The sequence below is a fragment of the Mycobacterium sp. Aquia_216 genome (genome assembly GCF_026723865.1).
Classification (GTDB): Bacteria; Actinomycetota; Actinomycetes; order Mycobacteriales; family Mycobacteriaceae; genus Mycobacterium.
The window spans coordinates 3,446,424-3,502,467 of sequence record NZ_CP113529.1 but is presented as its reverse complement, the minus strand read 5'-3'; the positions used below and the strand labels follow the sequence as shown (position 1 = coordinate 3,502,467).

The window sequence follows — 56,044 nt, the reverse complement described above, 5'->3', positions numbered from 1 at the left end:
CGCGGGCCAGACCACGGGTCAGGGATGCGACCGCGCCCTTGGTCATCGCGTACACGGCCAACCCGGCCACCGGGACGCGGTCGGCGTTGATGCTGCCGATGTTGATGATTCGCGACCCTCGGCCGAGGTGACCGATCGCGCTGCGGATCGCCGAGTACACGCCGCCAATGTTGATCGCCACGACGCGGTCGAACTGCTCCTGTGGATATTCGTCGATCGGCGCCATGTGCGCGGTGCCGGCGTTGTTGACCAGGATGTCCAATCCGCCGAGGTCGGCGACGGCCTGCTCGACCGCTGCGTCCACCTGTGCCGGATCGGCGCTGTCGGCCTGGATGGCCCCTGCCTTGGCCCCGTCGGCGGTCACCTCGGCGACGAGCTTGTCGGCCTCGACGGCCGATGACGCGTAGGTGAACGCCACCGCGGCGCCGTCGGCGGCGAGACGGCGCACGATTCCCGCGCCGATTCCGCGCGAGCCTCCCGTTACCAGTGCTCGGCGTCCGGCTAGGGGTGCTGTGCTCATGTCGCGTACCTCTCAAAGTCGTTTCGAACCGATTGGTTACAAAGTATGATCAGGTCAAGTCCATTGTCGAGCGGGAGATTCCTCCTGTGACCGAGATCACGGAAGGCCGAACATGGCGGTAGGGCGACCCCGGGAGTTCGATCCCGACATGGTCGAAGACATCGCGATGAAGCTGTTCTGGGACCGTGGCTTCGACGGTGTGTCGATCAGTGATCTGACCGACGCAACCGGGGTGAACCGCCGCGGTATCTATGCCGAGTTCGGCTCGAAAGAAGGAGTCTTCGAGCGGGCAAAGCACCGGTACATCAATGGCCCGGGCAGCTACATGGCAGTGGCGCTCACTCGTACGACCGCGCGCGAGGTTGCCGAAGCCATGGTGCACGGGGCGGCCGACGCGACCTCCGGCGACCCAGATGGCTGCCTGCTGGTCGGAAATGCGGCCGGACTGGCCGAGTTTCGTGATGCGGCGGCGCGGGAGCTGGCACGCCGGTTCGACCAAGCGGTGGCCGCAGGCGAACTGTCCGACGTAGACACCCTGTTGCTGGCTCGCTGGATTAGCGCTGTCTGCCAAGGGATTGCGATCCAGGCCCGCAGCGGTGCCGACCGTGAGGAACTGCACGCGATCGCCGATCTGGCCTTGGTGGGCTGGCCGAAGTCGTAAGGTGCACGCCGTGACCAGCACGTGGGACACGTGGGTCACCCACCGACGACCCTGACCCGCCAAGGGCAAACGGAGGATCCCCGCCTAGATCACAGCAAACGATCTCGCCACTTCACAGTGACTTCTTCACCTCAGCGGATCTGACCCGCAGCCGGAGCCTCTCCCCCGGTGGCCTGCTCGAAGCAGTTGTCCTGCAATGTGTTACGGCGGCAGACATGCTTACCCCTGCGACCACCGCCACTCGGCGCACCCAACCGGTCGGTATCCGTGTGTCGCACGTCGTGAAGCGTCTGGGGGCTCACAACGCGGCGGTGAGCCTCCATAGCGCCTCGCGGTCGACGGACGCGGAGCGGTCCAGCGGGCTGATCACCACGTCCGTGGCACCCGCATCCCGGTAGCGGCGCAATTGACGCACGACGGATTCCTCGGATCCGACTGCGGCGAGGTCCGCAATATTTGCCACATCCTCTCGAGCTATCACCTTGCGATACGACGGGATGGTCTCGTAGAAACTCAACTGCTGCGCGGCGACGGTGCGAGCGCTTTCGACATCCTCGGACAACAACACCGGCACCGCGGCGATGATGCGCGGCGCCTGGCGGCCCACTTCGGCTGCCGCTTTGGTGATCGTCGGCACGATGAATTCACCGATCGTCCGGGGTCCGGCCAGATAAGGGAGTGTGCCGTCAGCCAGTTCTCCGGTGACTCGTAACGCCTTGGGGCCCATCGCTGCTACGTACACAGGGATCGGGGTGCCGCCCGCGACCTGTACCGGCCAGGTGGGGCTGGCGCTGAGTTCGCTGCCGCGGAAGTCGACGGCGGCGGTATTGAACACCGACGCCAGGATCGTCAGATGCTCGCGTAAGCGGGTAATTGTGTTGGGCCAGTCGGTGCCGAAGGCTTGGCGTTCGATCTGGCGCGCACCCAGTCCGAGGCCGAGGCTGAAGTGGCCGCGCGCGGCGGCCTGCGCTGTCTGCGCCAACGAGGCGATGATCAGCGGGTGGCGGGGGTTGATCGGCACCACCGACGTCCCGACTCCGAGTCCGGGCACGGCCGCTCCGACGAGCGCTGCCAGCGCTATCGCGTCGTAGTTCTGCTGCTGGGGCAGCCATACCTGTGCGACACCAAGCTCGTGAGCTTGTGCGGCTTGGGCGGTCACGTCATCGACGAGATTAGGCACGTTAGGACGGGCCATCAGAATAATTCCGGTCGGCATGCCCAGTACCAGCACGCCAGACCTGTTGGTCTATTCCTCACGAATCTCCGTGATCGAAAACCACACCGCGTCAAGGTGATTCGCGAGCCAAAGTTGTGTTCGAATCCGGCTGTGCCAACTTGACTTTGAAGCTGCTCTTGATATTGGTTCCAATCAACCGCGCCGCCTGATCACGCGGGCCGTTGAACTGCTCGCCGAGGACGCTGCCGATTTGGCAAAAGCGCCACGGCGGGTCCCCGCGAGGTTTTGCGCGTGACGAACCGATTGGTTGCCGATATTGGCGGCCCATGACAATTTGTCTCCAAGCAGGCCGTACGACCGGGTTGCGGTGTGATGCATGCGTATCCGGTGGAGGCGGTCATGGCGGATTCAGACATCGTGGCCGACGTCGAGTTGGCCAAAGGTCTGCGACGCCGGCACATGAACCTGATTGCCCTGGGCGGGGTGATCGGCGCGGGATTGTTCGTCGGTAGCGGCGTGGTGATCGCCGATGCCGGGCCGGCCGCAGTGGTGTCGTTCTTGATCGGTGGTCTCATCACGATGCTGATCATGCGGATGCTCGCTGAGATGGCGGTCGCCCAACCGGTAGTCGGGTCGTTCTACGTCTACGCCCGCCAGGCGTTAGGTCGCCGCGGAGGATTCGTGACCGGTTGGATGTACTGGTACTTCTTCGTCGTCGTGGTGGCGGTCGAAGCCGTGGCCGGCGGGCGCATCCTGCGACTGTGGTTACCCGCGATTCCGTTGTGGTTGCTCAGTCTTGTTTTGATGCTGGCGCTGACGGCCACCAATCTCATGTCGGCCCGCATGTTCGGCGAATTCGAGTATTGGTTCTCGTCGATCAAGGTCATCGCCATCGTCGTCTTTCTCGGTCTGGGCGCACTGTGGATCACCGGCCTGTGGCCACACTCGACACCGGGGCTAGCCCATCTCTTCGACCACGGCGGGTTCGCACCGATGGGGTGGTACGCAGTGCTCGCCGCGGTGCTGCCCTGCGTTGCCTTTTACACGGGCGCGGAGATCGTCACCATTGCCGCCGCAGAGTCCGATGAACCGGAGCGCGCGGTCTCGCGCGCAATGAAATCGATCGTTGCTCGGATCATGGCGTTCTACGTCGGGTCGATCCTGGTCGTGGTCATCATCCAGCCGTGGAATACCAAGAGTGTCGGCGTCAGCCCCTACGCGTCAGTACTGTCGGTCTTGGGCATTCCCGCGGTGGCGACGATCATGAACGTCATTGTCCTCACTGCGGTCTTGTCCTGTCTTAACTCGGCGCTCTACACCACCTCACGCATGGTGTTTGCACTGACCACCCACGGTGACGGACCCCGCTTCTTCACGAAACTGTCCCGCGGCGGGGTACCGCGACGAGCCATCATGCTGGGCACCACCGTCGGCTACCTATCAGTCGCCGCGACCTACGTCTGGGGCGACGTGGTGTTCAACTTTCTGGTCAACTCCTATGGCGCTGTCGCGCTGTTCGTCTATCTGATCATCGCGATCTCACAAGTAGTGCTGCGGGGCCGCGCCGAACGCGAGGACCCCGGCGCGTTGCGACTCAAGATGTGGTTATTTCCATGGTTGAGCTACGCCACCATCGTGCTGATGGCGGTGGTCATTCTCTCGATGGCATTCCTTTCCAACACACGATCGCAATTCGTCATGAGTGGACTTACGCTTCTCACCGTTCTCGCCGCATACGAACTCCGCCGCTGGCGCAGCCGCCGCACCACTACCGCCCCCGAGGTCGCCGGCGCCATTGGTACGAGCACCTGGCAATCGCGGTGAATCTGAGGTTCAGCGGGCGATGGTAGCTAGTTAAGGAGAGCTGTAGCAATGTATTTCAGCTTCTACGCCCCGAGATCAACTCGGCCAGAATGTGTTCCGGCCCGGGCTCGAGACCGATGACGGCGGCCGCCCCGGTTTGTGACGTGCCAGCCGCAAAACGCTGTCGAAGCTGCAGAGCGAATTGGCATACGGTGCCTGGATCGCGATGGCTGGACAAGTCCAATGGGTTGGTTGAACGACGACGATTGGACGCCGATGGCCGCCTTGCCCGACACCCCTGAATCGAATCCAGAAGCGCCGACACTTGGATTCTCCGGTGAAGAAGCCGGCTACAACAAGGGGCTTAAGCCCCGCCAGCTCCAGATGATCGCGATTGGCGGCGCGATCGGAACCGGCCTGTTCCTCGGTGCTGGAGGCCGCCTCGCGAAGGCGGGGCCAGGGCTGTTCCTGGTGTACGCGATATGCGGCGTCTTCGTCTTTCTGATGCTTAGAGCACTGGGCGAGCTAGTGCTGCATCGGCCGTCATCGGGTTCGTTCGTATCGTATGCTCGGGAATTCTTCAGCGAGAAGGCCGCCTACGCGGTCGGCTGGCTGTACTTCATGCACTGGTCAATGACATCGATCGTGGATACCACCGCGGTCGCCACCTACTTCCGTTATTGGACCGCGTTCCAGGCGGTCCCCCAGTGGCTCCTCGCTCTGATCGCCTTGATGGTGGTGTTGGCGATGAACCTGATCTCCGTCGCGTGGTTCGGCGAGCTCGAATTCTGGGCGGCGCTAATCAAGGTTTCCGCGCTGGTCGCCTTTGTCGCCGTAGGAACAGTCTTCCTGGGCGGTCGATTTCAGATTGACGGCCGAGAAACTGGCGTGAGTTTATGGACTAGCCATGGCGGGCTGTTCCCGACCGGCTTGGTGCCGCTGCTGGTGGTGACGTCCGGTGTGGTGTTCGCGTACGCGTCCGTCGAACTGGTCGGCACGGCGGCCGGTGAAACCGCCGAGCCGGAGAAGATCATGCCGCGCGCCGTCAATTCGGTGATCGCGCGCATCGCGATCTTCTACGTCGGTTCACTTGTCCTGCTGTCGCTGTTGTTGCCCTACACCGCCTACAAAGCCGGCGAGAGCCCATTTGTGACGTTCTTTACCAAAATCGGCTTTTCCGGTGCCGGCAACGTGATGAATGTCGTAGTAATCACAGCAGCACTCTCGAGTCTGAACGCGGGACTGTACTCGACGGGCCGTATTCAGCACTCAATGGCGGTCAGCGGCAGCAGTCCGAAGTTCGCAGCACGAATGACGAAAAGCGGAGTGCCATATGGCGGGATCCTTATGACCGCCGTCATATGCCTTTGCGGAGTCGCACTCAACGCCTTCAACCCAGGCGAAGCGTTCGAAATCGTCCTCAACGTATCTGCACTAGGAATCCTCGCGAGCTGGGGCACCATCGTGCTGTGCCAACTTCGCCTGTACAAACTGGCTAAAGGTGGCGTAATGCAACGGCCACGGTTTCGCGTGCCGTTTGCTCCCTACAGCGGGTACCTCACTTTGCTTTTCTTAGGCGCCGTGCTGGCTTTGATGGCCTCAGATTGGCCGCTCGGCACCTGGACCGTCGGAGCGCTCATCGTCATCGTCCCCGGGTTGATCACCGGTTGGTACCTGGTGCGCAGGCGAGTGCTGGCCGTGGCGCACGAGCGGCCGGGATACACCGGCCCTTTTCCGGTCATTGCCAACCTGCCGGTGAAATCATCGGATCAACTTCCACCCCCGAAGGGGTGACACGGGCACAGGTGGGCGTTTCGATCGACAAGATGGTCGTGGCCCATTACAGGAAGCCTCGGAAACCGTATCGGGATAATCCAGAACTGCTCAAGCTTCTTCGACACTGCCAAGCCGGCGACCCGGCGCCTCATCCGTGAAGGTGGCGCACTCGAGGATGTGAGTGTGTCCTAACGAATGCCGTCTGGCCGGCGCTCACCTGTCGGGATGTTTTGAGGGCTCGCCAAAACCGCGCGCCGCGTCGCGGCTAGCGGACTTTATGGAGGTCCAGAGTCAAGGCGCGGCCCCCGACCCCCAGTGCGCACGTCCTGCCGAGAATTCAAATCATCATGACGCGACCGGGACGCCCGATAATCCGTCGGGTGCTTACTTCCCCTGAGATTTTTGGTCCCAATCGATAAACTCCAACGCACCGACCGGACTTTTATCCGCCCCGCCCGTCGTGCCGCAGTCGATGAGGGGTGTCGGCCGACTACGGGGCTTATCAGTCAACGCAATTAAGGAGATGTTAACAATGGATTTCGTCTTTTTGCCGCCGGAGATCAACTCGACCCGAATGTACAGCGGCCCGGGCTCGGGCTCGCTGCTGGCAGCCGCCAGTGGCTGGGATTCGCTAGCCGCTGTATTGGAGTCTGCGGCCGAGGGCTACGAGTCGGTGCTATCGCCCCTTACCAGCTGGCAATGGCGCGGTGCGGCATCCGAGGCGATGGCGGCCACCGCTGCGCAGTACGCGGGCTGGCTGCACACGATCGCCCAACAAACAAAGCAGACGGCCAGGCAAGCTAGCGCGGCCGCGGCGGCCTATGAGCACGCCTATGCGATGACGGTGCCGCCAACGTCGATCACGGCTAATCGCATCCGACTGAAATCGCTGATAGCAACAAACGTCGTGGGCCAGAACACCGCGGCGATCGCGGCCACCGAGGCGCAGTACGCCGAATATTGGGCCCAGGACACTGCCGCGATGTCCGGCTATGCCTCCTCGGCGGAGGCCGCGACACAGTTCAGTCCGTTCTCTTCCCCGAACCAGACCACCAACAGCGACGCGCAGACCGTTCAAAACACCGCAGTTGCCCACGCTGCCAACAGCGCGGGCTCAAGACGGGTTTCCCAGGCGGTTTCGCCGCCGGCCTCGACCCTGCCGTCGAACCCTATCGTCCCTGACGACTTCACCGCCCTCGACGGCATCTTGGCCGCCTATTCTTCGGTAAACGCCACTTACAACATGGAGGCGTTCACTTCCGGAATCATTGGGGCCGAAAGCAATTTGGGCATGCTGCCGAAGGCGGGGGCTGCGGCGGCCGCTCCGGCCTTGGTCCCGTCGGGACTCGGCGTGATACCCGGACTAGCCAGCGCTACGTCGAGCCTTGGCGGTGGTGGTGCGGGCCTAGGCAACGTCACCGGGGCTTTTGCGCGCGCCGGTTCGATCGGGTCGATGTCCGTGCCGGCGAGCTGGTCTGCCCCAACGACCAGCCGTATCACGGCATTCGAGCCTGCCGGCATGACCACTATTCCCGGAACTGACGAGGCAATCACGTCCGGTTATCCGGGCTACCCAGGAATACCGGCGGGGACAACCTCCCGCATTTTGGGAGCGCCTCCCCGCTATGGGGCCCGGCTCACGGTGATGCCACGGCCGCCAGCGGCCGGGTGACAAAGACCCTCATACACAATGTATTTCGTGCTTCTGCCGCCAGAGATCAACTCTGGCCGAATGTATAGCGGCCCGGGCTCGGGCCCGCTTTTGGCCGCCGCGGGCAGCTGGGAGTCCCTGGCTGCCGAGTTGGAAATCGCAGCTACGACAACCACATCGGTGCTTTCGGACCTGACCAGCCTGCACTGGCGCGGGCCCGCCGCGGAGTCGATGGTGGCGGCGGCCGCACCCTATGTAAGGTGGCTAGCCACGGTCGCCGAGCAGACCAAGCAAACAGCCATGCAGGCCAGGGCGGCCGCCGCAGCCTATGAGCAGGCACATGCGATGACCGTGCCCCCCATCGCGGTGGCGGCCAACCGAACCCGGCTAGCCACATTGATTGCGACAAACTTCTTCGGCCAGAACACCCCGGCGATCGCCGCGACCGAAGCGCAATACGCCGAGTATTGGGCCCAGGACGCCGCGGCGATGTACGGCTACGCCATCAACGGCGCGATGGCGACGCGGTTGCCCCAGTTGTCCTCCCCGCACCAAACCACCAAACCCGACGGACGAGCCGCTCAAAACGCTGCCGTCACTAAAGCAGTCAGCGACGCCGTCACCACAAACGCACCGCCGCAACCGATTTCGGCGACGCCAAGCACGGCGGTAACCCTGCCGTCGAACCCGTTGGTCCCTGACGACTTCAGTGTCCTTGACGCGTTGTTGACTTTTCCTCCGACGATCGGTGAGATGGCGGACGTCGAGTCGATTCCCCAGGACATCATCGGCGTCGCGAACAACTTGGGCCTCTTGTCAGGGCTAGGTATGGCGGCCGCACCGACGGAGGTCATCCCAGCGCTGAGCGCCGCGTCCCAACTAATCAGTGCCACGTCCAGCGTCGGCGCCAGCCTAGGCTCGGGCAACCTGACCGTAACCCTTAGCCGTGCCGTTTCGATCGGATCGATGTCGGTGCCCGCGAGCTGGACGACATCGCCAACCAGCCTCACTTCGGTAGTGCCGGACGCCGGCGTGTGTGCCCTGACGGGGACCGGCGAACCTGGCGCGTCCGGGTCCAGCGTGCCGGGAATACCCGGGATGCGGCCGCCCTCGCGAGCCACGCTCGTCGTCCCGCGCTACGGCGTTCGAATCACAGTGATGACGCGCCCACTATCGGGTGGATGACGACGACCGCCGCTCTCGACGGGACGAGAGGGAGATCAAGACGAGGCCAAAACGACGAGAAGCTCTCTGGCATCAGCGTCGAGCGAACCTTCTCCGCAGCCTCCTCGCTGCTCAGCCACGTGGAATCATGCGGCACTAGCCAGTCGGTGACCCGTGTCGCCGCAGAGATTTCGGCTGAACCACTTCAAGGAGCGGGCCCGGCCATTGCTCTGGAGCGCCACGCCCCAAGATTTCCGTGTTCCCGGCGTGCTACCTCGCAGCGACGCTGGCGATACATCGCGAACTAGCCCGGCGGCGGTATCGCCGGCGGACGACATACGTTGGCGCCCGGATCCCACCACCAGCCGTTGTCGCATCCCAGCGGTTGCGGCCCGACACCGAGCGGCCGGCATACATTGGCCGTCGGGTCCCACCATTGGCCCGCCTCGCATGCCAGCGGTTGTGGGCCGACACCGAGTGGCCGACAGACCTTACCCGTGGGGTCCCACCACTCGCCGTTTCCGCAGTCGGCCGAACTCACCGCCGGCGTCGTGATTGTCACGGCTGCCATCGAGGCCAACGCCATCACGACGACGGCGACAAGACGGCGCACGTATGTCCTCAACACGGCCCTCCCCTGTGGTCCATGCCTTGTGGCGCACTTCTCATCGAACCGCGCCCGCGGCATGGCGGTCAAGCCTGGCAAACCATTTGCGGTTGCCAGTGGCCACCGATCATCGGCACGTCTGATTCGTCGATTTAATCGATCGACCGCAGACCGTGGCGGCCTGCTCATCGTTTGGTAGAACCGTTGCCGCCCTTGCCCATAGGGGCGATATCGCCGATACCCCGTCCCTCCCCTGGCGGTCAGGTGCACAGCGACGGGGCATCGCACACATTGCCCGGGCAATACGTCGAGTGCGCCGCGTTGACCATGGTTCCGACATCCGGCAACGTCACGCTCCTCTTGTCCAAGTGCTGGTGAACTTCGTCGGCAATCTGCTGCGGCGTCCAACCCCACGTGAGGTCGTAACAGATGAGGTGCGCCTCCCCGATGAGCGCCTCTTCCGTCTGGGGCGGCCAGGTGAGGCCGACGGCGCGCAGTTGTGCCAGGTATGCCTCGTCTTGGGGTGTCGTGGCAGTCGCTGTCGCGGCGCTACTCAACAGCGCAGCGCCAGCCATCATGGGGATGGTCAGTCTGGCGAGCCGGCGAAGTGAACGCATTCGATTCCCTTCCATTCTTTTTGGTGTTAGCAAGGCCGCCAGTGGGGCTACAGCAGCACAAATCAGAAGAATAGCGAACACTCGCGACGGCGGCTGGCAATTCCGGGTCTGCTGACGAGTATGTGGAGTGCGAACCGCTTCGGGACTGACAACGTCGATAGCCAGCTGACGAACCGCTCGTCTAGCTGTAATTCCTTGTGGTGAGGCCTATCTCACACTCGAGATCGAGAAAGTGAGCGCAGTAATGCGGGCGCAGCCGTCGTTGTGGAAGCAGAGATGTTCACACTTCTACCGCGATCGGAATCCTCAGGTGAATGCTGTGCATGCTTTCCGCGACGACGCACTGGGCGACCTCGACGCGGTCGGTCTCGTTGCCGCATTGCGAGTCCGTCGAGTGTCGGTACCCGAGGTCGTTGAGGCCGCCATCGCGCGCACCGAAGCGGTCAATCCTGTCCTCAACGGGCTGGCATTTCAGGCGTTCGACCGAGCGCGGGCAAGGGCCAAGGCGCAAACGGGCGACGAATTCTTCGGCGGGGTGCCCACCTTTATCAAAGACTGCGAAGCGGTGGCGGGAATGTCGTCAATGGCGGGTAGCGACGCATGGAAACCCCAACTCGCCACGGCGGATGGTGAATTCGCCCGCGCATACCTGGCAACGGGAATGGTGCCACTCGGCTTGACGCGCATGTCGGAGTTCGGATTCAACGCCGCGACCGAGCATCCGAGGCTGGGCGCGGTGTGCAGTCCCTGGAATCCCGATCGCACCGCGGGCGGCTCGTCCTCGGGTTCCGCGGCCTTCGTCGCGGCGGGCGTGGTGCCGATCGCGCACGGCAATGATGCCGGCGGATCGATCCGAATTCCTGCGTCGTGCAACGGGTTGGTCGGTCTCAAACCGTCGCGCGGGCGGCTGCCGATGGACAAGCAGATGCGCCGGTTGCCGATCCCCCTCATCGAGAACGGGGTGCTGACCCGATCGGTGCGCGACACCGCGGCGTTTTACCGTGAGGCCGAGCGGCTCCACCAGAATCGGAAGCTGCCGCCCATCGGTGACGTCATCGGGCCGGGGCGCGCCCGCCTGCGGATCGCGGTGTGCACGCAACCGGGGGTGGGCACCTGCAGCAGGAGGATTTCCGAGTTGGCGCTCAAGACCGCAGCTCTCCTCGAAGAGCTCGGGCATCGGGTCGAGCACGTCGATGAGCCACTAGTGCCGCCGTCGTTCGCCGAAGACTACTTGTTGTTCTGTTCGTATTGCTCGTATTTCGTGATGGGACAGGTGCGAGTGAGCCGCTATGTGGGTGGCCCCACCGTCGACCGCGGCAGGCTGGACAACCTCACGCGTGGTCTGGCTCGCCGGGGTAGCCGCAATCTGCACCGGATGCCGACGGTCATCAATCGGTTGAAACGTATGCGACGCCGAAGCGCTAGCTTCTTCTGTGAATACGACGCGGTGCTGACGCCGACGCTGAGTCAGGAGACCCCACGAATCGGGCACTTTGATCCCACCGCGGACTGTCAGCAGGTCATCGATCGACTCACTGACTGGGTGGCATTCCTGCCGCAATACAACATCACCGGTGAACCCGCGATCTCGCTGCCCCTCACTGAGTCCGTGGACGGCATGCCGGTCGGGATGATGTTGGCCGCCGACATGGGGCAGGAAGCTCGGCTGCTGGAATTGGCTTACGAACTCGAAGAGGCGCAACCATGGCGACAAATCCAGTCCGCGTAGCCCCGCAAAGCCCGGACGGGCTGCGCACGGAACTGGCGGCGGTCGACTACCTGATGCTTCGGGGTGACGCCAACCCGCGGTTCCGGTCGGGGTTCATATCGGTGGAAATCCTTGATGCTACGCCGGATTGGGAACGGTTCCGGACGCGCGCCGACGATGTCTCCCGCCGGGTGTTGCGGCTGCGGCAAAAGGTGGTCGCGCCGACCTTGCCCACGGCGGCCCCGCGCTGGGTGATCGATCCCGACTTCAACCTCGACTTCCACGTGCGACGAGTGCGCGCCCCGGAACCCGGCACCTTGCGCGAAGTGTTCGACCTGGCCGAGGTGATGCTGCAGTCACCGCTCGACCTCGCTCGGCCATTGTGGACCGCCACCCTTGTCGAGGGTCTGGTCGACGGGAGGGCCGCGGCTCTGTTGCACATGAGCCATGCTGTCACCGACGGTGTCGGCAGCATGAGGATGTTCAAGTCCATCTACGACTGGGAACCCGATCCCCCCGCGGAACCGCTTCCCCCGCAACCGGTCCCGCAGGAACTATCGGCCAACGAATTGACGCGACAAAGCGTCCGCCGGCTGCCGGGAGCGCTCGTCTCCGGAGTCCGCGGGGTGCTGTCAGCGGTCACCCGGGCGGCCCGCGACCCTGCGGCGACCGCGACGGGCGTCCTCGGCTACGCTCGCTCGAGCGCGCGAATCCTCCAGCCGGCCGCCGAGCCTTCTCCGCTGCTGCGCCGCCGGGGCGTTGCCACCCGCAGCGAAGCACTCGACCTGAAGCTCTCCGAGCTAGACGCGGCGGCCAAAGCGTGCGGCGGATCGATCAATGATGTCTACCTGGCCGGACTGTGCGGGGCGCTGGGGCGCTATCACAGCGCGCTCGGCACGCCGATCGACACCCTGCCGATGGTGGTGCCGGTCAACCTGCGCACCGACGACGATCCCGCTGGCGGCAACAAGTTCGCCACCGTCGCCTTGGCGGCTCCGGTCGGTACGGCCGACCCGGTGGAGCGCATACAACAAATTCGCGCCCAGATGACGCGGCGCCGCGAAGAGCCGGCCAAGAACGTGGTCGGCGCCGTTGCACCGGTACTGAGCATGCTGCCCGCTCCGATTTTGGTGCAGATGATGCTCCGATCGGCTGCTGGCTCCGACGTGCTGGCCACCAACCTGGCCCTCTATCCGCAGGAAACCTACCTTTGCGGCGCAAAGATATTGCGGCAGTATGGCCTTGGCCCGTTGAACGGCACGGCGCTCGAAGTGGCGCTGGTGTCGCGGGGCGGGCTCTGCACCATCACCGCACGTTATGACCGGACCGCCGTGCAGCGAGAAGGATTGTTCGCCCAATGCATGATCGAGGGCTTCGATGAAATCCTCGCGTTAGCCGGCGAACCCGCATTTCGTGCCATCCCTGCATCGTTTGGGGGGCGGAAGCCGAGCACCTCGTCTCGGTTGGTCGTGAACCGAGAGTGCCACCAGGGAATTGCAGTGCGGCAGTCATAGCGAACTGTGGGCTCCGTGTCGGGCAAACCGACGCCCTCTGGGCCCGTGGCGTTTCAGAAAGCAACGTGGCTGTAGCGTGACGGCCGTGAAATCTTCCCGGGTGTACTCCTCCGTCGTGCTCGCGGCCTGTGTCGCGGCAACCGTTCTGATGCTGGCGGGATCGGGTACGGCAACCGCGGCCGGCTCGTGCCCGACGGCAGCACCGCCGGCTGGTGGGACACCGGACTGGACGCTGGCCGGGACCACCGGCAGCATCGCTGTCATCGGTCCTACGGACACGACAGCTCCGCGCGTGACCGTGACGGGCCCCTTCAGCGTCAACCAGACCCAGGTGCATACGCTGCACGCCGGAGATGGACCGGTGGTCTCGAGCACTGCCAAGGTTTCCGTCTGCTACATGGGCGTCAACGGACGTGACGGATCCGTGTTCGACAGCAGCTACGACCGCGGCGCCCCGGTTGACTTCCCGCTTACCGGAGTCGTGACCGGCTTCCAGAAGGCCATCGCCGGACAAAAGGTCGGTTCGACGGTCGCCGTCGCGATGGTCCCCGCGGATGGCTACCCCGAAGGTCAGCCCAGTGCTGGAATCCGGCCAGGCGACTCGCTCATCTTCGCGATCAAGATCCTCAGCGCCTCGGGCTAGCAGACCTGACCCGCACCAGGGTGGCCATTCGCTCACCGCGGGAAGAGATAGGCAATCAGGCTGAGAAAGAGTGCTGCGATCCCTGAGATCCCAGCCACTGCGGTCCAGGTGTCCCTGCGGGGGCGGCGGGCGAGGACGACCAATTTAGAAAATCCGTGGGTGGCGCGGGTGGATCGTACAAACAAGTACGAGCACAATGCGATTAGCAGAAATCCTATCCGAAGTGCCCAGGGCGCCATCGAATGTCGTCCACCGTGAAAAAAGAAGCCGGCAACAAAAAACGTACATGCCCCGCCGAGCAGTGCAATCGGCAGAGAACGGAGCCAGTTCGCCGCAAGATAGGTCAGCGAGCTGCGGTCCGGCAAGGTGGCCCAGTACTGAACTATTGACGATTGTCGCTGAAGCGATATCGTTCCGACGGCCTCGAGTATGTGGCGGTAGTACCGGCTTAGCCAAATGGTCAAGGTTGAACCGTCGTTGTAGTGAAATTTTGCAAACACCGATTTGACGTCTTCGGCGTCTTCAATCGGCTCGATGTCATTGAGGTCGGTTGTTGAGGCCTGACTACTGTCGGACCAAACCATCGTCATGAGTATGCAATTTGCCTCTTGCGCACCCATCTCTAGCATGTGTTTAAGCTCGGAGGGAAGGACCGACCCCCGCGTTAATTCGACTTCCAACGGCTTAGCTTGTTTGTTCAATCCCCTGCCTTCTCCCGATGATCAACATCTGCCCGACTGCTTGGCGGTTCAGGTATGTGCCGCAGTAGCCACGCGCGAAGTGCCATGATGACGGCAAACGGTTCAGTGACCGATGCTCATTTTGGTTGCCACGGTGGATTTTCCACCAGGACGCGTCACCTATTAGGTACAAGTCTGTGGCTCCTGGGGCCGATACCGCTGCGGGAAACGTCAGATGTCACTACGCCGTAATGCCTTGTCACTCAGTCGTATACACGCGTACAGCGCATAAGGTCATGACTGCGCAGACACGGCTCATCCAACTCATCGGCGGGGGCGAGCTCGCCTGGGCGGAGATGGGTGACCCTGACGGCGAGGCAGCGATCCCGGGCGCCGTGCTACACCTCGTGCGAGGGCCGCCTGATGTTCACCGACTACTTCGAGAAGATCCCGCGCGAGTTGCGGAGCTCGACACGTTGCGACCGCGCTACCGCAGGCTGACGAGATCCTCGACCGAGTCCCTAGGCAGCTCACCGTCGGCCACCGCCGTGACCATCATGTTCTGCAATGCGATGGCGCCCTTGTGGTTGTCCAGGAACGCGGTGTCGGCGGCATCGCGTCCGGTGGCGATCCGCACCATCGACTGGCGTGGCGCGAGGCACGTCGCATCGACGGCCCGCCAGGCACCGTCGACGAATGCCTCGGCGACCGCGTGAAAATCCATTGGCTGGCAGCCCGGCGCGTACACCGCCACCAAGCGGGCCGGACATAGAGCGCGCGCAGCAGCGCGATAACCAGGTGCGCGTAGTCGCGACACACTCCTTCGCCGGCGAGCAAGGTGTCGGCAGCTCCATCGATCGGATCGCTGGATCCCGGGACGTATCTCAGCCGGGTGCCGACCCAGGACGAGACCTTTTCGAGCAAGGTGACTGAGCTGGCGTACTGCTCGAATTCAGTGGTGGCAAAGCCGAAGAACTTGTCGGACTCCGCGTATCGGCTTGGCCGCAGATAGGTGATCAGGTCGATATCACTGACCGGCGGGACATCGGCTTGGCCGATGACCGTCGCCGAGTACGACGCGGTGACCGTTCCCCTGCCGGCCTGCACGACATGAATTCTCGTCTGATGCTCGCCGACTATTTCGCTCGGCTCAATTACCTTGCCGTTCAGCGTGATTGCCAACGACTCGTCGAGCGTAACGCCAGATTGACGGCTGACTGCGATCTGGAAGTCCAGCGTCGTCGGCTCGGTCACTTCGACTTCAATCTCTGCGCCGACTTTACGGACAAGGCCAGCGGGGCTGGTATTGGTGTCCGCGGCGCGGCGTCTGGATGCGGGCATACGGTGCAGCCCTCTCTACTCAGGCAGTTGAAATCCCGCTCGCTGCTTGGCAGGGCCATTTGTACTCGCTTTCCGCAAATGCTAGTCGGTGTGTCGCCTCGTGGCAGTGCGAACCGTCAGCACCGGCGGGCGGTCACACGGACGACCCCTTCAGGACCGGCTCCGAAGTCAACTGCCGGCTTGGTGATGCCAGCAGCGGTAAACAGTTCATCATCGGCACGCGATGCCGGTTCGCCGGAGCGCTGCCGGACGCTCTAGTGCCCAACGCCGTCGGCACGTCGTTCGTGCGCCCGCGGCCTGAAACTCGCCAATCGCGACGTTATAGCGAAGGGCCACAATGGCTTTCAGTTGCCGCAAGGAACGCGTGGGCGTACCGTGCCCCCAATGACGAATACCTCTCGCTTCAAGGCGTGTACCGCTCTATCGGCCGCTCTGTTGATCATCGGTGGGAGTCTGGCCATCGAGACGGCGCCCTCTGGTCGCGCCGACGGGTGCGGCGACGGCTCCCCTGCCCGCGTGTCAGCGAGTGGGTGTGCCGATCCCGCGCCGGCTTCGCAAGCAGACAACCCTCCGTGGCTCGCGGCGGTGGAACAGCGTGACCCACAATTCGCCGGCGCCTACCAGGGGATGCGCGAGCGAATCCTCAAAGACGGAGCCATTCCAGCCAAGTACAAGCTGCTGATGGGAATGATCACCGACACGATCGCCGCGCATCCCGATGGTGTCAGGTCGCTCGCCGATAACGCGCGTGCCGCGGGCGCATCGGAGGCCGAAATCACCGAGGCGGTCGAGGTCGCATACCTGTACGGCGGTACCGCCGCGCTCGTCATGGGCGTCAACGCCTTCCCAGGCAGCTGATCGTCACCCGTCTGTAGGCCTTGTCGTCGTTCGAAGCATGTTGCGCCAGCACGACGGGCGTGTCCGCGATGCCGTTGAATCTCGACGCCGAGATCATCGTGTATGCGGCATCATCGGGATTGGGAACGAAAGGCGTGCTCCGCGCCTTTATTCTGAGCACGTGCAATGGCGCGTGGACCCTCAGCCGTCCGTTGCGCATTTGCATGCGATCGGCTTGACGGCATTGCTATTGCTGATCGCGCTCTACGGCGCGTTCGGTGCGCACGTTCGGGGTGCCGCAGCCGAGGCTGAGTTGTTCTGGTTCCTCGGCGGTGCGGCTTTCGTGGCGGCGATCGCCGCGTTTGTCGGTTGGCTGCGCGGTTGGCATTTACGGCGGGACCTGCTCGTCGGGTGGGCCGTAGCGGCGCTCGTCGTCACCGCCCTCGCGGGGGCCATTGATCCGGCCGCTACTCGAGATCTGCCCGGCACGGTCACGGTTTCGTTCGCCTACATCGGGCTGACTTGCCCGCGCTGGCGCTCGCTCGCCATCGTCCCGCTCGGGGTTGTAGCGTTCGTCGTGGGCGGCGCCAAGCCCCTCCCCGGCGCGCTACTGACGGTGGTGTTGGCCGCGACCATGTGGGTCATGATTGCCGAAGTCCCGGCCTGGCTCGTTGCCCGGTTGGAGGCGCAGAGCGCGCTGCTCCGCAAGATCGCGCAAACCGACGCGCTCACCCAACTGTTCGATCGGAGCACGCTCGGACCGCAGCTGTCGACGCACGCCAGTGGGTCGGCCGTGGTGCTCATCGATCTCGATAATTTCAAGCTCTACAACGACGGTCACGGTCACGAGGCCGGCGACGACGTCTTGGTCGCCTTCGCCGAGGCGATCCGAACGACGGTCCGCGAGGAAGACGTCTCCTTTCGTATCGGTGGTGACGAGTTCCTGCTCATGCTCGTCGGTGCCGACCGCACCGAGGCCGAACAGGTCCTCGACCGGCTCCGGCGTCGCTGGGCCGACGTCGGCGAGCCAGTGAGTTTCAGCGCCGGGATCGCGTGTGGGGAGCAGGATCTCATGCGTCTCGCGGATGAGCACATGTACGCCAACAAGCGCTCTCGCGACTTGCCCGCCAACTAGGCGAGCGCGTCGAACATGTGGGACGCCTCGATGCCGATCTGCTTTGCGACGTGGCTGGTGTCCCAATATTCACGCCAGTTGCTGATCGCGCCGTCGCGTACTTCGAACACCGCGATGACATTGAACGTGACCGGCAGGCCACCCAGTGCTTCAGCTCCGCGCGTGCGGCGTGTACGCATAAATAAACTGATTGATTTAACACATCTCCAAATCTGGTGCGTACATTCGTTGTTGTCAGCAGATATATCCGAGACATAGGCGCGTTGGCGTTCCATATGGTGCCAAATATGTATCGTCAGATCCTCGACCCCGTCGCTCACTCTTTGGGTCTGAGTTCAGTCGCGGCGGCCTTACCGCTGGCGATGCTCTTTGTGCTGCTTGGCGTATTGCGTATGCGGGCGTGGATGGCTTCGCTGCTATCGCTGGGCGTGGCGATCGCGATCGCAGTTGCCTTGTACCGGATGCCAATTGGGCAGGCGTTGCTGGCGGGTAGTGAGGGCGCCGTCTTCGGGTTCTTCCCGATCCTCTGGATCGTGATCAACGCGATCTGGGTCTACCAGATGACAGTGCAGACGGGACACTTCGATGTGCTGCGGCGCAGTTTTGCGAGCGTCAGCGACGATCACCGCATCCAGGCGATCATCATCGCGTTTTCCTTCGGCGCGCTGCTCGAAGCCTTGGCCGGATTCGGCGCGCCCGTGGCGGTCACTTCGGTGATGCTGTTGGCCCTGGGCTTCAAGCCGCTCAAAGCCGCCGTCCTCGCGCTGGTCGCCAACACCGCACCGGTCGCCTTCGGGGCGATGGCAACACCCATCATCACGCTGGGCAAGGTATCCGGGCTGTCTAGCGACGCGCTCGGCGCGATGGTCGGGCGTCAAACCCCCATCATGGCCGTCTTCGTCCCATTCACCCTGGTGGCCATCGCCGACGGCCGGCGCGGGGTTCGGGAGACCTGGCCTGCGGCCCTGACGGCCGGCGTGGTTTTCGGACTCGGCCAGTACGCCACCTCGAACTACGTGTCGGTGCCGCTGGCCGATGTGGTGGCCTCGCTGCTCTCCGCCGGCGCCGTCGTGTTACTGCTGCGCGTCAAGCGTCCGCAGCCGGCACCCCGTGCCGCGGTGGTCGCGGGCGGCGCCGCCGACACGTCGTCACCGGAATTCGCTGCAAGCCTTGGGCGCCCGGAGTCACGCGCCGAGGCGCTCCGCGCATACGCGCCTTACGCGATCATCATCGCCATCTTCGTGCTTTGCCAGATCCCGGCAGTGAAGCAGCTTCTCGAAACCGCGACCTACACCGTGCATTGGCCGGGGCTGCACTTGTACACCGCCAAGGGCAGCCCATCGGCGCTTCCGATCTTCACCTTCAATCTGCTGACTACGCCGGGTACTCAGATGCTCGTGGCGGGCATCGTCTCGATGTTGGTGCTGCGTCTGTCGGGTGCAGGAGCGATCAAGGCTTACGGGGCGACGCTGCACCAGCTCCGATGGGCCATCGTCACCGTAATGGCAGTGTTGGCACTGGCTTTCGTGATGAACGCCTCCGGTCAGACCATCACCTTAGGCACCTGGATGGCCGGGGCGGGGGGCGCCTTCGCGCTGCTCTCCCCCATTCTGGGCTGGCTCGGTGTGGCGGTAACCGGTTCCGACACCTCGTCAAACTCCCTATTTGGCGCCCTTCAGGTGACCGCGGCGGCCAAGGCGGGGCTCTCCCCGCTGTTGATGGCCGCGGGCAACAGCTCCGGCGGTGTGCTTGGCAAGATGATCTCGCCGCAGAACCTCGCGATCGCGGCCGCGGCGGTCGACCTGCACGGAAAAGAAGGCGATATTTTTCGCCGAGTGATGTTGTGGAGCGTGGTGTTCCTGGTCTTCATCTGTGTCCTGTCAGGACTCCAAGCCTCGGTGCTGTCGTGGATGGTGTTCTGACTCGTGCCCGCGTGACTAGGCCCGGTTTTCGCGCCATCCCCGCTCGAACGGCAGCCGCCACGCATTGGGCGCGATCAATTGGTGAATGGCGTTGGGGCCCCAGGTGCCGGCCGGATAGATCTTGGCCGGCGGCGGATCGTCGAGCAGCGCCTGCGAACGCTCCCATAGCGATTCGATGCCCTCGGCGGTGGTGAACAGCGTGTGATCGCCGCGCATCGCATCGAGAATGAGCCGCTCGTAGGCCTCGAGTGTCTGGTCTGCGGTGTCGATCTCCTGTGAAGAGAACTGCATCGACAATTTGTCGAGCTTCATCCCGGGGCCGGGCCGCTTGCCATAGAAGGACAGCGAGACCTTCGAGTTGTCAGCGAGATCGAACGTGAGGTGATCAGGGCCCTGGGTCCCTACGCCCGACCCGGGCGGGAACATGCTGCGCGGAGCCTCTTTGAAGGCGATCGAGATGATGCGGATGCCCTGGGCCATCTTCTTGCCGGTGCGCAGGTAGATCGGGACGCCCGCCCAACGCCAGTTGTCGATCCCGACCTTGAGCGCGATGAACGTCTCGGTGTCGGAATCTCTTGCCACTCCGACCTCCCCGCGGTACCCGTCGTACTGGCCGCGCACCACATCGGCGCATTTCACCGGGAGCATCGAGCGGAACACCTTGTTCTTCTCTTCGCTGATGGCATACGGCTCGAGGGCGGTCGGCGGCTCCATCACGACGAACGCCATCACCTGGAACAGGTGGGTCACCACCATATCCTTGTAGGCGCCGGTGCTTTCGTAGAAGTTCGCCCGCTGATCCAGACCCAGGGTTTCGGGAATGTCGATCTGGATGTGGTCGATGAAGTTGCGGTTCCAGATCGGCTCGAACAGACCGTTGGCGAAGCGGAACGCCAGAATGTTCTGGGCGGCTTCCTTGCCCAAGAAGTGGTCGATGCGGAAGATCTGGGCTTCGTCGAACGTTTCGTGCAAGAAGTCGTTGAGGGCCACAGCGCTGGCCAAGTTCGTGCCGAACGGCTTTTCCATCACCACTCGGGAGCGCTCGACAAGGTTCGCGTCGCGCAGCGTGGTGATGACGTCGCGCGCCGCTTTGGGCGGGACCGACAGGTAGTGCAGTCGGCGCACTTTCGGCCCGAGGTTGGCTTCGGCCTCGGCGACCGCGTTGGCAAGGGCTTGCGGTCCGGCGCCCTGCGGGACATAGGTGACAATTTTCGAGAAGTCGGCCCACTGTTCGGGCGTGAGCTTGTGGGTGCCGTACGAATCGATCGCGTTCTTGGCGATATCCCGGAACTCGTCGTTGCTGAGTTCTTCCAGCGACGTTGCGACGACCTGGATATCGGGTGCGAGCTCGGACTGATCCAGGTAGGCCAAGCCGGAAATCAGCTTGCGTTTCGCCAGGTCCCCCGTTGCCCCGAAAAGGACGATGACGTGGGGGTCAAGTGGGGCGTAGTCGTGGCGGCGCGGACGTGAGTCTGGCGCCGGGTAAGAGATCGTCTGCGGTTCCTTCTCGGCCACGTCCGTGATACTTCCACACTGTCGCGCCGTGTGCGCATCGCTCGCGTCGTTATTGGTTGCGCCAGGCGAGCATCGTCTCCAGCTCGGAGAAGTCGTACCCGTTGGTGTCGGGGTGGATTTCGGTGGTGAACAGGGTCACGCCCTCGTCGATGAAGGCGTCGGCCGTCTTGGCGTCGGTCCACGCCATCGCGCGTTCGATGTCGGCCTCGTCGCGTCCGGCGGCAGTGGCCATGCGTTTGAGGAGTTCATTCTTGCGCCGGAATTCCTCGATGGGTTCGAAGCTGTGCCAAATGTGGGCGTGCCGTGCGGCGGCGGGAATGGTGCGCCGCTCCCCGCCTCCCCCGATCAGAATCGGGATTCGGCGCAACGGGCTGGGGGTCAGATGGTTGAGGCGATATTCGATGCGCTCCAGGCCTTCGTCGAATTGGTCCATCCTCGACCTCACCGTGCCGTATTCGTATCCGTAGGCGATGAAGTCGTGCGGATACCAGCCGGCTCCGAGCCCGAGGATCAATCGCCCCCCGCTGATGTGGTCGACCGTGCGTGCCATGTCCGCAACCAGGTCGGGGTTGCGGTACGGCATACCACTCACGAGCAGTCCGATCTCGGCTCGACTGGTGATCTCGCCCCACGACGCCAGCGCCGTCCAGGCTTCGAAGTTGTTGACCTCCGGCTGCTCATCCTGGAGCTGCGGCGTGCCGTTGACGATGTCGACGAAGGGCTTGTGAAAGTGGTCGTAGCCGAAGATCGCGTCAACGCCGAGCTCTTCGGCGTGCAGCACCGCCTGCCGCCACGTCCGGTAGTCCGGCGTCCCACCCGCCCACAGTTGGACGCCGATTCGCACCGGCCGCGACGGGTCTGCGGACACCGCGGCGATCTTGCTCCCGCTCGTCGAGTCGGTCACGCTTCCTTCTCTTTCAGAATCGGAGGACGGATCTTTACGGCGTCGCCGGGTTACCTAGCTCAAACTGCGCGAACTTGCAGTTCCTTCCCGTCGGCAAGTACCTCATTCTGATCGATGCCGGTTCGGCCGGATAAAGCTAGCCGCCGGTACAGGGGTCTCGGTCGGTATGTCAGCATTTGAGAATGAGTGCACTCAGGCTGGTTCGTATTGTTGGCGTCGCGGCAGCGATGATGTGGGCGCTGGTTGGCGCGCCGATCTCGCCCGTCGCGTCCGCTGACCCCTGCTCCGACGTCGAGGTGGTATTCGCGCGCGGTACCCACCAGGAGCCCGGCCTCGGCAACATCGGTCAAGCGTTCGTCGACTCGCTTACGTCGCAGGTCGGCGGGAAGTCCGTCGGGGTGTACGCGGTCAACTACCCGGCCAACGACGACTACCACAACAGCGCATCAGCCGGCTCCGACGACGCGAGCAGCCACATCCAGGGCACCGTCGCCAACTGCCCCAACACGAAGCTCGTGCTCGGCGGGTACTCCCAGGGCTCCACGGTCATCGATCTGGCCACCGCAGCGATGCCGGCTCCGGTTGCTGACCATGTCGCGGCTGTCGCGCTCTTCGGCGAACCGACCAGTCAATTCTCGAGCACGCTGTGGGGCGGCCAGCCGCTGCCGACGATCAACCCGATCTACACCGCCAAGACCATCAGCTTGTGCGCTCCCGACGACCCGATCTGCTCCTCGGGCGGCAACATCATGGCGCACGTTTCGTATATTCAGGCCGGGATGACGAATCAGGCCGCCACGTTCGTGGCCAACCGGCTCCACTAACGGCGCGTCGCGCAGCGCCGCGCGGCGGATCGCAATCAACAGACCATATTTGGTGTTCGGGACAGGCAGGTTCCGCCGATGAAATGCGTGCTGGCCGGCTATGGAAGTCGTGGCGATGTCGAGCCCCTGGCCGCCGTCGGCCGGGAGCTGATGCGACGCGGCCACGACGTGCAGATGGCCGTCGCACCCAACATGGTGGCGTTCGTCGAATCCGCGGGGCTGGCTGCCGTCGCGTATGGCCGGGACTCGCGGGAGCAGATGGACTTCGCCGCGGATTTCGTCGCAAAGATCTCGAATCCGGTCACCATGTGGGCCGAGATCGCCGCACATGTCAACGAGGTCAAGTCGGAGAAGAGCGCGGTGCTGACCTCGCTGGCGGACGGGGCCGACCTGCTGGTGGCAGCGTTCAACGAGCAGGGCCTGGCCGCCAATGTCGCGGAGTACTACGGCATTCCGCTCGGTACGCTGCACTACTTCCCGGAGCGGATTTTGGCGTCGGGCGCGTTCGGGCCGCAAATCACCAAGGAGACCGACGATGCTCAACGCCGTGCGCTCGGCTTGCCGGACGCCGCTGGGGATTCGGCCGGACCGACGGTAGAGATTCAGGCCTATGACGAGATCTGCCTGCCCGGATCGGCCGCCGAATGGCTGCAAACGGATGCTGCGCCGCTGTTCGTCGGCGCGCTCACGCTGGGTTTGCCCAGCAATGCCGACGACGAGGTCTTGTCCTGGATCGCTGAGGGCACCCCGCCGATCTACTTCGGCTTCGGTAGTACGCCGCTGGCCTCCCCCGTCGAAACCATCGCGGTGATCCGCGCGGCCTGCGCGCGGTTGGGCGAGCGGGCGCTGATTTGTACCGGCCCGAACGAGGTCGCCGATGTTCCAGACGCCGACCAGGTGAAGATCGTGGCCGAGGTGAACCACGCGGCCGTCTTCCCGGCTTGCCGCGCGGTCGTCCACCACGGGGGCGCCGGCGTGACGGCCGCGGGCATGCGGGCCGGAATCCCCACGTTGATCCTTTGGTTCTGGCTTGATCAGCCGGTCTGGGCAGCCGGGGTCACACAGCTCAACGTTGGCTCTGGACGCGGGTTTATGGAAAGCACGCTGGACTCAGTGGTCGCGGACCTGCAGAGCATCCTCACTGCGGAACGCATCGCTCGGGCCCGCGAGGTTGCCGCGTTGCTGACCAAACCTGCCGAAAGTCTCGCGCGCGCCGTGGATCTCCTGGAAGAGGTCGCCCTCAAGCAGCCGCGATGAGCGCGAACCTCACGCTGAGGCCATGCCCGATGGCGTCCAGGTCGAGCGGGTAGCCGTGCTGCTGCTCGAGGCGCTGCGCGACGTCATCGGCGCCGACGTCGACATGTACCGACCACGCGGTGCCAGCGGAGCGCTCTGCGACGACGGCGATGCGCCAACCGCCCGGCGTGTGATAGGCGCGGGCTCGGGTGGGCAGCACACCGTGCGGTCTCAGCGTGTTGCGTACCTCCTCGTGACGCAGCGCCGGGAAGAACATGCTGCCATCGCCAACGCGGGGCTCGACAATCACGGCGAAACAACGCTTTTCGTCACGCTGGTAGGTCGTCAAGTCCACCACGGCGCGATCGCCGTCGAGCAGGGCGGTGACGTCGTCGGCGCTGAGATCGGTGCGCAGCACGCGGGCCGGATGCGGGTGGGTGTCGAGGAGCAGCGTGAAGCGAACCTCGCCGCTGTTCGGAATGACGTCAACGCTGACCGCCGCGGCTTGTTGGCCGTGCGCACCGGCAGTCGCGGCATCGGCGTCGATGAGCCAGGTCCGCGACGGCGTGGTGGCGCCCTCGTCGTCGTAGTAGAACGCGGCGAACCGCCGCTCAGCCTGAGCCCCCCGGCGATAGCTCACCAGCCGCTGCAACCGCATGCCGGGCATGGCCAGTCCCGCTACCTGGTCGGGTTGGATGTCGTGCGACCAGAACCACGAGCGGGGCTTGGAACGGATGACGGCCATTTCGGGACAGTAGCCCAGCGGCGGCACACCTACTTGTAGACCACACCGTCTTCGTTACTGCGGGGTGTGTCAACATCTTTCGCGGCCTCATGGCTGGCGACGGGCGCCTGGTCGCGGCCCAGCGCGATCGTGGATGCCACCATCGCGACGACGGCGACGAGCAGGCCCAGCGCCGCCGAGCCGCGCACCGCGAGGTGTTCGCCGAGCACGACAATGCCGAGCACCACCGCGACGACGGGTTCACCCACCAGCATGATCGGCACCGAGGCTTGCAACGCGCCCGCGTGAAAGGCGGAACTCTGCACCACGGTGACCGCCACCGCCAGCACGACCAACAGGTACGGGGCGGGGACCGTCAGAAGCCCGTGCCATCCGCCGACTGCGTAGCGGTGCGTGCAGATCTTCGTCAAGACGGCGACCATGCCGAGCAGGACCGCGACCGCGACCGCGAGCAGCATGGCGCGCGTTCGGCCGACGGCGCGCCTGGCCGCGAGGAGACAGACGATGACCAGCGGCGCGGTGAGCACCAACGCGAGGGTCCACGACGGTATCGGCGGACGGTTATGGCCCTCGCGGGGCTGGCCGACCAGCACGAATGCCGCCAGGGCGGCGGTCAACACGATCGCCCAAATCCACTCGGCTCCGGTGATCCGTTGATGGCACAGCCTCGCGCTCAACGGCAGCGCAAATAGCAGCGACGAAACCAGTAGCGGCTGTACCAGCAGCAGGGAGCCGTGCGCCAGCGCCAGGGCCTGAAACACGAAACCGGCGACGGCGGCGAGAGTCCCGGCCCACCACAACGGTTGGCGCAGCACGCTCGTCACGGTCGGTCCAGAGGCGTCGTTGTCAGCCGGAACGCCTTGCGCGACTCGTTGGCGAATGACGATGCCGACCGCTGCCCAGAACGCGGCAAGTAACCCCGAGACGATCGCGACGGCGTGCGATATCACCCACCCCATGTTTGGGACGGGTACCCCGGATGACAACCCGGCTAACTCTGGCCACACGAGATGCAGCCTTCCGCATCCGTGATCGCCGGTGGTGCCCGGGTCGCTGCGGACTAGTCTGGCGAGCATGGCTATCGAGTCAACGATGCTCGCCCTCGGCACGCCCGCCCCGGCCTTCACGTTGCCCAACCCGGCAACCGGTGTTCTGGTCAGCCTCGACGAGCTCACCGGCCCCGCGCTGGTCGTCACTTTCATCTGCAATCACTGCCCCTATGTCCAGCATGTCGCGCCCGGCCTGGCCGCCCTGGGCAGAGACCTCGCCGCGCAAGGTGTCGCAATGGTGGGGATCTCCAGCAATGACGTCGTCACTTACCCACAGGACGGTCCCGACCAGATGGTCGCCGAGGCCGACCGCCAGGGCTGGACGTTTCCGTATCTGTATGACGAGACGCAGGATGTTGCCCGGTCCTACTCGGCGGCGTGCACGCCAGACACTTTTGTGTTCGACGGCGAGCGTCGGCTGGTCTACCGCGGCCAGCTCGACGGCTCGCGCCCCAAGAACGACCTGCCGGTGACGGGGGCCGACGTCCGGGCGGCGGTGGATGCCGTGTTGGCCGGGCAGCCGGTCGACGCCGACCAACGGCCGTCGATCGGGTGCGGCATCAAATGGCGTTGAGCCGGCCGCACGCCATCCACACGCGGCTCTGACAACCAGCTGGCTTCGCGGCCGCGTGAAATCGACTGTGGCCGTGCATCGTCGATGACCTCGTACGCCGCCCCATCCGCAGTTGCTGCGTTCATTACGAACGCGTGTGGAATATCACCCGTTTGGCGGCCGGCCGCGATGGGCATGTAAATGGGCATGATCGCCGGTTTCATCATTCGTTTTGTGGGTCCCGCGGCCGCGGCAACGTTGAGCCTCGGTGCCTCCGTCCTCTTCTCCCCCGTCCCGTGGGCGTCGGCCGAACCGTGCCCCGATGTTCAGGTGGTGTTCGCCCGGGGTACCGGTGAGGCTCCGGGGGTCGGGCCGACCGGACAGGCCTTCATCGACAACCTGCGCGGGCGCGAGGGTGGCAAGTCCGTCGACGTCTACGCGGTCAACTACCCCGCCAGCGACGAGTGGTCCACCGGCCTCGACGGCATCAGGGACGCCGGAGCCCATGTCGTATCGATGGCCGGCAGCTGCCCCAAAACCAAGATGGTGCTCGGCGGCTTCTCCCAGGGCGCGGCCGTGATGGGCTTCGTCACCTCGGCCGCAGTCCCCGACGGCGTGGATCCCGCGACCGTGCCCAAACCACTGGCACCCGAGATCGCCGACCACGTCGCCGCGGTGGTGCTCTTCGGCATGCCCAACGTGCGGGCAATGAACTTCCTGGGCCAGCCCCCGGTCGTCATCGGACCGACCTACGTGGCCAAGACCATCAAGGTCTGCGCCACCGACGACCCGGTCTGCTCGGACGGCATGAACTTCGCCGCCCACAACACCTACGCCGACGACGGCGCCTGGATCGACAAAGGCGCCTCCTTTGCCGCCAGCCACCTCGATGGAGGCCCAGGCCCCGCCGGACCGGCCACAGTGGTACAAACTCCCAGCGGCTTCGGCGACTAGCGGCTGACCGGCTACGGGTCGAGGGTGACCCGGTCGCCGACGCGGATGACGCCCTGCGTCGTTGCATTGAAATAGATGCCCGCGCACGCTGCCACTCCGCAACTGCCCGCTTCCAAACGATTCTCGGCGGCAAGTATGCGTAGGGCCTGTGGCGCCTTCGGCAGCCGCCCGTGCTCGAGCGTCGGCACCACACAGCGCGGGGTAAGGTCGAGGCCGCGCAGCCGAACTTCGCCGATGCCCAATTCCCGGTCAACCCAATCGTTTTCGACGTATGGGGGGCAGCCGTCGGGCGTGGAGATGACAACATTCGGTCGGTAGCGCAGGGCCGCGACACCAATGTGGTCCAAAGTCGCGGTGGTGATCGCGTGCAGCGGAGCATCGTCGGTGAACGAATCTCCCGGCGTGCCCAGGCCGATCTCCAGGATGCGGCCGGCGACTTCCGCGTCCAACCCCAGATCGAGCAACTTCTCCGGGTCCGGGCGTTCCACCGTCGCACCAGTCGGGCGTTCGCTGACCAGTCGGACCGCGCGCCCCAACAGGCGCGAGAGCAGCTCATTGGCGTCAGGGTCGTCGGCGGCGACCTTTGTACCGTCGGGCAGTGCGATGCTGACGCGCCCGGCATCTGCGTTGGCGGTGCACTTCAGTAGTCCACGCCATAGCCGCGCCTGTTTGGCGCTGGCCACATGTCCGGTCACGGTGTCGACAAGCGCGAGCCGCCGGTCTCCTTCGGCGCCGCGTTCGTCGACGAACAGGCGCTCGACGGCTTCTCCGAGCATGGATTTCACCGGATAGCGGCGCAAACTCTCGACCCGCATATCAACATCCCTATCAAGCGACATTGCACAACCCGTTGCAGACCATCTTGCGCCTGATGAGTCCGGGGTGTGAGGTAGCTCAGTGCCGAAGGTGGCTGAAGAAGCCGCGAACCAATCCGGCGAATTCGCCAGCACACTCCAACGGCGTGAAATGACCTGCGCTGTCATGGAAATGAATCGAGATGTCGGCGAAATACCGATCCAGGCGGTCGGCCCATTCGGGGGGAAATAGCGGATCCTTCTTCGGCCAGAGCACCTGGGTCGGCACGGCGATGCGCTCGACCGGTGCGGCCGTTTGCTCGTGGAGTGAGTGCGCAACCGTGCCCGCGCCAGCCCGATACCACGCGATCGACGCGCTGAACGCCCCCGGAGCTTCGTATTCGGCGGCCAGTCCTTCGAAATGCTCCTCGGAAATGCGAAAACCGGGGCCGGACCAGTGATCCCAAAAGTGACGTAGGTAGGCGCGGACGGCGTTGGGCTTGCCGTCGATCAGGTCATCTGCCAGACCGAGCTGGTGAAATGCCTGGTACCAGAATTCTCGTTGAGCCTGTTCCCCGAGGACACGGTCGCCGATGCCGGGCAGAGGCGGGGAAACCACAAGACCGAGGACTCGCTGGGGAAGGCGGCGTGCCAGAGTCTGCGCGATCCGGCTGCCGATGTCATAGCCGCCCACCACGACACGATCGAGGCTCAACTCGTCGATCAGCGCGGCGACACTTCGGGCTTGGGCATCCGCGCTGTAGAACTGACTCGGATCGGCGAGGTGCTTGGTCGACTCGCCAAAGCCCCGCAGGTCGGGAACCACGACGTCGGCCACCTGCGCAAGGTCGGCCGCGACCAAGCGGTAGTCGCGACGATGGCCCGGCCAGCCATGCAACAGCACCACCGATGCCCGGCCAGGCGAGCCGAAGCGGTCGAACGCTAATCGAAATCCCTCGACGGCCGCGCTGAAGGCCGGCATTACCCGTCGGCTTTCGCATTCGTCAGCGTGATGCGCAGGACGAACCGTGGTTTTCGGCCTCGGGCCGCGATGGTTTCGATAAGAGTCACCACCCGAAACTCCAAGCCGTACTTGCGCTTGACGAGCGATTCGACGCGCGCGACCTCGCCCGCGTCGGTGATCACCTCGGCGGTTCCCGCGAAGACGGGCTGACCGGCGGGCACCTTCCCGGTTCGGCCGCACGCCGCGAGCGTGACGCGGGGATCGCGTCGAACGCGCTTGACCTTCCACGAGTCGGCCGGTGTCCACACCGACAGCCGCGCCCCGTCGCCGACGATCCACATCGGCGCGGCGACCGCATCACCGTTGCGCTTGAAAGTCGTCAAGGACACGAACTTCTCAGCACCCAACTGGGCGGTCACGTCGCCGCTCATGGTCTCCCCTCTCGGCAGCGGATGGCTCGGGAACCCTCCCGCCCCGTCGTGCGGTCGGCAGCTGGGTCGTGTACAAGAGTCTGATGGAGGATCGCCGCAGATCTTTCGATCCGTCGACGCTGCGCGAAGCGATGGCCCGGCGGTTGTATCGGCGATCGATGGCCGAGGGTCAGCTTCATCTACCCGCCGTTCCGAGCATGCTCGATGAATACGTCACGATGTGTACAAGCATCTTTGCCAGCTTGGGCATACGGTACACAGACGAGGAAACCGCTCAGCTCAAAGCGGTGCTGCAAGGTGAATTGGCGAAAGCCTTCAAAGCCTCATCGCGCTCGAACATTGTCATACAGTTCAATTCACCATTCGGCACGATGCTGAACTACCGCGTCAAACCGCAGTGGGCAACAATCGGGGCCGATTACGACAACTGGGTCGACACTCGCGAGGGGCCGCTGTTCGGCACCGCGCCCGACGCGCGGGTATGGGCGCTCGCCAACGAAGCCGTTGATCCGAGCACGTATCGGGTACTCGACGTCGGCGCTGGGACGGGACGCAACGCCCTGGCTCTGGCCCAACGTGGTCACCCGGTCGACGCGGTCGAGATGGCCGGAAAGTTCGCCGACATCATTCGTGGGGAAGCCAAACGGAATTCACTCGACGTCCACGTCATCCAAAGCGACGTTTTTGTGGCGATGGAAGGTGTGCGCGGCGACTACCAGCTGGTGGTGTTCTCCGAAGTGGTGCCCGACTTCCGGACCACGCGGGACTTGCGCGGCATGTTCGAACTCGCCGCGCAGTGTTTGGCCCTCGACGGCCGCTTGGTGTTCAACACCTTCTTGCCGCGCGAGGGCTATACCCCCGACGACGCCGCGCGAGAACTCGGGCAGCAGTGCAACACCACGATCTTCACCCGCGACGAGGTCAACGAGGCGGCCGCCGGATTGTCGCTAGAACTCATTTCCGACGATTCGGCCTACGAGTACGAGAAGGCCCACTTGCCCGAAGGCGCCTGGCCGCCCACCACCTGGTTCGACGGATGGGCCAGTGGCCTCGACGTTTTCGACGTCGCGCGTGAGGATTCCCCCATCGAGTTGCGCTGGCTCGTCTATCGGAAGGAGGGTTGAGTCAGGCGACTAGTGGGGAGGCATCTGATGGGCGATATGGAAGCGAACCGGCGTTCGCTATTGCTGGCGGCACCGCTGTTGTTGGCGGCGATGGCGGCCGGCGACAAGACAGGGGACATCAAATTGGCGCCGGTGCCCGAGACGGGCCCGGATCCGCGGCAGACCTTCATCGAGCCATTCGACCAAATCGGGTTCCAGTCCTGGGGCAATCTGCCGCCCCGTAGCGGCGAAATGGCGATGCTGTATGGCGACTTCAACAAGCCAGGACCATATCTGGTCCTGATGAGATGGAACCCGGGATGGTTCAGCGCGCCGCACACCTATGCGACCGACCGGATTCAGGTCGTGGTGTTCGGCACCTGGTTTGTCAACAGCGGGAATGACTTTACGCCCCAAGACGCAACTCCCGTGGGCCCCGGCGGCTACGTGAAGCGGACCGCGCGCACCCCGCACTACGACGGTGTGCCGGCAAATCAATCCGACCCGGCCGTGATCGCCATCTTCGGCGAGGGCCCCGTCGATCAGCAGCTCGTCGATCCCGCGCAGCCTTCATGGCGTCGGGTGTAACCGCCGAGTGATCGGGGTTTCAGAACTTCCGCCCCGGGCTACTTGATATCTCAATGTCCTTTTCGCGCGGGTTCAGCTTCGAGCCGGCAACTGAGCAGCACGAGGATCCGCGAAGTCATCATGCAATCGAAGAACACCGCTGAGTTGGTGCGCCGCTGGCTTCGCTGGCCGCACCGGCTGTTGCTGTGCGTGTTTGTCGTTGTCGGAGTCTGCGCCGCGATCCAGGTTGCGTCATCGCCGGGATGCGCACCTGGAACGTGCCCTTCTCCGAAAGCGTCTGGGGCTCCGACGATTTTGTTCAAGCCAGGCATTAATGCCCGCGATGTCGACCCGGTCACCCCGGTAGAGGTGAAGGCTGATGCCGGCACCCTCACCGATGTCCGCATGGTCAACGACGATGGCAGATCCGTCCAGGGGGTCATGACGCCGGACAACACCGTCTGGAAGCCGACGACTCCCCTCGGCTACGGGCGCACCTACACGCTGAACGTCAGCGGCCGAAGCGCCAATGGCGGGCTAGTCAACCAGGTGTCGTCCTTCTCCACACTGCGGCCGTCGAACCAGACCAAAGTCTCGTTCACCACCACCTCGCAGGCCGCGTTGCGCGACGGCGGCACCTACGGCATCGGAACAGTGGTCGTGGCCCGCTTCGATGAGCAGATTGCGGATCGCGCCGCCGCCGAGCGGCAGCTGAAAGTAACCACCAATCCTGTGGTGCAGGGATCGTGGTATTGGGTTGACAACCAGACGGTGCATTGGCGACCGGAGCACTACTACGCACCCGGCACGACAGTTACCGCCGAAGCCAAGATTTACGGAATTTCTTTGGGCGACGGCCTATTCGGGCAAGAAGACAGCCGCGTGTCGTTCCGCATCGGGGATGCCCACGTGTCGATCGCCGATGACGCCACCAAGGTGGTGAGCGTCTTCAGCAACGGGGCCCTGGTCCGCTCGATGCCCACCTCCATGGGAATGGGTGGCGTCGAGACGGTCGGCGCGCAGACCATATCGTTGTGGACTCCTCCCGGGATTTACACCGTGCTCGATAGGGGCAATCCCGTGGTGATGGACTCCTCCACGTTCGGGCTGCCCAAGAATTCTCGGCTCGGATACCGGGAAACCATCAATTACGCGACCCGAATCAGCATTGACGGCATATATCTGCACCAACTCGACGCCACGGTGTGGGCTCAGGGGCACACCGACACCTCGCACGGATGCTTGAACCTCAACGGCGACAACGCGAAATGGTTCTACGACTTTTCCGTGCCGGGCGACGTGGTCGAAATCCGCAACAGTGGCGGACCGCCGTTGCGACTGGGCCAAAACGGCGACTGGACGCTCAGCTGGGACCAGTGGCGCGCCGGCAGCGCCGTGAAGCCGGGTTCGTGACGCCAAATCTTTACGGGGTGTTGCCTCGAGAAAGTCTTGACTGATTCCAGATAAGTGGGCCATATTGGCCTTGTGTCGTCAACGTCGGACTACGCGGAGCGGTTGCGTCTGGCCGACCTGCGTGTGACCCGGCCCAGGATTGCCGTCCTGGAGGCAGTACACGCCCATCCACATGCCGACACCGAGACGATCTTTTCCTCGGTGCGGATCGGTCTGCCCGAGGTCTCCCGCCAGGCGGTCTACGACGTGCTCAATGCCCTGACGGCCGTGGGCCTGGTCCGGCGCATCCAGCCCTCGGGGCTGGTTGCGCGCTACGAGTCCCGGGTCGGCGACAACCACCACCATGTCGTATGCCGGTCCTGCGGCGTGATCGCCGACGTCGACTGCGCGGTCGGCGATGCCCCGTGCCTTACCCCGTCCGACGACAACAACATGCTCGACGGCTACGTCCTCGATGAGGCAGAAGTCATCTACTGGGGCATTTGCCCCGACTGTTCGACCGCAGACTCCTGATCACAGCCCGTGATCACAGCCCGATCACCCACCACCGGAAAGGAAAGTTGTGTCATCAGATACATCCCATAAGAGCGAGAGCGAAAACCCGGCTATTTCACCGCCCGAGCCAAAGGGCGGCGCTCCCCGGACCAACCAGGACTGGTGGCCGAACCAGATCGACGTATCGAGGCTGCACCCACACTCCCCCCAGGCCAATCCGCTCGGCGACGACTTCGATTACGCCGAAGAGTTCGCCAAACTCGACGTCGAGGCCGTCAAGGCCGACCTGGTCTCGGTGCTGACCACCTCCCAGGACTGGTGGCCGGCCGACTATGGCCACTACGGCGGCTTCTTCATCCGGATGAGCTGGCACGCCGCCGGCACCTACCGCATCTTCGACGGCCGCGGTGGTGGCGGTCAGGGCCTGCAGCGCTTCGCCCCGCTCAACAGCTGGCCGGACAACGCCAGCCTGGACAAGGCGCGCAGGTTGCTGTGGCCGGTCAAGAAAAAGCACGGGAACAAGATCTCCTGGGCCGACCTGCTACTGCTCGCCGGCAACGTCGCCCTGGAGTCGATGGGCTTCAAGACCTTTGGGTTCGCCTTCGGCCGCGAAGACGTGTGGGAGCCCGAAGAGGTCATCTTCGGTGAAGAGGACGAATGGTTGGGCACCAACAAGCGCTACTCCGGCAAGCGCGATCTCGCGCAACCGTACGGCGCCACCACCATGGGTCTGATCTACGTGAATCCCGAAGGCCCCGAAGGCAAGCCGGATCCCGTCGCCGCGGCGATCGATATCCGGGAAACCTTCGGCCGGATGGCGATGAACGACGAGGAAACCGCCGCGCTGATCGTTGGTGGCCACAGCTTCGGCAAGACCCACGGCGCCGGCGACGCCGACCTGGTCGGCCCCGAGCCGGAGGCCGCGCCGATCGAGCAACAGGGGCTGGGCTGGAAGAGCTCCTACGGCACCGGCTCGGGCAAGGACGCGATTACCAGCGGCCTCGAGGTCGTGTGGACGCCCACCCCGACGAAGTGGGACAACACCTTCCTGGAGACCCTGTACGGCTACGAGTGGGAGCTGGTGAAGAGCCCGGCCGGAGCCTGGCAGTTCACCGCGAAGGACGGCGCGGGTGCGGGAACCATTCCCGACCCGTTCGGCGGACCGGGTCGCGCCCCGACGATGCTGGTCACCGACGTCTCGCTGCGGGAGGACCCGATCTACCGTGAGATCACCCAGCGTTGGCTGAAAAACCCCGACGAGCTGGCCGTCGCGTTCGCCAAGGCGTGGTACAAGCTGCTGCACCGTGATCTGGGACCGATTTCGCGTTACCTCGGGCCCTGGGTTCCCGAGCCACAGCTGTGGCAGGACCCGGTTCCGGCGGTCGACCACAAGTTGGTCGACGACAAGGACGTGGCGGCCCTGAAGAAGAAGGTGCTGGAGTCCGGCCTGACCGTTCCCCAACTGGTCAAGACCGCCTGGGCGGCGGCGGGCAGCTACCGCAACACCGACAAGCGCGGTGGTGCCAACGGGGCGCGGATTCGTCTTGAGCCGCAAAGGAATTGGGAGGTCAACGAGCCCTCCGAGCTGGACAAGGTGTTGCCGGCGCTGGAAAAGATCCAGCAGGACTTCAACGCCTCGGCCTCGGGCGGCAAGAAGATCTCGCTGGCTGACCTGATCGTGCTGGCGGGTTCCGCGGCGGTCGAGAAGGCGGCCAAGGAGGCCGGCTATGACATCTCGGTGCACTTCGCACCGGGCCGCACCGACACCTCGCAAGAGAACACCGACGTGGAATCGTTCGCGGTGCTCGAACCGCGCGCCGACGGATTCCGCAACTACGCCCGGGCGGGCGAGAAGGCCCCGCTGGAGCAACTCCTGCTGGAGCGGGCCTATCTCCTCGGTGTGACCGGACCGGAGCTGACGGTGCTCGTAGGAGGGCTGCGTGCCCTCGGCGCCAACCACGGCGGCAACAAGCACGGCGTGTTCACCGACAGGCCGGGCGCGTTGACCAACGATTTCTTCGTCAACCTGCTCGATATGGGCACGGAGTGGAAGCCGTCGGAGACTACGGAGAACGTCTACGAGGGCCGGGATCGTGCTTCGGGAGCTCTCAAGTGGACCGCGACCGCCAACGACCTCGTATTCGGGTCGAACTCGGTGTTGCGCGCTCTGGTCGAGGTTTACGCGCAGGACGACAACGCGGGCAAGTTCGTCGAGGACTTCGTCGCGGCGTGGGTCAAAGTCATGAACAACGATCGGTACGACCTGAAGTGACGTCGGTCTGATCGTCAGCACTAGCCGACATCCCGCGGGCAGCCTGCTCGCGGGGTGTCGCTCGTTTGGGGTCGGTGTGTCGCCTCGCGTGAGGCCCGCCACACTATTACCCGCCAGTAACCTACGAAGGCGTAAGTTGCGTATTCTTTGGTAAGCGCCCGATGCGTTCAACTACCAAGGCTTGGGTAAACGGTTTGATCATGAGCGAATTGACCTATCTCGACCTGCACGGCGACCGGATCGCATACCGGGAGGCCGGTCGTGGCCACGCCCTCTTGCTGATCCACGGGATGGCGGGCAGTTCGGCCACCTGGCGGGCGATCATCCCGCAGTTGTCGAAGAACTATCGCGTCATTGCCCCCGATCTGCTCGGTCACGGGATGTCGGCAAAGCCGCGCGGCGATTACTCGCTGGGAGCATTCGCGGTCTCCCTTCGCGATCTGCTTGACGAACTCGGGGTGGCTCGCGCGACCGTGGTCGGGCAGTCGCTGGGCGGCGGCATCGCGATGCAGTTCACCCACCAGCACCGGGACTACTGCGAGCGGCTGGCCCTGATCGGCAGCGGCGGCCTCGGCCCGGAGCTCAGCCCGGTGTTGCGGATGCTGTCCGCGCCCGGCGCCGAGTTGGTGTTGCCCGTGGTCGCACCACAACCGGTGCTCAAACTCGGCAACAAGTTGGGTTCGTGGTTGACATCGGCGGGGATCCAGGCGCCGCGAGCCGGCGAGATGTGGCAGGCGTACTGCTCGCTGTCGGATGCGCGCACCCGCCAGGCGTTCCTCCGGACGTTGCGTTCGGTCGTGGACTACCGTGGCCAGGCCGTCAGCGCGCTCAACAAGCTGCATGTCGCGGCCGGATTGCCGACGGTGCTGATCTGGGGCGATCAGGATCGGATCATTCCTGTCGCGCACGCCTACGCCGCCCACGACGCGCTCGAGGGCAGCCGGCTCGAGGTACTCCAAGGCGTCGGGCACTTCCCCCATGTGGAGGCGCCGACGGCCGTGGCGGACATCCTCGAGAACTTCATCACCTCCACGACCCCCCAGGAGACCGGCAACTCGGTGCCCCTGGGCATGTAGGGCGGCCTCAGCGGTTCAGATCCCACTGTCCGTAATCGGCCGCGAGTACGTCGTCCACATCCACATTGATGCCGCCGAGCAGCGGGCCGGGATTCGACGGGCTGTTGACGATCGCTTGGTACAGCACCGCCATCGGCTCGCGCTGACCGTGTGACCATGACCTCGTTTGCCACGCCCAGCGGTGCCCGGCGCTGCTCGAGTTGCCGATCACTCCGTCCCTGATCGCCCACCCGCACGCGTTGTAGTGGCCGTAGATGCCGGTGCGGCTCACGCCGAGTACCGAGTTGATTCCCCGAAACCATTCGACGGCAACGGTATTCCAGGTGTTCTGGTCGATATCGTCGTCGACGCTGAAGAAGATCGGCGCCGTGTTCGGGCCGCCTGCCGCGGCATGCAGCTGCAGAGCCGTTTGGGCGTCGGCGACGCCGCCGTCGTGCCCGCGGGTGAGGTCCGACGGGGTAGCGGGCCATCCGGGCTTGCCGTACTGGAAGTTGCTGACGATCTGCAGACCCGCCGCGCGCAACGAGTCCGCGTACTCGCGGGTGATGGGCTTCGCCTCGAAATGCGCTCCCGGCCGCTCCGCCGAGACGTAGTTGATCACCCCGGAGTAGCCGGCCGATTTGATCTCGTCCGGCGAAATCCGCTTCTCGGCGAAGTCGATCAGCTGGATATCGGCGGCCGACGAAGTGGGCGCCTCGATGGTCGCGGCCAGGCTGAGCAGGGCCGGTGCGAAGGCATACTTGAGGACTTCGCGTCGCGGAACGGTCCGCTGCCCATCGCGTGGTGCAGCAATATCGTGCACCGCGCGATGGTAGCAAGAGCGCTCGCGCGCAACGATGTCTAGAGTCCTCGCTGGCTCAGCCACGACGCGATGCGCTCGGCGACCGTTTCCCATCTCGGCTCCACGCTCATCGAGTGCCCTATCTCCGGGATGAATGTCGCTTGGGTGGCGTAGGCCCGAGCCGTCGCGCGCACATCGGAAGGGTGATAGGTAGCGTCGTGTTCTCCTCCGAGGACCAGCAGCGGTGTGTTAACACGCGCGGTCTTGACGAGGTCGAGCGCCACCATGTCCAACAAGATGGCGCGCGTGCTGTCCGGTTGAAGCCGTGCGGTGGTCGCGCTGATCAGCTCGTCCGACGCCTTGTCGCCGAAGAACAACTCGCGAGCTCCGGCCGTCGTCGTCCCCACGAGATGGTCTACTCGTCCGCTTACGGCGAACTTCGAACACCGCCACGGGTGTCGACGCAATATGCGCAGCATCGGCCGTAGATGACCGCGTGGCGGCGCTGATGCGAGCAACACCCCGGCCGGCGCATCGTTGGTTTCGAGGTATTTTTGCACCACAAATCCGCCCATGGAGTGCCCGATCGGGATCGGCTGTGGTGCAAGCGTATTGGCGATCGAGGAAACGTCGTCGACGAAGTCCGAAATTGAGCACAGGCGAAGGGCTTTGTCCGCCGGGCTTGAGCCGTGACCGCGAAGGCTGGGTGCCAAGACGCGAAACCCGCGCTCGGCGAAGAAGTCCAGAAAGTGCACGTCCCAGCACCAAGCGCCTTGGAAGGCGCCGTGCACAAAGAGCAGCGGGTGTGGGTGCTCGTTGCTGGGTTGGCCTTTGTCGATTAATTCCAGCATGATCGAATTCCCATCGAGGCGTTGGTGATTGGTTACTACGGATTCGTCGCCGGCAGCCCAGCGGATCGGTCCGCGGGTCAGATCCGGTGCCCCGTCTTGATGAAGTGCGCGGCGCGCTCGCCGATGACCACGCAAGGCGCCATGGTGTTGCCACTGGTAATGCGGGGCATGATCGACGCATCAGCGACACGCAGATTCTCGATGCCGTAGACCTTGAGGTGTCCATCGACCACCGACATGGAGTCGCGGCCCATCTTCGCCGTCCCCGATTCGTGCCAATAGGTGGTCACCGCATTGCGTAAGTAGGTTTCCAGTTCGTCGCCGGTGAGGTCGCCTGGCATCACCTCGCGCGCGACAAATGGGCGGAGCTCCGCCGAATTGCCGATCGCACGAAGGGTTTCGATGCAGGCGATTCCCGTCTTGATATCGTGCGGATCGGACAGCGCGTTGGCTTCGATCTGAATGGGGTCGCCCGGCTCTGGGCCCGCCAACCGCAACCGTCCGCGGCTTTTAGGATGCGTCGGAGAGCCGAACAGGACCCAGCCGTTTTGTGGCAGACCGTATTTCGCGACATTCTCCGGAGTCGACTTGCTAAGTGGTGCAAAACAGGCGAACAGGTCCGGCCCTTGGATGTCGGCGGCCCCGGAGTCCCAGAAGAAAGTCGCTCCCGCCTGGGTTCCGCCCTGAACTTCCTCGGGAAATTCCCACACGCAGTCAAACCCGTAGTGGTCTTGAAAATTGCGTCCGACCCCGGGTAGATGTTGGCGAACTGTGACTCCGACGCGGCGCAGTTCGTCTTCGTCCCCGATGCCGGACTGCATCAGCAGCTTGGGCGTGTGAATTGCACCGAGCGACAACACCACCTCGGTGTCAGCGGCCACCTGATGGACCGCGCCGTCATGGAGGACCTCGACCCCGGTGACCCGGTTGCCCTGGAATGTCAACCGCGTCACCAGTGCATGTGGCACAACCGTGAGGTTCCGCTTCTGCAGCTGCGGAGCGGTGTAGGTGCGGAACACCGACTGGCGCTTGCCGTTACGGACGCGCAGGTCGGAGATGGCGGCGCCTCGATTGCCCTCCATCAGGGGGCCGTTGGGACTCTGATACGTCGGGATCCCAATTGCCCTGGCCGCTTTCACCAACGCCGGGGCGAGCGGATGCACGTCGGGCGCCGGCTGCACAAAGACCGGTCCTCCCCTGCCGCGATGGTCCGGCTCGCCCACCCCGTGCCAGTCCTCGATCTGCCGGTACAGATCCAACACCCGCTCGTAACCCCAGGCCGGTTCACCGGATTCGGAGGCGAAGTGATCCCAGTCGCTGCGGTGCCCGCGCGCCCACAGCATTACGTTGATGCTCGACCCGCCGCCCAGCACTTTGCCCATTGAGAACGGGATCGAGCGGCCGTGCAGCCGTGGATCGGGCTCGGACTCGAAACCCCAGTCGCGTTCGCTCCCCAGGTTCAGCGGCCATCGGCTCGCCTCGGATACGCTTGGGAGGTCATCGGTTCCACCGGCCTCCAGCAGTAGGACGTCCAGGTCAGGGTTCTCCGCTAACCGTCCAGCGATGACTGAGCCCGACGACCCGGCCCCACACACGATGACGTCGTAGCGTGGCTCTAATACAGCCTTCACGATGACTCCTTCTCGTCGCTAGGTATAGCGCTATATAGTTAGCCACGCGCGATGGAGCGGTAAGGTTCACTCGACTTGCGAATTCCCGCGCGACTGATAGCAATTCGGAGTCGATGGCGGGAAGGTTGTTCGGTGTGACGCGGGTTACTGGCGTTCCGCGGCTCTCACGAGACGCCCGGCGAGAAATCCGACCACGGTACGCAGAAAGATCAGCATGATCGGGCCGCTGCCACGCGGGCCCTCCGTGAAGGAGCCCGTCCAGCTAATGTCGGTGCCACCCGCCGCGTTGGGCGTCAACAGCATTTCGGCCTGATAATCGCGCGCCGGCAGCGGCGGCCCGATCTGCAGGTAGACGTGCCGGCGGTCCTGTTCATAGGCGATGGTCTTTTCCCGCATCAGGATCGGCCACATTCCCACCTTGCGTACCGCGCCGACGCCGGCGGGCGCCGGGTCGCCCTGCCGCTCCCAACTCGACTGGACGATAAGTGGTTTCGCCCATTCGGACCAATGAGCGCCATCGGTCTCCAGGCCGAACAGGGTGGCGGCCGATGCGCTTGTCGTTCGGTTGATCTCGAACCGGAAGACGTTGCCTGACATGTCATCGGCTCCCAGCGGTCGTCGTATCGGCGGGCCGCAGCAACCGTCTGCCGATCAACGACGAGAGCCAACCGGGAGTGAGGCGGCCGCCGGCGGCCATCACTCGAAGTCGCCACCCGGGAACGACCACGGCCCGGCCTTTGTCCATCCCGCGCAGCCCCGCGGCCACTACTGGTTCGGGCGCGGCCAGGTGTCGGTAGATCGCGGTGTGTGAGACGTCCGATCCAAGAGCGTCGACGAATCCGGTCCGCGTGGGCCCCGGGCACAACACGGTCACGCTGACACCGGTTCCGCGGGTTTCTGCCCACAACGCCTGGCTGAGCGAGAGCACGAACGCTTTCGATGCCCCGTAGGTGGCCTGATACGGCCCGGGCTGAAACGCGATCGTGGACGCGACGTTGAGGATGCCGCCGTGACCGCGGGCCAGCATTCCGGGAAGCACCGCGTGGGTGAGACGGACCACCGCGTCGACGTTGACCGCCACGAGCTCGTGTTCCCGGACGGCATCCAGTTCCGAAAATCGGCCGTAGGTGCCGAACCCGGCATTGTTGACCAGCACCTCGACGGTCCTGCCTTCGAGACGTTCCGCCAGGGTATCGACGCCGGCCTCGGTGCCGAGGTCGCCCACGACCAGTTCGACGTGGATGCCGGGGGCAGTTTGACGGACCCGTTGTGCCACCGCGTTGAGCCGAGGCTCGTCGCGTCCGGCCAGCAGCAGCGACAAGCCCCGCTTGGCCAGCAGGTCGGCAAAAATCGCGCCGAAACCAGAGCTAGCGCCCGTGATCACCGCCCAGGTGGTGTCGTTGTCGCGTCGAGATGACATTGCGGTCCCTTTCAATGATGTGAATGTTATTAACATAGATCAGCATGTTAATCTCGTCAACATGTCTGGCAAGAAGTCACCCGTGGCAACGAAGACCCGCCGGGATAGTTACCACCACGGCGACCTCAAGCGTGCGCTGACCAGCGCCGCGCTGTCGCTAGTGGCCGAGCGGGGACCGAAGGGTTTCACCTTGACCGAGGCGGCGCGGCGAGCAGGCGTCAGCGCCGCGGCGCCGTATCGTCACTTCACCGACAAGGCGCACCTGCTCGCTACCGTCGCGGAGCAGGGATTTCTCGACCTCCGCACCGCGTTGGCCGCCAGCGCGGATGTCGCGCCGGAGCCGGCCGACAAGCTGATCGGAATCGGTCGCGCATATGTGTGTTGGGCCGTCGGCCATCCGGACCAGTACCGCGTCATGTTCGGCGCGGATACCGACAAAACCCAGCACCCGAGCCTCGCCGTCGCTGCAGGTCAAGCCTTCGGGCAACTGCTTGACGCGATAGCCGGGTGTCAGGCTGCCGGGCTACTGCGCGGCGAACAACCGAGCGAGTTAGCCGGACCGCTCTGGTCGCTCGTGCACGGCATCGCGTCCCTGGCTATTGACGGTGAGCTACGAAATGTCGGGATCGACCAAGACCCCGAGGACATGGTCTCCGACGCCTTGTCCAACGTGTTCGATCGGTGAAGCGGCTCCGCCTTCGGCACAGTCCAGCAAACGAATGCTGCCCCGCATCGATCAGTCGTCAGCTCATTGGCTCACAACATGTTCCGTCGTCCGATCGCCCATCCGCGGCCCGGAGCAGTTATCCGGCGGACCTCGCTGTCGGATGAAGTATGACCGAAACCTACTATTGAAGGGCGCCGATGCCGCGTTGCGTCGATTAGCTGATCGAACTATAGTCTGGACACATGTCCAGTTTGCTGTCAGGGAGTTCGGGAGCCCGTTGATCGCAATGGATTCGGCGCACTTCCGCGTTCGTTAACCAGCAAAGAAGAGTTGAGTATGCGAATTGCCTTGCTGTCCTACCGTAGTAAGACCCACTGCGGCGGACAGGGCGTCTACATACGACATCTCAGCCACGGTCTGGTGGAACTCGGTCACGATGTCGAGGTGTTTTCCGGGCAGCCGTATCCGGAACTGCTCGATCCTCGGGTGCGGTTGACCGAGGTCCCAAGCCTCGATATGTACCGCGAGCCCGACCCATTCCGGATCCCCCGCCCCAGCGAGATCCACGACTCGATCGACCTCCGCGAACTCCTGACGGTGTGGACCGCGGGTTTTCCCGAGCCACGGACCTTCACGCTGCGCGTCGCCCGGCTGTTGGCCGAACGCGCATCCGACTTCGACGTCGTCCACGACAACCAGAGCCTGGGAACCGGACTGTTGAGCATTGCCGCCACCGGGATGCCGGTGGTGGCCACCGTCCACCACCCCATCACCCGCGACCGGATACTCGATGTCGCCGCGGCCAAGTGGTGGCGAAAGCCGTTGGTGCGCCGCTGGTATGGCTTCCTGGACATGCAGCAACAAGTGGCACGTCGGATCCCGGAGCTGTTGACGGTCTCGTCGTCGTCGGCTGCCGACATCATCTCCGATTTCGGCGTCTCGCCGGATCAGCTCCACGTTGTGCCGCTGGGAGTGAACACCGAGCTGTTCAAACCGGGTTCGGGTCCACGGCAGCCTGGCCGCGTGATCGCGATCGCCAGCGCCGATACCCCGCTGAAGGGCGTCAGCACCTTGTTGCACGCGGTCGCCAAAGCGCGCGTGAACCGGGATCTCGAGTTGCGGCTCGTCGCCAAAGTGGAACCCAACGGCCCCACCCACAAACTCATCGCCGAACTGGGGATCTCCGACATCGTCCACATCACCAGTGGGCTTACCGATGCCGAACTGGCCGCCTTGTTCGCCTCGGCCGAGGTTGCCTGCATACCGTCGCTCTACGAGGGATTTTCGCTGCCTGCCGTGGAGGCGATGTCGAGTGGTACCCCGATCGTCGCGAGCCGGGTGGGGGCATTGCCCGAAGTCCTCGGGACCGACGGCGCCTGCGCCGAGCTGGTGCCGCCCGCCGACGTCGACGCGCTAACCCTCGCGCTCGGCGAGCTCCTCGACTCACCGGAAAAGCGCCGCAGCCTTGGGAAGGCCGGACGGGCGCGCGCCGTCAGCGTGTTCAGCTGGGAAGCCGTGGCCGCCCAAACCGTGCGGATTTACCAGCGGGCGATCGCACGAAGTGCCGCCACCGAAGGCGAACTGCAATGCTGACAGTCGATTTCGATCGGCTCGGCATCGGGCCGTCGAGCAAGGTGATCGACGTGGGCTGCGGAGCGGGCCGGCACGCGTTCGAGGCGTACCGCCGTGGTGCCGACATCATCGCGTTCGACCGTGACGAAGCCGAATTGCGGTCCGTGGACACCGTTCTGCGCGCGATGGCTGAAAGCGGCGAGGCGCCCGCCGCGGCATCCGCGGAGGTGGTTGTCGGTGATGCGTTGAACTTGCCGTACCCGGACCAGACATTCGACTGCGTCATCGCATCCGAGATCCTGGAACACGTCACGCTAGACGACGCGGCGATCGCGGAGCTGATCCGGGTCCTCAAAGTCGGTGGCACACTGGCGGTCTCCGTGCCACGATGGCTCCCCGAACAGGTGTGCTGGCTACTGTCTGACGAGTATCACGCCAACCCCGGCGGCCACATTCGCATCTACCGGGCCAGCGAATTGCGGGACAAGATCACCGGCAGCGGGCTGGAATTCGTGCATGCGCATCATGCGCATGCACTGCATGCGCCATTCTGGTGGTTGAAATGTGCTGTCGGAGTTGAAAATACGGATCACCCTGCGGTGACCGCTTACCACAAACTCCTGGTGTGGGACCTGATGCAACGGCCGAAGGTCACTCGGATCGCGGAGTCAGTGCTCAATCCTGTGGTGGGCAAGAGCGTGGCGATGTATTTCACCAAACCGCAACAGGCAGCGGCCGAAGCGTCTCTCGGGTATTCAGTTGCGTCGATCTAACGCGCCGGCAGTCCCGGGTGTCTTCAGTCCGGAGCAATGTCGCCAGACAGCGCTGTCCATTGCCGCCGAGCAGGAATCTTCCGGTGCCATTCCGTGGTTCGAGGGTGGTCACACCGACCCGTGGGATCACGTGGAATCGGCCATGGCGCTCACCGCCGCCGGATTGCTGGAGCCGGCCCGGGCGGCGTATGACTGGAGTCGTCGTACTCAGCGCTCCGATGGCTCCTGGCCCCTCCAATTTCGAGCGGGGACGATCGAAGACGCTAACAGCGACAGCAATTTCTGCGCCTATATCGCCACGGGCGTCTGGCATTACGTGCTGGTCACCGGTGACAAATCATTCGCGGCATCGATGTGGCCGGTGGTGCACAAGGCCATCGACTTCGTCATCGATCTGCAGGTCGGGTACGGCGAGATCTGTTGGGCGCGAAGCGAAACCGGCCCAGTGCGCGAAGCCCTGCTGACCGGTTGCGCCAGCGTCTATCACAGCATCCGATGTGCACTGGCACTGGCCGCCCTGGTGGGCGACCCGCAACCGGAATGGGAGCTGGCCTTGGGCCGGTTGGGCCATGCGCTGGTCGCGCATCCAGAGGCGTTCACCGAAAAAGACCGCTACTCGATGGATTGGTACTACCCCATCCTTGGTAGTGCGCTGCGGGGTCCGGCCGCCGCCACGCGAATCAAACAGCGCTGGGACGACTTTGTCGTCGACGGCCTGGGCATCCGCTGCGTGGACGACCGGCCCTGGGTGACCGGCGCCGAAACCTGCGAGCTCGTCATGGCGCTCGAGGCCATCGGTCAACGCTCTGTCGCGCATCGGCAATTTGACGCGATGCAGCACCTGCGTGAAAAAGACGGTTCGTATTGGACGGGTTTGGTATTCGCCGACGGGAAACGCTGGCCCGAAGAGCGCACGACGTGGACGGGCGCGGCGGTGATCCTGGCGGCAGACGCGCTGTCGGACACCACCGGGGGTGCGGCGATTTTCCGAAGCCACGACCTGCCGCTGGGTCTGCAGACCGACTGCGATTGCGAATGTGTCGTTACCGGCCCTGGCCGGTGACTTCGATCGGCTGGCCCGCCTGGCCGCCGATGCGCTCGAGCACCCGCAGTGACCCGATCGCGGAGATCTCCCGGAACTGACCGGAATCGATTGCACGGCGATAGATGTAATACGGCGGCCGCCCGCCGTCGGCCGGATCGGGAAACACGTCATGGATGACGAGTGCGCCGCCGACACTGACCCACTTCGCCCACCCGTTGAAGTCCTGGGTGGCCGCGGCCTCGGAGTGGCCACCGTCGATGAACAAGAACTGCAGCGGTGATCCCCACCCCCGAGCCACGACCGGTGACTTGCCGACGACTGCCACCACGTGGTCGTCCAGCTCGGCGGCATCGAGCGTGCGCCGAAACGTCGGCAGCGTGTCGAACAGCCCGGTGACCTCGTCGACCATCGTGGCGTCGTGGTATTCCCAGCCGGCCTGGTGTTCTTCGGAGCCGTGGTGGTGGTCGATCGTATACAGCACGCCGCCCGTTTGCTGTGCCGCGGCACCGAGCAGCAAGGTGGACTTGCCGCAATAGGTACCGATCTCGACACCGACACCGCCGCCCAGATACCGCAGCGCCGCGTCGTACAGCGCGCGTCCTTCGTTCTCCGGCATGAAGCCCTGCACCTGTTCGGCCAGGGCGAACAAGTGTTCCGGTGCTGTCGTGTTGGTGTGGCTCATCAGCCGAACCTAGCGCTCGGCGCGCTACCGCCGACGACGTGGTCGAGGTCTGCGGTGCCGGAGTTAACCCTGCCCAGCGGCAAAGGCGGGTTCGTTTTACGATCGTGCTGTGCGCGTTGTATTCATGTGTAAATCGGTGGGTGTGTGCCTGACGGCGGTTTTGATCGCAGCCGCGCTGATGTTGGCTCCCGCTGCGCTGCCGTATGGATCGCCGGGGGCGTTGCCATCGGCGGCGGCCAGCTGTCCCCAGGTTCAGGTGATCTTCGCCCGCGGTCGATATGAATCGCCGGGACCAGGCGCACTCGGCAACGCGTTCGAAAACGCGCTCGCATCCAGAGTCAACAAGAGCATCAGTAACTACGCAGTGAAGTACCCCGCCGATACCGAGGTCGACATCGGCGCCAACGACATGAGCCACCACATCCAGGACACGGCCAGCAATTGCCCGGACACCCGAATCGTGCTCGGCGGCTACTCACTCGGCGCGGCGGTTACTGACGTGGTGCTTGCGGCGCCCATCGGCGCGTTCGGTTTCGACAGCCCGCTGCCGCCGGGCATGGATCAGCACATCGCCGCCGTCGCGTTGTTTGGCAACGGGAGCGCCTGGGCCGGTCCGATCACGAACTTCAGCCCGGTCTACAACGACCGGACCATCGAGTTGTGCCATGGCGCTGATCCGATCTGCAACCCAGCCGACCCGAACACGTGGAAGGAGAACTGGCCACAGCACCTCGCCAGCGCGTACATCGACGCGGGCATGGCCAATCAGGCCGCCGACTACGTTGCGGGCAAGCTGTAGCTACAGTGGCGACCACTCGTTGCGGGCGATCAGCACATCACGAAGTAGGTCGGCGCGATCGGTGATGATGCCGTCGACGCCGATGTCGAGAAGCGCCCGCATCGCTGCCGGGTCGTCGACCGTCCAGGCGTGCACCTGACGACCGGAGGCGTGAGCGGCCCGCACCAGGGCCGGCGTGATCACCGGCAGACGACCCAACCGCGGCGGCAGTTGTAGGCAGTCACTGTCATGCAACATTCGCCACGCATACGCCCGGCTGGCCGGCGTCTTCGCCGCCGCGAGCGCCAGGAACGCGACCGTCCCGGCCGAACTGGCGACCCTTTCCGACAGCAGGCGCAACGCACGGCGGCGACGCCGGTCGGAGAACGAGGTGACCAGCACCCGGTCGTGCGCGTTCAACCGCTCAATGACATCAACGGTCGGTTCGATGGCCGACTCAGCCTTGATATCGACATTGATCCGCATCGCCGGCAGCGCGACCAGGAGCTCCTCCAACGTCGGGATGGACTCCCCCGCACCGATATCCGCGGTGCGGATATCGCGCCAAGAAAGCCGGTCGATCGCGCCCGGCAGCTCCGACTGGGGCGGGAGCCGACGATCGTGCAGGATGACGGCCACCCCGTCGCGGGTGGCCCGCACATCTGTCTCGATGTAGCGGAATCCGAGTCTGGCCGCCTCGTGAAACGCGCCCATGCTATTCATGGGAAGCCTGAACGACGTGAACCCCCTGTGCGCCATGGCAATTCGTCCGTTGCCCCGAAGAAACTCAAGGTTGGCCGCGCCGCCACCATTCATGGGGTCAACGCTACGGGGCACGGGTTTGCCGTAGTCACTCGCCCAGGGCGCACTGCGCGGCGATGTCCAGAGAGGAATTGACGGGTGTCGATAGCCTTCTTGAGGCACTATCCGGCCGGACGTATGCGATCGCCTCGGGGCGGACCTCAGGCTTCGTAGGTGACTTGGTACCAGTGCCGGACCGGCTTATGACTCTTGTCGGCTTGACCCGTGTCCGTCGCGCTCACCACGTTGACGTCGGTCGCGTCCGGGTTGTGGGCTTCGATGTAGCGCTCCAGCTCATGAACAAGCGCGCTGTGGGGCTGATCTGGGTTGGCGAGGGCTTTCGCTCGGTGTGTTTGCGGCACACCGAGAATTATGCCGACGCACTCTTCGATGTACAGCATTGCCTAATGCCTTGTCCCGCAACCTGGTTGGTTGCCCGTCGCTGCGCCCGCCAAGCGACGCAGCCAAGGGCCAGCCCGGCTCCGATCTCGCCGGCGGCCGTGAGCCACGAAAACCATGTGACGTTGACGCGCGGTCCATAGCTGAAGCTGTCTTGATAGCCGGGTACAAAAGTGGGCAGCACATGCGCGTAGGTGAAAAGAACGGCACTGCCGAAACCCACGACGGACGCGGCCTGTGCGGCCCATGGGTGTTGTCGCAGCACCAGCACCAAGGCAACAACCACGAAAACGCCCTGGATCATCCCGCCGACCATGATTGACGGCGGAGATGCCGTCATCCCCCGCCGAAAGTGATCGATCCCGTGCAGTCCGAACGCCGCGGCGAAGGCGATCATCGCCACAGTCAGGGATCGCTGCGCTGGCGGCGGATTCGAGTTGTTGGACATCTGCCTCTCCCAACCTCGTCTACTACGCATCGTAGTAAGATAGGGCGCGGATGTAAACGGCTCTGGCTCGAATGAAATGCGACCGTGTCGGGAAAAGGTGTGGAGTTACGGGTGGAGGTTGGACCGCTCAGCAAACCTCATTCGACGGAGGGCACGGCCTGCTTGGGTCGGCCAATTAGGCGTGGCCGGCAAGGGTCCGATTTCCGCGACAGTAGCGGTTATCGGATGGTGATAGCGCTGCGGCGCGGCCCGATGCGCTGCGAATCGAGCCCGAAAAGTGCTTACGCCGGTGTGTCGGTGCTGGAGTAGACCTTGAAGTGACGGCTACCTGCGCCGACCGCACGACCTAGCTCGCCAGCGCCGCGCTGGCCTCGGGATGACGGGTGACGGTGCATCGATTCCGTACGTTCGCGTTCACGCCGCTGGGCTGCAATCCAAGCCGGATGTGACTGAAGGAAAATCACCGTGGACTCCGGTGCATTCGCCATGATTGTCAACTCCTCTCAGAGCAACCGACTAAACCGCAATGCTAAGGATGTGTTATCTGTTCGTGTCCAGGATGCCCAGGCAATCCTGAGACCAAACCAAGCATGATCATGAGAATTGACCGTGAATTCATCCCAAATCCCGAGCTAGTACCGTGCCGCCGTCGGATTCGGACCGACAGCGATCCAAATGCTAACGACGGCCTCCGACACAATTTCCGTTTCGACCCCGTACGACCCGGACTGCTATCGTCGCTTGCTTATGCCAGACATGGACCGTCGCCGGATGCTGCTGACGACAGGGATCGGCGTGCTGGCGGCCGCGCTCCCCCTCCCTGAGGCCCGGGCTTACCCAGGGCGGATGCCACCGCCCAGCGCGCCCAGCGGCCAAGCCGGCAGCTACATCTTTTCCGACGAGTTCGACGGCCCGGCCGGTTCGGCCCCCGACCCGTCGAAGTGGACCGTGGCCAGGGCGCGGGAGGTCATCAAAGACCCGACGTACTGGGAGCTGCCGGAGCACATCGGGCAGTATCGCGACGACCGCCGCAATGTGTTCGTCGACGGCAATTCCAACCTCGTTCTCCGTGCCGCGAAAGACGGCCCCACCTACTTCAGCGGCAAAGTGCAAAGCAATTGGCGCGGCGGCGTCGGGCACACCTGGGAAACTCGGGTCAAGCTGAACTGCCTGACACCCGGTGCCTGGCCGGCCTATTGGCTCGGCAACGACGATCAGGGCGAGATCGACGTGATGGAGTGGTACGGCAACGGTAGCTGGCCGTCCGCGACCACCGTCCACGCCAAAGCGAACGGTGGCGAGTGGAAGACCCACAACATCGCGGTCGACAGCGCTTGGCACACCTGGCGATGCCAGTGGGACGAGGCCGGGATCAGGTTCTGGAAGGACTACGCCGACGGCGCCGCTCCCTACTTCGACGTGCCGGCGAGCTCCCTGCCGGATTGGCCGTTCAACGGCCCCGGTTACACGGTGTATCCGGTGTTCAACCTCGCGGTGGCCGGTTCGGGCGGTGGCGATCCCGGGTCGGGCAGCTATCCCGCCGACATGCTGGTGGACTGGATACGGGTCTGGTAGCAGGCCGAGTCAGCCTGGTATGCGACCCCCGCGAGCCACGCGTTCGTTACCGCGTGCACTTCGGTGGCGGAAAGTGGGCGTCCGGCGCACCCAGTCGACCGGCTTTGACGCTGCACACGGGTCCGAGCTAACAATCCGCCGCGTCGGGGGCATTGTGAATCGCCGCGTGAATGGCCGCTCGGGCAAAGTGCCGGCTCAGTGCGTGAGGAGGGCGACCGCACTCGTGGGCCTGTTGCCCGGACGACGCGGATCCGGTTGGGGCAGCCAGGCGAGTGGGCGCATCCAGATCGGTAGGCGGCGTAACCGGTGGGCGGCCGCGAGCACCGGCTCCACTGCTACCGTCCGCCAGCCGAGGTCTTCGAAGAAGGCCAGCCCGTTCTCGGGTGCGAATTTGAACGGCGCGTTTTGCGCAATCCCGGCGACGTTCTTGTTGATCTGCTTCTTCAGTCCGGGAAAGGCGAAGTCGAGCATCCACCACGCGACCTCGGGTCGCTTGATCGCGTCCGAAAGCGAGGCTATGTCGGTGGCCTCGAGGTACATCGACAGGCCCTCGGTGAGCACGAAGGCCTTCGTCGCGCCCTGCAGTGCGTCGTTGAAGAAGGCGTCTCGGGCGGGCGGGTCGGCGAGGTCGACCGCAGTGCGGGTCAGGCCGCATCGCGGGGTCTCGTCGGCAAGCACTCGTGTCTTTTCCGCGAGCAACTGTGGCAGGTCGGCTTCGATCCAGGTGAGCTCGGCCGGGAGGTCCAAGCGATAGGGCCGGGTATCCAGGCCGGCGGCCAGATTCAGGACGCGGTCGCAGCCGTTGGCGAGGGCGTCGGTGATGGCATCGTCGATGAGCTTGGTGCGCGCGACCAGCCACCAACCGCTGCGATTGGTCCACGGAACTCCTGCGACGATCGCGCGGCCCTGGTCACCGGCGAGACGTTCGGCGAGCGGGTCGGTGAACAGCGCATCGGGGCGCGCCGACTCGGTTGCCCGATGCAAGGCGGTCCACCGGGCCGTATCGGAAACGTGGGTAATGGTGTGTTCGGCCATACGCTGCGTTATAGCACCCGCCTTCGCTGGCGTAGCGTGCGCTCATGCCCGATCGAAATCGCCGCTTCCTTCTGCGTGATCGCCCTACCGGCCGCATCGGCCCCGACACTTTCGAGCTCAGCGAGGAGGCGGTCCCTCAGATCACGGACGGCGAGGCGCTGGTGCGCGTCGAATGGATCTCGCTCGATCCGACCAACCGGACCTGGATCAACGACACGCCGACCTACCTGCCCCCGGTCGGTATCGGCGAGGTTATGCGGGCGGGCGGCCTCGGGCGGGTGGTGGAATCGAAGAATCCCAACTATTCGGTCGGTCAGATCGTGCAGGGTCTCGTCGGTTGGCAGGAGTACGTCATTGCCTCCGACACGATGCCGCTGTTTCCGGTCGATGTCGCCGACGGAATCTCCCCGAGCGCCTATATGGGCGTGCTCGGGACGACCGGGCTGACCGCGTGGGTCGGAATCCGCGACATCGGCAAGCCGCAGCCGGGCGAGACCGTCGTGGTGTCGGCGGCGGCGGGCGCGGTGGGTTCCATCGCCGGCCAGCTTGCCAAGGCCGACGGCGCACGCGTTGTCGGGATCGCCGGCGGCCCGGAGAAATGCCGGCTACTCACCGAGCAGCTGGGCTTCGACGCGGCCGTCGACTACCGCGCCGATGACTGGTTCGCCCAGCTCGCGGCGGCGACGCCCAACGGCATCGACGTCGACTTCGAGAACGTCGGCGGTGTCATCATGGACGCGGTCTTCGCGCGGCTCAACATTCGCGCGCGCGTCGCGCTGTGCGGCCTGATCTCCGGCTACAACTCGGCCGACCCGCCGCCGGGGCCCCGCGCGTTCGGCAACCTGCTGATCCAGCGTGCGACCGTGGCGGGCTTCATCGTGCTCGACCACTTGGGCCGCGCACCCGAGGCGGTACGCGAGATCTCCGGCCTGATCGCCGCGGGCAAGCTCACACCGCTCGAGACCGTTGTCGAGGGTTTCGAACAGTTGCCGACCGCGATCAACATGCTGTTCGATGGCAAAAACGTCGGCAAGCTCATGGTCAAGACGTCGAGCTAAGGCTCAAAGCGTCACGACGACAAGGACTTTCGAAAGTCCCTGCAGGGCAGTCGACAGCGTGAGTGAAATGTGCCGTGCGATGCCGTCGTGAAAGTCTTCGTAGCGGGCCACGATCGTTGCGACATCCCGCTTGCCCACCCTGGATTCCTTTGCTCGCTCGAGCCAGCCGATGGAGGCGGCCGTACGTGAATTGACAATAGGCATGGTCAGCCATGGGCCGTGAGGATAGGAATTATCGTGTTTGGCTACAGCAGGAGTTAGCTGTGTAGGTCAACATCTCGGAAGCCGCGAGGACGTGACACATGAGCGAGGATGTCGGCGATCCCAATCCTGCCGTCGCGCAGCTCCACCGGGGCCTGGCGAACCGCCACATTCAGTTGATTGCGCTCGGAGGCGCGATCGGGACCGGTCTCTTCATGGGCGCCGGCCGAACGATCTCCCGCAGCGGCCCCTCGGTGGTGCTGGTGTACGGGATCATCGGGTTCTTCTTGTTTTTCGTACTGCGCGCGATGGGCGAACTGCTGTTGTCGAACCTGAACTACAAGTCGTTCGTCGACTTCGCGGCCGACCTGTTGGGACCCGCGGCAGGCTTTTTCGTCGGGTGGTCGTATTGGTTCGCGTGGATCGTCACCGGCATCGCGGAACTCGTCGCGATCTCGGGCTACGTGCAGTTCTGGTGGCCTGGCCTACCGGCATGGGTGCCGGCACTGGGTGCGTGTGGTCTGATCCTGCTGTTCAACGTGTTCAGCGTCCGTAACTTCGGCGAGATCGAATTCTGGTTCGCCCTGGTCAAAGTCGTTGCGATCATCGGCTTGATTGTCGTCGGCGCCATCCTGGTGGCCACCGATTTCGTTTCGCCGCAAGGCAATCCGGCGACAATCGAAAACCTTTGGGACAACGGCGGATTCTTCGCTACGGGTTTCATGGGCATGGTCGGTGGATTCCAGATCGCGTTCTTCGCATTCGTGGGTGTGGAACTCGTCGGCACCGCGGCGGCCGAGACCGCGAACCCCCGCCGCACTCTTCCTCGTGCGATCAATGCCGTGCCGCTGCGGGTGTCGATCTTCTACGTCGGCGCGCTTCTGGTGATCCTCTCGGTCGTCCCGTGGCGGCGGTTCGGCGGCAACGAGTCCCCGTTCGTCACGATGTTCACCCTCGCGGGACTCGCCGGTGCGGCATCGATCGTCAACTTCGTCGTGACCACCGCGGCCGCCTCGGCGGCCAATTCCGGGATGTACTCCACCGGCCGGATGCTTTACGGTCTGGCCGACGAGGGCAGCGCTCCGGCAATTTTCCGCCGGCTGAACCGGGGTGGCGTGCCGGCGCCCGCACTGTTTGTCACGGCCGCACTCCTGCTGACTGCGATCCCCTTGCTGCACATCGGCGGTTCGGTGATCGAGGCTTTCACGCTGGTGACCACCGTTGCGTCGCTGTTGTTCATGTACGTCTGGGCGATGATCATCGTCAGCTACCTCGTCTATCGCCGCCGGCACGCACAGCGCCACGCGAACTCGACCTTCAAGATGCCCGGCGGCCGGGTGATGTGCTGGGTCGTCTTTGCCTTCTTTGCATTCGTCGCGTGGACGCTGGGTACGGAAAAAGATACCGCGATTGCGATGGCGTGGTTCCCCGTGTGGTTCGTCCTCCTGGGTGCCGGCTGGCTGATCGTGCGACGTCGCCCTGGTCGTACCGAGCGGTATCGCCAGTTCCGGGCCGAGATGAACAACCCGGTCGACGACAGCGCAGCAGCAACAGCGCCGGCACCTTGACCCGCGGGGCTCGAACGCGTGGCGTGCATCGGGTTCCTGAGTCGGTGCAACAAAGCCTCTTGAGGCGCAGCGGCAGATAGCTCCGAACCGGTTCGGAGCTATCTTGTTGCGGCAGCGGGGTTTACAGTTGGATCCAGGCTGATTTCGTCTTCATGTACATGTCGATGCCCTCTTTGCCGAACTCATGTCCCCACCCGGATTGCTTGTGGCCGCCGAACGGCACGTCGTGGTCAAAGACCAACTGGCAGTTGACCTGAACGCTGCCGGCATGCAGGCGCTTGAGCATCCGGTGGGCCCGGCCGACATTCTGCGTCCACGCCGTGGCGGCCAGGCCGTAGGTGGTGTCGTTGGCCAAGGCCAACGCTTCGTCCTCGTCGTCGAACGGCAGAATCGTGACGACGGGTCCGAAGATCTCCTGCTGGTAGAGGCGCATGCCGGTGTCGACGTTGGTGAGCACCGTCGGGTGCACGAAATAGCCCTTGCGATCCAGTCGGTGGCCGCCGGTGACAACCTCGACGCCGTCTTTCTTGCCCTCTTCGATGAAACCCATAACGCGGGTCAGTTGCTTCTGGCTGATCAGCGGGCCGCTGACGCAGCCCTCCTCGCTGGGAGCGCCCAGCTTGAACGTATTCGCCATCATCGAGATGCCTTCCACCACCCGGTCGTACACACCGCGCTGGGCGAAGATCCGGGATCCGCAGACGCAGCCTTGGCCGGAATGCACAAAGATGCCCAGCGACGCCATCAGGATGGCCTTGTCCATGTCGGCGTCGTCGAAGATCAGCACCGGCGACTTCCCGCCGAGTTCGAGCGTGACCTTCTTCAGGTTGTCGGCCGAAGCCCGCACGATCTCCTTGCCGACCTCGGTGGAACCGGTGAAGGCGACCTTCTGGACGTCGGGATGCGCGGTGATCGCCGCGCCCGCGGTATGGCCATAGCCCGTCAGCAAATTGACGACACCCTCGGGCACCCCCGCCTCGTGGACGAGCCGGTCGAGCAGCAGCGCCGAAAGTGGGGTCTCCTCAGCGGGTTTGACGAGCATGCTGCAGCCCGCGGCCAGCGCCGGCGCAAGCTTGGCGCTGGCGTTGAAGATCGGGCCGTTCCACGGGAAGATCAGGCCGACAACGCCGTAGGGCTCTTTCAACGTGTAGGCGTGCATGTCGACGTAGGCGTCGGTCGCGATGCCGTCCGTTTTCACGTCGTAGGCGACGCCGTTGATCTTCGAACACCAACCGGCGTAGTAGCGGAAGAACTCCGAAACGGTGGACATCTGCAGCGTTGCCTGCATCAGCGGCATGCCGGTGTTGAGCGAGTCGAGTTGGGCGAACTCGTCGGCGTGCTCGTCGATCAAGTCCGCGATGCGCCAGATGATCTTGGCCCGTTCGCGGCCTGGCAACTGGGACCAAACGCCTGCTTCGAACGAAGCCTTCGCCCGCGCCGTGGCCTCGTCGACCGCCTCGGGACCGCAGTCGGTGAATTCGGCGATGGTCTCTTCGGTCGCGGGATTGATGATCGGGATGACCTCGCCCGATCCGGGGCGCTTACTGATCTCGTCCAATACCGTCTGCAGCGTCATCTGTTCCCTTCCCGATCAACACTGATCGAGCCCGGCGCTCCCGTGCCCGTAGATGCTGAGCATCTGCTTAGCATTGTGGGCGTAGCGCGGTCAAGATTGCGTCGTGCCGGGTGTGTGTCGCGGTGGCTCGATGTCTAGCGCTTGGCCGCGCTGATCGCCTCGCGCACTGCCGAAACGCAGTCGGCCGCGTCGGGTTCGGGTCCGAGCCCGACGTAGTAGCTGCCGGATTGCTCGCCGGGCAAGCCGGTGATCGTGAATCCGGCCGGATCGCCGTAGCCGGCTTCCGCGGTGATGGACGCCTGCGCCAACGGCACGGATATCACCGCGGTCCCGCGCTTTGCGCCGTCGGAGGCCACGAGTAGTTGCGTGGGATGCAGCACCAACGCGGTCCAGTGCTCGTCGTCGGGATCGACCGGATTTGCCCGGCGGCGTAACAACTTGCCGAATATCGAACTGGCCGGCGGGTTTTCGCTATGCGTGAGCCACACCTGGACATCGTTGAGGTCGATCTGGTGAGACGCGGCATGTTCGG

Annotated in this window: 56 protein-coding genes and 1 pseudogene (2 of these 57 only partly in view); 30 read left to right on the top strand and 27 right to left on the bottom strand. The window is 64.4% G+C overall.

Going from position 1 to position 56,044, the window contains the following annotated elements; translation table 11 throughout:
- On the bottom strand, positions 1-520 hold the 5' portion of the coding sequence (locus tag OK015_RS16365; protein ID WP_268124455.1) for a 3-oxoacyl-ACP reductase family protein. It extends 227 nt beyond the left edge of the window; 520 of the gene's 747 nt are visible here — the first part of the coding sequence; its start codon is at positions 518-520; the stop codon falls past the left edge of the window.
- Positions 521-632: 112 nt separating this feature from the next.
- Between OK015_RS16365 and OK015_RS16360 the strand changes: the two genes are divergently transcribed.
- Complete coding sequence (locus OK015_RS16360) at positions 633-1,181, top strand: TetR/AcrR family transcriptional regulator (protein ID WP_268124453.1); 549 nt, start codon at positions 633-635, stop codon at positions 1,179-1,181.
- 298 nt (positions 1,182-1,479) lie between these two features.
- Here the strand turns inward: OK015_RS16360 and OK015_RS16355 are convergent, their stop codons facing one another.
- Positions 1,480-2,397, bottom strand: coding sequence for an LLM class F420-dependent oxidoreductase (locus OK015_RS16355; protein WP_268124451.1), 918 nt, complete (start codon positions 2,395-2,397; stop codon positions 1,480-1,482).
- 360 nt (positions 2,398-2,757) lie between these two features.
- Between OK015_RS16355 and OK015_RS16350 the strand changes: the two genes are divergently transcribed.
- The 5 genes from OK015_RS16350 to OK015_RS16335 all read left to right on the top strand — a co-directional run bounded on the left by OK015_RS16350 (position 2,758) and on the right by OK015_RS16335 (position 8,773).
- Positions 2,758-4,182: an amino acid permease gene (locus tag OK015_RS16350; RefSeq protein WP_268124448.1), complete on the top strand. Its 1,425-nt coding sequence runs from the start codon at positions 2,758-2,760 to the stop codon at positions 4,180-4,182.
- 89 nt (positions 4,183-4,271) lie between these two features.
- On the top strand, positions 4,272-4,463 hold the full coding sequence (locus OK015_RS29265) for a hypothetical protein (protein WP_442791120.1): 192 nt from the start codon (positions 4,272-4,274) through the stop codon (positions 4,461-4,463).
- The gene (locus OK015_RS16345; protein WP_268132803.1) at positions 4,438-5,955 is read left to right on the top strand and encodes an amino acid permease; all 1,518 of its coding nucleotides are present in this window, start codon (positions 4,438-4,440) and stop codon (positions 5,953-5,955) included. The genes OK015_RS29265 and OK015_RS16345 overlap by 26 nt, the downstream gene beginning before the upstream one ends.
- A 514-nt stretch (positions 5,956-6,469) precedes the next feature.
- Positions 6,470-7,609 (top strand): PPE family protein, encoded by a 1,140-nt coding sequence (locus OK015_RS16340; protein ID WP_268124446.1) that lies wholly within the window; start codon positions 6,470-6,472, stop codon positions 7,607-7,609.
- Between the two features lie 18 nt (positions 7,610-7,627).
- Entirely contained in the window at positions 7,628-8,773 is a 1,146-nt protein-coding gene (locus tag OK015_RS16335) for a PPE family protein (RefSeq protein ID WP_268124443.1), read from the top strand.
- Between the two features lie 283 nt (positions 8,774-9,056).
- Here the strand turns inward: OK015_RS16335 and OK015_RS16330 are convergent, their stop codons facing one another.
- Together OK015_RS16330 and OK015_RS16325 are read right to left on the bottom strand one after the other, a co-directional pair.
- A complete protein-coding gene (locus tag OK015_RS16330) occupies positions 9,057-9,377 on the bottom strand; it encodes a hypothetical protein (RefSeq protein WP_268132801.1) in 321 nt (106 codons plus the stop codon).
- A 242-nt stretch (positions 9,378-9,619) separates the two neighbouring features.
- The gene (locus OK015_RS16325) at positions 9,620-9,976 is read right to left on the bottom strand and encodes a DUF732 domain-containing protein (RefSeq protein ID WP_442791119.1); all 357 of its coding nucleotides are present in this window, start codon (positions 9,974-9,976) and stop codon (positions 9,620-9,622) included.
- Positions 9,977-10,286: 310 nt separating this feature from the next.
- Between OK015_RS16325 and OK015_RS16320 the strand changes: the two genes are divergently transcribed.
- From OK015_RS16320 to OK015_RS16310, 3 genes are all read left to right on the top strand, one after another.
- The gene (locus tag OK015_RS16320) at positions 10,287-11,705 is read left to right on the top strand and encodes an amidase (protein ID WP_268124441.1); all 1,419 of its coding nucleotides are present in this window, start codon (positions 10,287-10,289) and stop codon (positions 11,703-11,705) included.
- Positions 11,681-13,198 carry a wax ester/triacylglycerol synthase family O-acyltransferase gene (locus OK015_RS16315; RefSeq protein WP_268124439.1) on the top strand — a complete coding sequence of 506 codons (1,518 nt, stop codon included), beginning with the start codon at positions 11,681-11,683 and terminating at the stop codon, positions 13,196-13,198. The genes OK015_RS16320 and OK015_RS16315 overlap by 25 nt, the downstream gene beginning before the upstream one ends.
- Positions 13,199-13,274: 76 nt before the next feature.
- Entirely contained in the window at positions 13,275-13,841 is a 567-nt protein-coding gene (locus OK015_RS16310) for an FKBP-type peptidyl-prolyl cis-trans isomerase (protein ID WP_442791118.1), read from the top strand.
- A 32-nt stretch (positions 13,842-13,873) separates the two neighbouring features.
- On the opposite strand, the gene OK015_RS16305 is transcribed toward OK015_RS16310, so the two are convergent.
- Together OK015_RS16305 and OK015_RS16300 are read right to left on the bottom strand one after the other, a co-directional pair.
- Entirely contained in the window at positions 13,874-14,425 is a 552-nt protein-coding gene (locus OK015_RS16305) for a hypothetical protein (RefSeq protein WP_268124435.1), read from the bottom strand.
- A gap of 583 nt (positions 14,426-15,008) precedes the next feature.
- Positions 15,009-15,862: pseudogene (locus OK015_RS16300) on the bottom strand (transglutaminase-like domain-containing protein).
- 384 nt (positions 15,863-16,246) lie between these two features.
- On the opposite strand from OK015_RS16300, the gene OK015_RS16295 reads away from it, so the two are divergent.
- Positions 16,247-16,720 carry a carboxymuconolactone decarboxylase family protein gene (locus OK015_RS16295; RefSeq protein ID WP_268124433.1) on the top strand — a complete coding sequence of 158 codons (474 nt, stop codon included), beginning with the start codon at positions 16,247-16,249 and terminating at the stop codon, positions 16,718-16,720.
- A 160-nt stretch (positions 16,721-16,880) separates the two neighbouring features.
- Complete coding sequence (locus OK015_RS16290) at positions 16,881-17,834, top strand: GGDEF domain-containing protein (RefSeq protein WP_268124431.1); 954 nt, start codon at positions 16,881-16,883, stop codon at positions 17,832-17,834.
- Here the strand turns inward: OK015_RS16290 and OK015_RS16285 are convergent.
- Positions 17,831-18,109: a limonene-1,2-epoxide hydrolase family protein gene (locus OK015_RS16285; protein WP_268124429.1), complete on the bottom strand. Its 279-nt coding sequence runs from the start codon at positions 18,107-18,109 to the stop codon at positions 17,831-17,833. The two genes, OK015_RS16290 and OK015_RS16285, sit on opposite strands and share 4 nt — an antisense overlap.
- 12 nt (positions 18,110-18,121) lie before the next feature.
- Between OK015_RS16285 and OK015_RS16280 the strand changes: the two genes are divergently transcribed.
- Entirely contained in the window at positions 18,122-19,756 is a 1,635-nt protein-coding gene (locus OK015_RS16280) for an L-lactate permease (protein ID WP_268124427.1), read from the top strand.
- 15 nt (positions 19,757-19,771) lie between these two features.
- Here the strand turns inward: OK015_RS16280 and zwf are convergent, their stop codons facing one another.
- Both zwf and OK015_RS16270 read right to left on the bottom strand, forming a co-directional pair.
- A complete protein-coding gene (gene zwf, locus OK015_RS16275; protein ID WP_268124425.1) occupies positions 19,772-21,271 on the bottom strand; it encodes a glucose-6-phosphate dehydrogenase in 1,500 nt (499 codons plus the stop codon).
- Positions 21,272-21,320: 49 nt separating this feature from the next.
- On the bottom strand, positions 21,321-22,175 hold the full coding sequence (locus OK015_RS16270; protein WP_268124423.1) for an LLM class F420-dependent oxidoreductase: 855 nt from the start codon (positions 22,173-22,175) through the stop codon (positions 21,321-21,323).
- A 182-nt stretch (positions 22,176-22,357) separates the two neighbouring features.
- Between OK015_RS16270 and OK015_RS16265 the strand changes: the two genes are divergently transcribed.
- Together OK015_RS16265 and OK015_RS16260 are read left to right on the top strand one after the other, a co-directional pair.
- Positions 22,358-22,999: a cutinase family protein gene (locus tag OK015_RS16265; RefSeq protein ID WP_268124421.1), complete on the top strand. Its 642-nt coding sequence runs from the start codon at positions 22,358-22,360 to the stop codon at positions 22,997-22,999.
- Between the two features lie 78 nt (positions 23,000-23,077).
- The gene (locus tag OK015_RS16260; RefSeq protein ID WP_268124419.1) at positions 23,078-24,256 is read left to right on the top strand and encodes a glycosyltransferase; all 1,179 of its coding nucleotides are present in this window, start codon (positions 23,078-23,080) and stop codon (positions 24,254-24,256) included.
- Here OK015_RS16260 and OK015_RS16255 read toward each other — a convergent pair.
- Together OK015_RS16255 and OK015_RS16250 are read right to left on the bottom strand one after the other, a co-directional pair.
- Positions 24,240-24,980: a hypothetical protein gene (locus tag OK015_RS16255; protein ID WP_268124417.1), complete on the bottom strand. Its 741-nt coding sequence runs from the start codon at positions 24,978-24,980 to the stop codon at positions 24,240-24,242. The genes OK015_RS16260 and OK015_RS16255 overlap by 17 nt on opposite strands.
- Before the next feature lie 29 nt (positions 24,981-25,009).
- Positions 25,010-25,939: a DMT family transporter gene (locus tag OK015_RS16250; RefSeq protein WP_268124415.1), complete on the bottom strand. Its 930-nt coding sequence runs from the start codon at positions 25,937-25,939 to the stop codon at positions 25,010-25,012.
- A gap of 115 nt (positions 25,940-26,054) precedes the next feature.
- On the opposite strand from OK015_RS16250, the gene OK015_RS16245 reads away from it, so the two are divergent.
- The gene (locus tag OK015_RS16245) at positions 26,055-26,603 is read left to right on the top strand and encodes a thioredoxin family protein (protein WP_268124412.1); all 549 of its coding nucleotides are present in this window, start codon (positions 26,055-26,057) and stop codon (positions 26,601-26,603) included.
- 186 nt (positions 26,604-26,789) lie between these two features.
- On the top strand, positions 26,790-27,536 hold the full coding sequence (locus OK015_RS16240; RefSeq protein ID WP_268132797.1) for a cutinase family protein: 747 nt from the start codon (positions 26,790-26,792) through the stop codon (positions 27,534-27,536).
- Between the two features lie 11 nt (positions 27,537-27,547).
- On the opposite strand, the gene OK015_RS16235 is transcribed toward OK015_RS16240, so the two are convergent.
- The 3 genes from OK015_RS16235 to OK015_RS16225 all read right to left on the bottom strand — a co-directional run bounded on the left by OK015_RS16235 (position 27,548) and on the right by OK015_RS16225 (position 29,725).
- Positions 27,548-28,351, bottom strand: a complete 804-nt coding sequence (locus OK015_RS16235) for an MOSC domain-containing protein (RefSeq protein ID WP_268124410.1) — start codon at positions 28,349-28,351, stop codon at positions 27,548-27,550.
- 79 nt (positions 28,352-28,430) lie between these two features.
- A complete protein-coding gene (locus OK015_RS16230) occupies positions 28,431-29,312 on the bottom strand; it encodes an alpha/beta fold hydrolase (RefSeq protein WP_268124408.1) in 882 nt (293 codons plus the stop codon).
- A complete protein-coding gene (locus tag OK015_RS16225) occupies positions 29,312-29,725 on the bottom strand; it encodes a PPOX class F420-dependent oxidoreductase (protein ID WP_268124406.1) in 414 nt (137 codons plus the stop codon). The genes OK015_RS16230 and OK015_RS16225 overlap by 1 nt, the downstream gene beginning before the upstream one ends.
- Positions 29,726-29,805: 80 nt before the next feature.
- Between OK015_RS16225 and OK015_RS16220 the strand changes: the two genes are divergently transcribed.
- From OK015_RS16220 to OK015_RS16195, 6 genes are all read left to right on the top strand, one after another.
- The gene (locus OK015_RS16220; RefSeq protein WP_442791307.1) at positions 29,806-30,849 is read left to right on the top strand and encodes a class I SAM-dependent methyltransferase; all 1,044 of its coding nucleotides are present in this window, start codon (positions 29,806-29,808) and stop codon (positions 30,847-30,849) included.
- A 27-nt stretch (positions 30,850-30,876) separates the two neighbouring features.
- On the top strand, positions 30,877-31,416 hold the full coding sequence (locus tag OK015_RS16215; RefSeq protein ID WP_268124402.1) for a tat pathway signal sequence: 540 nt from the start codon (positions 30,877-30,879) through the stop codon (positions 31,414-31,416).
- A 120-nt stretch (positions 31,417-31,536) separates the two neighbouring features.
- Complete coding sequence (locus OK015_RS16210; protein ID WP_268124400.1) at positions 31,537-32,808, top strand: L,D-transpeptidase; 1,272 nt, start codon at positions 31,537-31,539, stop codon at positions 32,806-32,808.
- Between the two features lie 72 nt (positions 32,809-32,880).
- Positions 32,881-33,321, top strand: coding sequence for a Fur family transcriptional regulator (locus OK015_RS16205; RefSeq protein WP_268124397.1), 441 nt, complete (start codon positions 32,881-32,883; stop codon positions 33,319-33,321).
- A gap of 49 nt (positions 33,322-33,370) precedes the next feature.
- Positions 33,371-35,575, top strand: a complete 2,205-nt coding sequence (katG, locus tag OK015_RS16200) for a catalase/peroxidase HPI (protein ID WP_268124395.1) — start codon at positions 33,371-33,373, stop codon at positions 35,573-35,575.
- Positions 35,576-35,775: 200 nt separating this feature from the next.
- Positions 35,776-36,651 (top strand): alpha/beta fold hydrolase, encoded by an 876-nt coding sequence (locus tag OK015_RS16195; protein WP_268124392.1) that lies wholly within the window; start codon positions 35,776-35,778, stop codon positions 36,649-36,651.
- Positions 36,652-36,658: 7 nt separating this feature from the next.
- Here the strand turns inward: OK015_RS16195 and OK015_RS16190 are convergent, their stop codons facing one another.
- The 5 genes from OK015_RS16190 to OK015_RS16170 all read right to left on the bottom strand — a co-directional run bounded on the left by OK015_RS16190 (position 36,659) and on the right by OK015_RS16170 (position 41,334).
- Entirely contained in the window at positions 36,659-37,453 is a 795-nt protein-coding gene (locus OK015_RS16190) for a DUF1906 domain-containing protein (protein WP_268124390.1), read from the bottom strand.
- A 38-nt stretch (positions 37,454-37,491) separates the two neighbouring features.
- Entirely contained in the window at positions 37,492-38,283 is a 792-nt protein-coding gene (locus OK015_RS16185; protein ID WP_268124388.1) for an alpha/beta hydrolase, read from the bottom strand.
- Positions 38,284-38,360: 77 nt separating this feature from the next.
- Positions 38,361-39,914, bottom strand: a complete 1,554-nt coding sequence (locus tag OK015_RS16180; protein WP_268124386.1) for a GMC family oxidoreductase — start codon at positions 39,912-39,914, stop codon at positions 38,361-38,363.
- A 144-nt stretch (positions 39,915-40,058) separates the two neighbouring features.
- Entirely contained in the window at positions 40,059-40,511 is a 453-nt protein-coding gene (locus OK015_RS16175) for an SRPBCC family protein (protein WP_268124384.1), read from the bottom strand.
- Position 40,512: 1 nt separating this feature from the next.
- Complete coding sequence (locus OK015_RS16170) at positions 40,513-41,334, bottom strand: SDR family NAD(P)-dependent oxidoreductase (RefSeq protein ID WP_268124382.1); 822 nt, start codon at positions 41,332-41,334, stop codon at positions 40,513-40,515.
- Positions 41,335-41,395: 61 nt separating this feature from the next.
- On the opposite strand from OK015_RS16170, the gene OK015_RS16165 reads away from it, so the two are divergent.
- The 4 genes from OK015_RS16165 (at position 41,396) to OK015_RS16150 (ending at position 45,409) form a co-directional block, all read left to right on the top strand.
- Complete coding sequence (locus OK015_RS16165; RefSeq protein WP_268124380.1) at positions 41,396-42,019, top strand: TetR/AcrR family transcriptional regulator; 624 nt, start codon at positions 41,396-41,398, stop codon at positions 42,017-42,019.
- Between the two features lie 318 nt (positions 42,020-42,337).
- Positions 42,338-43,594: a glycosyltransferase family 4 protein gene (locus OK015_RS16160; protein WP_268124378.1), complete on the top strand. Its 1,257-nt coding sequence runs from the start codon at positions 42,338-42,340 to the stop codon at positions 43,592-43,594.
- Positions 43,588-44,346: a class I SAM-dependent methyltransferase gene (locus OK015_RS16155; RefSeq protein ID WP_268124376.1), complete on the top strand. Its 759-nt coding sequence runs from the start codon at positions 43,588-43,590 to the stop codon at positions 44,344-44,346. The genes OK015_RS16160 and OK015_RS16155 overlap by 7 nt, the downstream gene beginning before the upstream one ends.
- Complete coding sequence (locus OK015_RS16150) at positions 44,333-45,409, top strand: prenyltransferase (protein ID WP_268124374.1); 1,077 nt, start codon at positions 44,333-44,335, stop codon at positions 45,407-45,409. Before OK015_RS16155 ends, OK015_RS16150 begins: the two co-directional genes overlap by 14 nt.
- On the opposite strand, the gene OK015_RS16145 is transcribed toward OK015_RS16150, so the two are convergent.
- A complete protein-coding gene (locus OK015_RS16145; protein WP_268124371.1) occupies positions 45,390-46,073 on the bottom strand; it encodes a class I SAM-dependent methyltransferase in 684 nt (227 codons plus the stop codon). The genes OK015_RS16150 and OK015_RS16145 overlap by 20 nt on opposite strands.
- Before the next feature lie 124 nt (positions 46,074-46,197).
- On the opposite strand from OK015_RS16145, the gene OK015_RS16140 reads away from it, so the two are divergent.
- Complete coding sequence (locus tag OK015_RS16140) at positions 46,198-46,872, top strand: cutinase family protein (protein ID WP_268132795.1); 675 nt, start codon at positions 46,198-46,200, stop codon at positions 46,870-46,872.
- Here the strand turns inward: OK015_RS16140 and OK015_RS16135 are convergent, their stop codons facing one another.
- From OK015_RS16135 to OK015_RS16125, 3 genes are all read right to left on the bottom strand, one after another.
- The gene (locus tag OK015_RS16135; RefSeq protein ID WP_268124369.1) at positions 46,873-47,667 is read right to left on the bottom strand and encodes a glycerophosphodiester phosphodiesterase family protein; all 795 of its coding nucleotides are present in this window, start codon (positions 47,665-47,667) and stop codon (positions 46,873-46,875) included.
- A 146-nt stretch (positions 47,668-47,813) separates the two neighbouring features.
- The gene (locus OK015_RS16130) at positions 47,814-48,014 is read right to left on the bottom strand and encodes a hypothetical protein (RefSeq protein ID WP_268124367.1); all 201 of its coding nucleotides are present in this window, start codon (positions 48,012-48,014) and stop codon (positions 47,814-47,816) included.
- A gap of 8 nt (positions 48,015-48,022) precedes the next feature.
- On the bottom strand, positions 48,023-48,499 hold the full coding sequence (locus OK015_RS16125) for a hypothetical protein (RefSeq protein ID WP_268124365.1): 477 nt from the start codon (positions 48,497-48,499) through the stop codon (positions 48,023-48,025).
- A 747-nt stretch (positions 48,500-49,246) separates the two neighbouring features.
- Here OK015_RS16125 and OK015_RS16120 point away from each other — a divergent pair.
- Positions 49,247-50,074: a glycoside hydrolase family 16 protein gene (locus OK015_RS16120; RefSeq protein WP_268124363.1), complete on the top strand. Its 828-nt coding sequence runs from the start codon at positions 49,247-49,249 to the stop codon at positions 50,072-50,074.
- A gap of 195 nt (positions 50,075-50,269) precedes the next feature.
- Here OK015_RS16120 and OK015_RS16115 read toward each other — a convergent pair whose 3' ends face one another.
- Positions 50,270-51,109 carry a class I SAM-dependent methyltransferase gene (locus OK015_RS16115; RefSeq protein WP_268124361.1) on the bottom strand — a complete coding sequence of 280 codons (840 nt, stop codon included), beginning with the start codon at positions 51,107-51,109 and terminating at the stop codon, positions 50,270-50,272.
- 44 nt (positions 51,110-51,153) lie between these two features.
- Here OK015_RS16115 and OK015_RS16110 point away from each other — a divergent pair, with 44 nt between their 5' ends.
- Positions 51,154-52,167 carry an NADP-dependent oxidoreductase gene (locus tag OK015_RS16110; protein ID WP_268124359.1) on the top strand — a complete coding sequence of 338 codons (1,014 nt, stop codon included), beginning with the start codon at positions 51,154-51,156 and terminating at the stop codon, positions 52,165-52,167.
- A 3-nt stretch (positions 52,168-52,170) separates the two neighbouring features.
- Here the strand turns inward: OK015_RS16110 and OK015_RS16105 are convergent, their stop codons facing one another.
- Complete coding sequence (locus tag OK015_RS16105; protein ID WP_268124357.1) at positions 52,171-52,305, bottom strand: hypothetical protein; 135 nt, start codon at positions 52,303-52,305, stop codon at positions 52,171-52,173.
- A gap of 164 nt (positions 52,306-52,469) precedes the next feature.
- Here OK015_RS16105 and OK015_RS16100 point away from each other — a divergent pair, with 164 nt between their 5' ends.
- Positions 52,470-53,936, top strand: a complete 1,467-nt coding sequence (locus tag OK015_RS16100; protein WP_268124355.1) for an amino acid permease — start codon at positions 52,470-52,472, stop codon at positions 53,934-53,936.
- A gap of 121 nt (positions 53,937-54,057) precedes the next feature.
- Here the strand turns inward: OK015_RS16100 and OK015_RS16095 are convergent, their stop codons facing one another.
- Together OK015_RS16095 and OK015_RS16090 are read right to left on the bottom strand one after the other, a co-directional pair.
- Positions 54,058-55,512 carry an aldehyde dehydrogenase family protein gene (locus OK015_RS16095; RefSeq protein WP_268124353.1) on the bottom strand — a complete coding sequence of 485 codons (1,455 nt, stop codon included), beginning with the start codon at positions 55,510-55,512 and terminating at the stop codon, positions 54,058-54,060.
- 134 nt (positions 55,513-55,646) lie between these two features.
- Positions 55,647-56,044: the 3' portion of a hypothetical protein gene (locus OK015_RS16090; protein ID WP_268124351.1), read on the bottom strand. Its footprint extends 73 nt past the window's final position; 398 of the gene's 471 nt are visible here — the last part of the coding sequence; its start codon lies beyond the right edge, outside the window; it ends in the stop codon at positions 55,647-55,649.

Coding starts and splice junctions, on each gene's coding strand:
- OK015_RS16140 (WP_268132795.1), top strand. CDS start 46,198: ATGTGTAAATCGGTGGGTGTGTGCCTGACGGCGGTTTTGATCGCAGCC.
- OK015_RS16335 (WP_268124443.1), top strand. CDS start 7,628: ATGTATTTCGTGCTTCTGCCGCCAGAGATCAACTCTGGCCGAATGTAT.
- OK015_RS16230 (WP_268124408.1), bottom strand. CDS start 29,312: ATGCCGGCCTTCAGCGCGGCCGTCGAGGGATTTCGATTAGCGTTCGAC.
- OK015_RS16295 (WP_268124433.1), top strand. CDS start 16,247: ATGACGAATACCTCTCGCTTCAAGGCGTGTACCGCTCTATCGGCCGCT.
- OK015_RS16100 (WP_268124355.1), top strand. CDS start 52,470: ATGAGCGAGGATGTCGGCGATCCCAATCCTGCCGTCGCGCAGCTCCAC.
- OK015_RS16185 (WP_268124388.1), bottom strand. CDS start 38,283: ATGCTGGAATTAATCGACAAAGGCCAACCCAGCAACGAGCACCCACAC.
- OK015_RS16245 (WP_268124412.1), top strand. CDS start 26,055: ATGGCTATCGAGTCAACGATGCTCGCCCTCGGCACGCCCGCCCCGGCC.
- OK015_RS16260 (WP_268124419.1), top strand. CDS start 23,078: ATGAAATGCGTGCTGGCCGGCTATGGAAGTCGTGGCGATGTCGAGCCC.
- OK015_RS16210 (WP_268124400.1), top strand. CDS start 31,537: ATGCAATCGAAGAACACCGCTGAGTTGGTGCGCCGCTGGCTTCGCTGG.
- OK015_RS16165 (WP_268124380.1), top strand. CDS start 41,396: ATGTCTGGCAAGAAGTCACCCGTGGCAACGAAGACCCGCCGGGATAGT.
- OK015_RS16355 (WP_268124451.1), bottom strand. CDS start 2,397: ATGCCGACCGGAATTATTCTGATGGCCCGTCCTAACGTGCCTAATCTC.
- OK015_RS16350 (WP_268124448.1), top strand. CDS start 2,758: ATGGCGGATTCAGACATCGTGGCCGACGTCGAGTTGGCCAAAGGTCTG.
- OK015_RS16110 (WP_268124359.1), top strand. CDS start 51,154: ATGCCCGATCGAAATCGCCGCTTCCTTCTGCGTGATCGCCCTACCGGC.
- OK015_RS16340 (WP_268124446.1), top strand. CDS start 6,470: ATGGATTTCGTCTTTTTGCCGCCGGAGATCAACTCGACCCGAATGTAC.
- OK015_RS16195 (WP_268124392.1), top strand. CDS start 35,776: ATGAGCGAATTGACCTATCTCGACCTGCACGGCGACCGGATCGCATAC.
- OK015_RS16155 (WP_268124376.1), top strand. CDS start 43,588: ATGCTGACAGTCGATTTCGATCGGCTCGGCATCGGGCCGTCGAGCAAG.
- OK015_RS29265 (WP_442791120.1), top strand. CDS start 4,272: ATGTGTTCCGGCCCGGGCTCGAGACCGATGACGGCGGCCGCCCCGGTT.
- OK015_RS16315 (WP_268124439.1), top strand. CDS start 11,681: ATGGCGACAAATCCAGTCCGCGTAGCCCCGCAAAGCCCGGACGGGCTG.
- OK015_RS16115 (WP_268124361.1), bottom strand. CDS start 51,109: ATGGCCGAACACACCATTACCCACGTTTCCGATACGGCCCGGTGGACC.
- OK015_RS16160 (WP_268124378.1), top strand. CDS start 42,338: ATGCGAATTGCCTTGCTGTCCTACCGTAGTAAGACCCACTGCGGCGGA.
- OK015_RS16120 (WP_268124363.1), top strand. CDS start 49,247: ATGCCAGACATGGACCGTCGCCGGATGCTGCTGACGACAGGGATCGGC.
- OK015_RS16325 (WP_442791119.1), bottom strand. CDS start 9,976: ATGCGTTCACTTCGCCGGCTCGCCAGACTGACCATCCCCATGATGGCT.
- OK015_RS16285 (WP_268124429.1), bottom strand. CDS start 18,109: ATGGAACGCCAACGCGCCTATGTCTCGGATATATCTGCTGACAACAAC.
- OK015_RS16240 (WP_268132797.1), top strand. CDS start 26,790: ATGATCGCCGGTTTCATCATTCGTTTTGTGGGTCCCGCGGCCGCGGCA.
- OK015_RS16215 (WP_268124402.1), top strand. CDS start 30,877: ATGGGCGATATGGAAGCGAACCGGCGTTCGCTATTGCTGGCGGCACCG.
- OK015_RS16145 (WP_268124371.1), bottom strand. CDS start 46,073: ATGAGCCACACCAACACGACAGCACCGGAACACTTGTTCGCCCTGGCC.
- OK015_RS16265 (WP_268124421.1), top strand. CDS start 22,358: ATGAGTGCACTCAGGCTGGTTCGTATTGTTGGCGTCGCGGCAGCGATG.
- OK015_RS16095 (WP_268124353.1), bottom strand. CDS start 55,512: ATGACGCTGCAGACGGTATTGGACGAGATCAGTAAGCGCCCCGGATCG.
- OK015_RS16175 (WP_268124384.1), bottom strand. CDS start 40,511: ATGTCAGGCAACGTCTTCCGGTTCGAGATCAACCGAACGACAAGCGCA.
- OK015_RS16235 (WP_268124410.1), bottom strand. CDS start 28,351: ATGCGGGTCGAGAGTTTGCGCCGCTATCCGGTGAAATCCATGCTCGGA.
- OK015_RS16125 (WP_268124365.1), bottom strand. CDS start 48,499: ATGTCCAACAACTCGAATCCGCCGCCAGCGCAGCGATCCCTGACTGTG.
- OK015_RS16225 (WP_268124406.1), bottom strand. CDS start 29,725: ATGAGCGGCGACGTGACCGCCCAGTTGGGTGCTGAGAAGTTCGTGTCC.
- OK015_RS16135 (WP_268124369.1), bottom strand. CDS start 47,667: ATGAATGGTGGCGGCGCGGCCAACCTTGAGTTTCTTCGGGGCAACGGA.
- OK015_RS16305 (WP_268124435.1), bottom strand. CDS start 14,425: ATGGTTTGGTCCGACAGTAGTCAGGCCTCAACAACCGACCTCAATGAC.
- OK015_RS16280 (WP_268124427.1), top strand. CDS start 18,122: ATGTATCGTCAGATCCTCGACCCCGTCGCTCACTCTTTGGGTCTGAGT.
- OK015_RS16170 (WP_268124382.1), bottom strand. CDS start 41,334: ATGTCATCTCGACGCGACAACGACACCACCTGGGCGGTGATCACGGGC.
- OK015_RS16360 (WP_268124453.1), top strand. CDS start 633: ATGGCGGTAGGGCGACCCCGGGAGTTCGATCCCGACATGGTCGAAGAC.
- OK015_RS16250 (WP_268124415.1), bottom strand. CDS start 25,939: ATGGGGTGGGTGATATCGCACGCCGTCGCGATCGTCTCGGGGTTACTT.
- OK015_RS16255 (WP_268124417.1), bottom strand. CDS start 24,980: ATGGCCGTCATCCGTTCCAAGCCCCGCTCGTGGTTCTGGTCGCACGAC.
- OK015_RS16345 (WP_268132803.1), top strand. CDS start 4,438: ATGGCCGCCTTGCCCGACACCCCTGAATCGAATCCAGAAGCGCCGACA.